A 55533-nucleotide genomic window follows, 5' to 3' on the forward strand; every position below is an offset into this window, starting at 1 on the left:
TGGCCGCGAACAGGCCCTCGCCCTCGTTCGCCGGGAACTGCTCCATGACGGCATCGCGCAGGGCCTCGACGGCGTCGGAGTCGTCCAGGCAGCTGTCGAAGAACCGGTAGAGCCGGAGGGCGTCCTCCGTGGCCGCCCACCCCCCGGCGCCGGCGGTCCGCCGGGTGAACAGGGACTCCCCCGCCAGCCCCCGCCACCACGCCAGCTCGGTCGTCACACCGGCGGGCGCCGACGGCGGGGGTGGCGGCGAGCTCCGGACGGCGGCGAGCAGCAGTTCCCGCACCTGCTCGTCGTCCACCGTGCCGACGACCCACACACCCGTGGCACTCACGGCCTGCCTCCCACTCTCACGATCCGACCGCAGATCATGCCCGACGCCTCCGACGGAGCACCGGCCGGGGCCGTGCCTCCTACCGCTCCGCGGCCCCCGCCCACCACGCCGGGGCACAGGCCACCGCCGCGTCGACCAGGTCCTGCTTGGAGACCGACGCGTCGGCGAGCCACGCCCGGATCGCCCCCGCGAAGCCATGCGCCAGGAACTGCGCCACCACCGGCCGGCTGACGTCCGGGGGAGCGCTGTCGCCCGCGCGCGCCAGGAACGCGAGGGCGTAGTCGGCGAAGTGCCGCACCAGCGCGTCTAGTTTACGAGGGGAGTCGCCATGTCGCCCCACGCCGCGGTCCCGCCCGGGGAGGCCGCCGACCGGCTCGCCATCCGCGAACTGGTCGACGCCTACGCGCGCTGCGCGGACCGCCGGGACGCGAAGGGCCAGCTGGCCCTGTTCACGGAGGACTGCCGCTTCCTGGTCTTCATGGACGCCACCGCGGCCGAGCCGACCCAGGAGCTGCACGGCCGGGAGTCCCTCGCCCCGGTCTTCGACAACCTCAACACCTACCGGGCGACCACCCACTTCAACGGCCAGAGCACCGTGTCCCTCGATGCCGACGGCCGACGCGGTTCCGGCGAGAGCTACTGCCTGGCCCACCACGTTTCGTTCGGGACGGACGCCGAACGCACGATCATGGTCGCGTCGATCCGCTACCTGGACGAGTTCGTCAAGCAGGACGGCACGTGGCTCTTCGCCGAGCGCCGCCTGATGGTGGACTGGACCGAGACCCGCCCCTCCACGCCATGAGCCGGACAACAGCCTGCGCGACGCCGACCCGGCCGCCGACCGTGAACCCGGCGCGGGGACGGGTGGCCAGTCCGGATGAGTCAGGGGCTCTCCGGACCGGCGCCGTCGACGAACGTGTAGAGCTCGACGATCACGCCGTCCTTGCAGTGGGCGATGTCCATCCCGGTCACGACGGGCGGCCGGCCGGCCGGACCGAAGCGGAACCCGAGGTGGCCGAGGTCGTCGTTCACGGAGACGGGACCGTCCGGTTCGAAGACCCAGTCCGGCGTCTCCTCCCGCAGCTCGGCCGCGCGCTGCGCGAGGGCCGCACGCCCGCGGACGACGCGGTCGGGCTCGTGCCAGACCACGTCCTCGGCGTAGGTCCCGGCGATGGCCGCGGCGCGGCGGACGGGGTCCGGCTCGTTGAAGACGGCGAGGAGGTTGCGCCACATGAGGTCGGCGACGGTGCGGGTCATGGTCCGTCCCTAAGAATGTGAGGCGGTCCGGGAGGACCGGGTGTGGCTGATGGTCGGTTGCCGTCCGTGGCTGCGAAGGAATGGCCGCGCGGTCCTTCGGGACGCTCCGACCACTGATTGAGAACTGCGGTCATCGCTGGTCAGGGACCTGTCGGCGGAGTGGTCCACGGACCACGAGGTGCTGGTCACGATGGATACGGAGCGACGGGCTTGAGTGCGTCTCACGATCGGATATGGGTCGGCATCGACGCCGGCAAGGGGCACCACTGGGCGGTGGCGGTCGACGCCGCCGGCAACCGCGGCCCGCAGCACGCGTACCGCCTCGTCGCGGTCGCGGAGCGGGCCGAAGACGTTGTCGCCGGCCAGCTGCATCGCGCCGTATCCGATGCGGTGCACCCGCCGGGGGCCGAGGGCGTACGAGCCGGCGGCCGCGACGGTCGAGGTGTGTTCGGGCATGACGTCTCCCCTGTCCGGACGTGCGGACTCGGCTGTCAGTTTCGGACGGTCCGCATGGCCGTCGCCCAGGACTCCAGCTCTTCGAACAGCTTGGTGGCCGCGGCGTCGTGGTGCGCGCCGGGCTTGAAGAGCGAGAGGTCCTCGAAGTCGGTGAACAGCGAGAAGGCCAGCTGCTGGTTCACATGGGCGAGTTGGACCGCGCTGGCGACGGTGCGCAGGTGCTCGGCGGCCCGGATGCCACCGACGGTGCCGTACGAGACGATGGCGGCCGCCTTGTTGTTCCATTCGGCGTAGGCGAAGTCGATGGCGTTCTTCAGCACGCCTGGGAGGGAGTGGTTGTACTCGGGGGTGACGAAGACGTAGCCGTCGAACTCCGCGACCTTGGCCGCCCACGCCTTGGTGTGCTCGCCCTGGTACCGGCCCATGGCCGGCGGCATCGGCTCGTCCATGAACGGCAGCGGCCAGTCGGCGAGGTCGACGAGCCCGTACTCGGCGCCGGTCCGGGCGCCGGCCCGGTCGACGACCCAGTCGGCGACGGCCTTCCCGTTGCGGCCGGGGCGGGTGCTGCCGAGGATCACGGCGATCTTGAGCGTGGTCATGACGTTCACTCCTTGCGTACGGCTCGGCCGGGCCAGGCCGGGCGAGGCGAGGCTAGGCGGGGCGGGGCGGGGCTAGGCGGGGCTTCCGTCGGTGTGGTTCGCGTCCGTCAGGCGGGCCCGGACGGTCGCGGTCAGCCGGAGGCGGCGCCCGGCCACGCCCTTGAGCCCGGTGACGCCGTGGGCATAGCGGTCGACGGTCGCGGTGGCCTCCACGGCGATCTCGTCGCCGTCGACGTCGGCGCTGGTCACGGTGAAGGTGACGGGCGCGCCGGTGCCGTGCGCGGTCAGCTCGCCCCGCAGGGCCCAGACACCGGTTTGGTCCAGTTCGGCCCCGGTGGCGGTGAAGCGGATGTCCGGGTAGGTGGCGGTGTCCAGCAGGGCCTTGGACAGGACCTGGCGGTCGCGGTTCTTGTTGCCGGTGTCGAAGCTGCCCGCGTCGGCGACGGCGTCCACCCGGCTCGCGGTGAGCGGCTCGGCCAGCGAGACGGTGCCGCCGCGGAGCCGGAAGCTGCCGCGGACCGTGCCCAGTCCGAACAGGTGCTTGGTGGTGAAGGTGATCTCGGAGCGGGGGACGTCGATGGCGTAGCGGCCCGGCGTCGGCGTGGCGGTGGTCATGATGAGCCCTCCTACTTCACTTGAGCCTTCAAGTCAAACCCTGAGCCTGTGAACTTGAAGGCTCAAGTGACAACAAGGACGAACCCGCCTATGTTCCCCCGAACGGGCTCAGCCGAGGCCGAGCTGGCGGGCGATGACGGAGCCCTCCGCGTAGCAGTCGAAGCGCTTGATCCTGCCGTCGACCAGCTCGAACACGTCGCAGCACGGCGCGTCCATCCGCTTGCCGGTGGGCGGAACCGTCCCGGCGGGCGTCTCCAGCGGCCCGAGGTGGGTGCCCTGCAGGCGCAGCTGCACGATCACGATGTCGCCGGTGACGTAGAACCGCTCCAGCTCGCGGTGCATGTCGGGGAAGGCCTTGGCGTACACCTCGACCGTCTTTCCGAGCTCCTCGGCACCGCGGTACGTGAACGGGATGGACATGTCGGTGAAGGTGCCGTCCTCCGTGAAGGCCGCGACCCAGCCGGCGACGTCCTGCTCCTCGGCGACCTGGTAGGCGGCGCGGATGATCTTCTCGTTGTCGTGGGACATCTCGACCCTTCCGATCCCTGCGGTGGCTTGCGGTACACATTCACTTTAACCTTCAAGTCATCGCCGAGCGCAAGAGGCTGGAAGGCGGGAATTTTCAGGACACTTGTTCGCTCTGCGCCCCACAGGCGACTTGAATCGTCAACGAGCAGGCGAGTCGATGCGCTGCAGGATGCGCTCGGCGTCCTGCCCGAGCCGGCGCAGGCGCTCGCCGGAGAGGTTGTCCACGACGAGGCGGCGGACGAAGGCCACGTGCGCGGGTGCGGCCGTTTCGAGCTTGGCCATGCCGGCGGGCAGCAGGATGGCGTTGGTGAAGCGCCCGTCCGCCGGATCCGCCTCCCGGCGGACGTAGCCGCGGCCCTCCAGTCGCTTGACCAGGTGTGAGAGCCGGGACAGCGACGTGCTGGTGTTCTCGGCGAGGACGCTCATGCGCAAGGTCCACTCGGGGGCCTCGGACAGCATCGCCAGCGTCATGTACTCGACCATGCTCAGATCGGCGTCGCGCTGCAGCTGGGCGTCGATGGCCCAGGGCAGCCGCGTCATCAGCCGCACCACCGACAGCCAGGAGTCCAGCTCGGCCGGACTGAGCCAGAGGCCGTCCTGCTCGCCCGCCCGCACTGCGGTCGCCTCGTCGTGGGTGGTCATTCTCGCAGCGTATCAGCCACACTCCGCGGATGACATGGCCTGCCACAGCCGGGCACGATGCGGCCATGTCACATGAACATTCAATGGAGCCCCCCGGCCGGGCCTCACCCGCTCGACGACGGGGCGTACTGCGCCAGCCCGTCGCCGAGCGACCAATCGATGGACGCGTTCTCGGCCAGGGTGACGAACACGTTCCGGGGCTCGGTGCCCGCGTACTGCTCCGCGAGTTCCGCGATCCGCCGGTACAGGGCGCGCTTCTGGTCGGGAGTCCGACCGGCGCGCAGGGTGATCGCGATGTAGACGATGCCCTCGTCACGCCGCACGCCGAGGTAATTCCCGTACCGCAGTGTGCTGTTGATGCCGTCGTGGCCGACCAGGACCTGGAACAGGTCGTCCGGCGGAATGCCGATCGTCTCCATCAGGGCCTCGTGCACCGCGCGGCCGAGCGCGTCCAGTCGGGCACCGTCGGCCCGAAGGGCGTCGATCCGAACGAACGGCATAGCGGGTTCCTCCCCATCGACCGACCGCGCACCATGGGGCCACGGCCGCGGGACCGATCCATCCGCCCACGATTGTACATACCAGTAGGTACAGGCACGTCTGCCAGGTGAGATACCGGTTCCCCGGCGGGCCTCACCGATCTACGCTCACTCACATGCCACAGTCCGTACGCCTCCACGTCCACATCACCACCCTCCCGGGCCGCGGCCAGGAGCAGCTCGACGCCTACGAACGCCTCGCGCCGCTCGTGCGGGCCGAAGAGGGGTGCCTGCAGTACGACCTGCACCGGGTCGTCGGCGATCCGGACCGGTTCGTCCTCACCGAACTCTGGGCATCGCGCGAGGCGTTGGCCGCGCACGACGCCACCCCGCACATGGTGGCCGCGGACGCCGCCGGCCCGGCGTTCCGGGCGGGTCCCGCGCAGGTGATCGAGATCGAGGCCGAGCCGGCGGCGTAGGCTCACCGGCCGGGGACGCCGGCCACCGGCGCCCCCGGCCGGTCAGCCCGGGATGAGGCCCTCGTCGCCGAGCATCTCGCGGACCTCCTCAAGGGAGGCGTCCGGGGGCGGCAGGATCAGCTCGGAGGGCTCCAGAGCGTCGTCGGGCAACGCGGTGCCGAGGCGGCGCACCGCATCCAGGAGCGCCCCCAGGGTCCGCCGGAAGCCCTCCTCGTCGCCGCTCTCCATCTCCGCGAGCAACTCGTCGTCGAGCGCGTTCAGCTCGGCGAAGTGGGAGTCGACCAGCCGCACTTGCCCCTCGCCCATGATGCGCACGATCACCGTGGTCTCCTGTCCCGAAAGCGCCGTCCGGCACCGCGCCGAATCCGCCCGCCAAGGACACCAGCCCGCGCGCGCTCACCGACCCGACATGCCGCCGCGTTCACGCTCAGCGGACGATCGACCACCCCATCGGCTCCGCTGGCCGCCGACGGCAGCACCCTGGCGGGCCCCGGCGTGCACGTCACGCCGGGGCCCGTGGCGACGGCTGGAGGATCCTGGAGGATCACCGCGTGACGCAAGGACGTCCAGGCTCGTCAGAGACCGCCTTCCTTTCCGACGGCGATGATCCGGCGCCCCACCTGGTTGGCGTGTTCACCCGCCGTGGCGGCTTCTTTCAGCGCCGACATCAACAGGTCGCCGTCGTTGTCACGAACGGCGCCGTCGACCCGTCGCTCGACTGGGCCGGGCTGGCCCTGCGCCAGGCGAAGGGCTTCCAGCGGGCCGTCGACGACTACGCCGACCGCTGCGCGGCGGTCGTCGGCCAGGCCTGCCCCGCCGGCACGCCCGACGGCATCCGTGCCCTGATCACCGACCTGTACGAGACGACCGCCCGCGGCTCCGGGCCGGCCACGGGCCCGGGGCGGCGCCTCGACCAGAACACCCTGCACACCGCCATCACCACGTCGATGTACTCGCCGGAGTCCCAGTGGCAGCCGCTGTCCGAGGCCCTCGGCGCCGCCCGGCGCGGCAACGCCGCGAAGCTGATCGCCCTCGCCGAGCCGGACCCCGGCCACCACGACGACGGCCCGGAGACCGGCGGCGAGCAGGCGCCCGACAACTCCGACGCCGCCCTCACCGCCGTCAACTGCCTCGACACCCCCTACCCCGCGGACCCGCAGGCGTACTGGGACCTGCTCGACCGCGCCCACCGGGAGGCGGGCGTGTTCGGCGCCGGCAGCGTCCTCTCCACCCTCACCTGCCACACCTGGCCCGCAGGCCCGCTCAAGCCCCACCGCGCCACCCCCGCCGGACTGCCGCCCGTCCTCGTGGTCGGCACCACCGGCGACCCGGCCACGACGTACGAGGAGGCCCAGGCCCTCGCCGCCCAGCTGCCCAGCTGCCCGGCGGCATGCTCCTGACCTACCGGGGCCCCGGGCACACCGCTTACGGCCGCGGCAACGCCTGCGTCACCGACGCGGTCGACGCCTACGTCGTCGGCCTGGTCCCGGTCCGAGCGGGCGGAAGCTGCTGACGGCCTGGAGCTTCGTCGTGCCCGCCCCCGTCAGCAGGTACGCATGCGGAGCCCCGGAAACCCGATGCGGTACCGCGTGTGCCCCGTCGTGCCCTCGATGACGACGTGCTCCGCCTCGCCTCCGATGCGGAGTCCGGAGGCGGACGCGACGCCGGCCGCACGGGCGGTACGCACGATCACGTCCGCCACGGCACCGTCGACCCCGCCCGGGCCGCCGGCGTCGATCAGCCACGGCGTGCACCCGAACTGCGGGCGCAGCGGGTGGTCGGACGGGAGCGTCTCCTCGATCGGGGTCCACCCGAGGGTGGCGGCCCGCTCCCCTCGGGCGGCCTCGGCGACACCGGCTTCGGTGTACCCGATGAGCAGGCGGCCGGCCCTGCAGTCGATGGCGAAGAGCAGGGGGCCGTCGCCGATCGAGCACCCGTACAGGGGCATGCTCTGCGCCAGGCCGGTGGCCCTGACCTCGGCGGGCAGCATCTGCAGGAATCCGCCGAGGGCCAGTTCGTCCCACTCGCCCGCGTACTCCCGGCGGGGGTGGTCCAGTTCGAGTCCGGCGCCCTGGAGGACCCCGACGTATCCGTCGCCGCCCTGCTGGTACCAGGACTCCCACACGGCGCTCGCCTGCAGGACGAGTTCGGGCCCGGCTTCGCCCGCGCGGAGTTCGAGGCTCGTCGCCCCCCTGCGCCACCGGAGGAACGGCCTGCCCCAGGAGGGGGCGAGCCGATGACCGGTCGGGCTGTTCCGGCCGTTGCCGCCGATGTAGGTCGCGTTCCCGAGCTCCCGGCGGAGTGCATCGGCGACCCGTCGGAACTCCTCGACCTGCGCGTGCACTTCAGCGGCCGGACGGCTGACCGGGACCACCAGCTCCAGGTACTCCTGGGACCGGGCCCACGGGCGCGCCCGCGCGTCGACCGGCACGAGCGCCGCGTCACCGCCCGGCAGCGCGGTCACGAGGCGGACCCGGCCGTCCGACCCGTCCGCCCACTCCCAGCCGAGCCGGCCGGCGAGTTCGCGCAGGCCCTCGCCGCTCCACCGCAGGTCGCTGCCCGCGTCCGCCAGGTTCCGGGCGACGGCCCCGACCTCCGCACTGCTGATCATTCCCCCTTCCTACCATCCCCTACTGACACACCTTCGGGACCGCCGTCAGCCCACCAACCGCCGGAACTCGGCGCGGTCCTCCGGCAGCCCGACCCTGCGGAGCCAGATGATCTTGTTGCCGATGGTGCCCCAGCAGCCGTCGTTGGCGGCGACGGCCCGCAGGAACGCACGCTGGGCGGCGGTCGGTTCGGCGTCGGCGGGGAATCCGTCCGGCAGGGCCTTCACGAGCAGCGGGCCCCAGTCCCGTTCCACCGTGAAGTCGTCGGCGAGCGGGACCAGCGCCAGCGCCGCCGGGAGCAGCTCGGCGAAATCGTCGACCCGGTCGATCGCCGCGGCCAGCAGCGTGAAGCGGAACCAGCCGTCGAACTGCGGCAGCGGCTCGGGGAACCAGCCGTCGGCGGCCTTCGGGTCCTCGAGTGCGGCCAGGAGCACCCGGGTGGCACGGGGGTCGGCGGCCGCCACGGGGGCGAGCGCAGCGCAGGCGCGGACGGCGGGATCGGCGTCGTCGAGCAGCTCGGCGGTGTCCTGGTGCCAGGCGCCGAGCGTCAGGACGGCGGCCGCGCGCTCGCGGCGGTCGGCGCTGTCCGCGAGGATCCGGCGGAGGTGCTGCGCTGCCTCCGGTACGCGGTCGGCGAGTTCGGGGGCGTTCAGGAGGTGCCCGGCGGCGCCGAGGGCGGCCTCACGAACGGCCGGGTCCGGGGCGGTGAGGTGGGGAACGACCGCCGCGTACAGCGTGGGCCGGATCGCACGACAGGCCGCAGTTGCTGCCCGGTCCTCCGCATCTTCTTCGTCTTCTTCGTCTGCTTCATCTGCTTCGTCTGCTTCGTCTGCTTCCGCGTCCGGTTCGTCGTCCTCCGCGAACTCCCCCCAGCCCGCCGACTCCGCGACCTGGCCCAGCCACTCGACGAGCGCGGCGCGCAGCGGGCGGCTGCGCTCGTCCCAGGAGAAGTGGCTCTCGTGCCGGGCCGTCGTGCGGGGATCCGCGAGGATCGCGGCGACGAACAGCGCGGCCGGTGCGGTCGAGCTGTAGAGGGACCCCTGGTGGAGCACCGACATGTCGAGCATCCCCAGGGCCTCGGCCTGGGTCTCGGGCTCCGGGTCGAGGAGCTGCAACAGGCGCGCGGGCGTGTCCCCCGCGGGCCCGTAGGCGTGCTGGAGGGCGGCCCAGTCGGTGTCCCGGATCACCGCGAGCGCATCGGACAGGTCGGGCCGGGCCGGGCGGCCGTGGCGCTGGGCGCCGTCGTTCAGGGTCGTCACGGTGAGAGCATGACGGACGGCACCGACACATCGCGCCTGGTCCACCATCATGTGGAACTCCTGCTCGGCGGACGGCCTGCGATAGGTTGCCCGCCATGACCGATCCTGCCCCCGTCGCCTGGCCGCCCGCCCCGATCAGGACCGAGCGCCTCGTGCTCCGCGCGTCCGAGGCCCGGGACCGCGCGGCGGTCATCGAACTCTTCGCCTCGCCGGAGGTGGGCACCTACGTCGGTGGTGCCCGGCCGCGTGACGAACTGGAGCGTGCGGTGCCCGAGGTGCCGGGGCGGCGCTTGGGCTTCTTCGTGGTCGAGCTCGACGGAGCGATGATCGGCATGATCACGCTCGATCCGCGCGACGCGGACCGCCCGGGCCACGTCCGCCCGGAAGGCGGCGAGGCCGAGCTCGGCTACATGTTCCTGCCGCGGGCGTGGGGACGTGGATACGCCGCCGAGGCGTGCGCGGCCGCACTCGACTGGTTCGCCGACGCGCTCCCCGGGGAGCCGGTGGTGCTCTGCACCCGGACCGCCCACGCCGCCTCGCTGCGCGTCGCCACGAAGCTGGGGTTCAGCGAGGCGGCCCGCTTCGAGGAGTACGGCGCCGAGCAGTGGTTCGGCCTGTGGTCCCCGGCACACCGTCCGGTTGAGCCCGCACTCGACAGCGCCGACGGCGTCGGGCCGTGGGACGTGGAGGAAGCCGGATGACCACATGGCGGCGGTTCGAGCGGCAAGAGGCGGGCGCGCTCGACTACTGGGAGATCCGCCGGGAGGGGATCCGCTGCTTCCTCAGGTGGGGATCCGACCGCACCCCGGGCAAGGCGAGCACGATGACGCTCGACGACGAGGAGCAGGCGCGGCGCCACGCCGCGCGCAAGGTCAACGACCGTCTCCGCAAGGGCTTCGCCGAGGTGGACCCGCCCCACGACCCGGCGGAGGCCGAGGCCGGGACACCGGTGCTGGACGTCCTCGCCAGGGCTGTCGGGCCGTACGCCCCGGAAGTCCGGTACGTACCGGTCGACGGCTTCGACGACGTCTACCGCTGCGAGCGCTCACCCGACCACCCCATGGGCTTCTACGAGTACTACGTCCTGCGCGACCAGGGACGCAGTGCGGTCCGCTTCGCGGTGCGCGCGGCCGGCCACCGGGACGAGACCGTCGCGGCGTTCCTGGAGTTCCTCTCCCCCCGGCGTGACCTCGCCTTCGACGGCCGGTCCCACCACAAGGTGCCGCTGCCGGGCCCGGTCGGGTCGTTCGACACCGCACTGTTCTGCTCGCCGGCACTGGGCCGGGCCTGTGCCGCCACCCCGGGGGCGGCCTCGCGAGTGGCGACCGCCGTCCCCGTCTTCGACTGCGAGATCGGGGACGACGACCCGGAGGTGCTGGTCGACGCCCGCATCCACGGTCACGCCTCACTGCCCTACGCCGACTGGGGACGGTCGCCGTACCCGGCCGTTGACCTGCGCTTCGACATCCATCCGTCGTACTACCGACCGGCGAAGAAGTTCATGGTCTACCGGCCGGCCGACGTGCGGAAGCTCATGGACGTCCTGCCGGGGGCATCGCCGCAGAGCTGGCTGGAGGTGCGCAATTTCCGCGGGGAGACCACGCGCCTCCAGCCCGACACGGCCGTGTCGTTCGCCGAGGTGTCGTCCTTCCTGGCCGGTTGAAGGAACCGAGAGACCTGAAGGACCAGAGAGACCCGAAGGACCCGTCAGCGAACGTGGATCGTCGTGGTCGCCCTCGCGGTGTCGGCGCCGTTGTCCCGGTCCGTGATGGTCACCGTCACGGTGAAGGTCCGGCGGCTGCGGTAGGTGTGGGTGCCGGTCACGGTGAAGGGGCCGCCGGTGCCGCCGGTGACGGTGCCGGTGCCGGTCGTCCCGTCACCCCAGTCGATGGTCGCCGTGTACTCGGCGGCCGTGGCGCCGGCGTCCGGATCGGTGAAGGTGGCGACGCCCGCGGTGAAGGACCTGTGGCGCCGCTCGTTCAGCGTGGTGCCGGTCGCGGTGATCCCCTGGTCGGCGGCCCAGACGACCTGGACGACATTGGAGTAGTCGGTGTGGTTCACCGGGTCCACCACCGCGGCCTGAACGGCGTCCGTGCCGGCCCCGGTCCCGGTGTAGGAGAACGGCGCGTTGCCCGAGGCGTCCGTCACGACCGACGCGGTGACGCCCGCGTTCGGCCCCGAGGTGACCAGGAACGTGACCGTCGTGTTCGGCACCGCCGCGCCGCTCACGGTGACGGTGGCGGTGAGGCCCGCCGACTGGCCCACCACGTGGGACTGGGAGGCCGGGACCAGCGCCACCACCGGCACCGCGGTCCAGCGCACGGTGACGCGGTTGGAGGTGACCAGGTTGTTCGAGGAGCCCGGGACGGTGGCGGTGACGGCGTCCGGGCCCACCGTGTTGCTGGTGTAGGTGAACGTGGCGTGGCCGTTCGCGTCCGTGGTCGTCGAGGGCCCGAAGGGCGAGCCGTTCACCAGGAAGGTGATCGAGCCGTTGGCGACCGGCGCTCCGTTCAGGGTGACGGTCGCGTCGACGGTCGCGGTGCCGCCCACCTCCACCGACTGGGTGATCGGTGCCAGGAACACCACCGGCTCCGGAGCCGGGGCGGTCCACTCGACGCCGACCGGGTTGGAGGTCTGGGTGCGGTTGGCCGGGTCCTGGACGGAGGCCTGGACCGAGTCGTGGCCGGCCGTCGTGCCGGTGTCGCTGTAGGCGAAGGTGGCGCCGCCGTTGATGTCGGTGACGCCCGAGCCGGTCACCGTGCCGCTGACCCCGGTGGCGGTGAACGAGACGGGGACGTTCGACTGGAAGTTCCCGTTGAGGGTGACGGTGGCCTTGACGCTCGCCGTGCCGCCGAGGGTCACGCTCTGGTCGCCCGGGGCGAGCGTGACCACCAGCGTGCTCCACTGCACCGTGGCCGGGTTCGAGGTCTGGGTGTGCCCCACCGGGTCGGTGATCGAGGCCTGCACGGTGTCGGTGCCGGCGACGGCGCCGGTGTAGGTGAACGTGGCCGAACCGGTGGCGTCGGTCGTCGCCTGCATCGAGGCCGGCCCGTTGGGCCCGGCGAGGGAGAAGGTCACGGTCACACCGGACACCGGGTTGCCCTGCAGGCCGACGGTCGCCTTCACCGTGGCCGTCGACCCCACCACCAGGGACTGAGTGCCCGGATTGAGGCCCACCTGCGTCGTGTCCCACTCGATCGAGGCCGGGTTCGAGGTGTCGGTGCCGACGGTGGCCTGCACCCTGTCGGTACCGGCCACGGTGCCGGAGTACATGAAGACGGCGTTGCCGTTGCCGTCGGTCGTCGCGGTACCGGTTCGTCCGCTGTTCGGGCCACCGGTCACCTGGAAGCTCACCGAAACCCCGGTCTGGGGGCTGCCGGCCGCGGTGACGACGGCCGTGACGGTGGCGGTCTGGCCGACCACCACCTGCTGGGCCGCCGGATTGAGCTGGATCGTGTCCGCCTGCCGGTGGACACCGGAGACGGCGGCGACGGGGGCGACGCCCGCGAGTTGCGGCTGGGCGCACAGCGTCAGGAGGCTCGTGAGCAGGGCCAGGAGGACGCCCCAGAGGCGTCTGGAGGGGCGGGTCATGGGGATACGGTCCATTCCGTGGAGGGCGGATCGTATCCGAATTGTCCGACGCCCCGTCAGGCCCCGCCCGTACGGAACACCGCGGGGTCACCCGGCCGGCGGTGCCGGCGGCGGTAGCAGGAGACGGTCACCGCGGCGAGCAGCGGGCCCCGGAGCACCGGTGGAGGCTCAGTACTCGCCCTTGATCACGAAGAAGGAGCCGCGGATCTCGCCGGCCAGCTTCGACTTCTGGCGCGCGAACTTGAACTTCGACGCGAGCTCCTCGGGGACGTCCATGCCCTCCGACAGCTTGAACCCCACCGCGCGCTTCCCGCCGTCCTCGATCCCGTACATCACGTTGATCGACAGGCCGGACTCGTAGAACACGTACATCATCCGGATACCGCTCACCTCGAAGGAGGTCACCTCCAGCGGCCGGGAGCCGATGACGATGTCGCGCTCCTCGGACAGGATGCGGTTCACCAGGCCGAGCACGTCCGGCGCCTCGTCGGCGGGCAGGACGGTGAACTCGTGGTCGTACTTGTTCTTGAAGTACCGCGCCTCGTTGGCCCGCAGCCCGGCGAGCGCCTCCGCCACCGGCGACGACTCCAGGCCGACGGTGGACACGTTCTTGAAGTCGACGGCGTACGACATGGGTCCTCCTGATGACGTTGCCCGGCTGTTGACCACCGGGTGCCGGATCTCCCGGCGACGTGTTCACGCTACGTCGCGGGCCTCCGCGCGGCTTCTCGATTCCAGATCGATCGGTTCCTGATCGACCGGGCCGAGGGCACCGTCGCCCGGCTCACCGGGCCGGGTCCGCTCCGTCCACGCGGCCACCGGCGGTCCCGCCGCGCCCACGGCCGCGAAGAACAGGCCGAGCAGCAGCCATCCCGGGTGTCCGAGCGCGAGGACGGCTCCGGTCAGGACCACGGGGGCGAGCGCCTGGCCCGCGTCGAAGCCGATGCCGAGGAGGCCCTGGTACTGGCCCTGGGCGTGGTCGGGCGCGAGGCCGAAACCGAGCGCGTAGCCGCCCGACGACTCCCACACCTCTCCGATGCTGTGGATGCACACGGCCAGCCCGGCGAGCGCCGGAGCCACCCAGGCGGGGACGTCGGCCGTCAGCGCCATCAGCGGACAGCTCACGAGGAACAGGAGCCCGGCGAGCCGGAAGGCGCGGCCGCCCTGCCGCGGGGTCTCCACCTTCGAGCCGAGCCGGCTCTGGAACAGCACGCAGACGCCGCTGTTGATCGCGTAGACCGCGGCCACCGTCCAGCGCGGTGCGTCGGTGTGGGCGCTGAGCCAGATCGGCAGGAGCAGGGAGACGGTCTGGTACTGCAGGCCCATGGCGCTGTAGATCGCCACGAAGGACACGTACGGGCGGTCGGTCAGGACGGACCACCGGCGGTGTTCCTCGGGCCGCGGCAGGGGCCGGTAGTTCGGGACGCCCAGGAACGCGATCAGTCCGGCGCAGGCGAAGCTGGCGGCGTTGGCGAGGATGAGGCCGGTGTAGGCGGAGCGCGTGTCGACCTGGATCGCGAAGGCCGCACCCAGGGTGCCGACGACGACACCGAGGTTGACGAAGGTCCGGAGTCTGGCCCGGAAGGCGGCCGGACGTTCACCGCCGACCCGCGCGATGAGCGCACCGCCCGCGGCGCCGCCCGCCGTGGCGGCCAGCCGGTCCAGCGTGGCGACGAGCGTGAACGCGAGCCAGCTGTCGATGAAGACGAACGCCGCCATCGTTGCGGCCTGCAGCGCGAGGCTCGTCAGCCAGATCGCGCGCGGCCCGTACCGGTCGGCGAGGTTCCCCGCCGGTATGCCGGCCGCCAGGCCGCAGAGGCCGGCGATCGTCAGGCCGGCCCCCACCTGTGCGGCGGGCAGGTGCACCACGAACGTGAAGTAGAGGACAGCAGCGGTGTTGAAGAGACCGTTGCCCACCCTGTTGACGAAACTCGCGGCGATCAGAGCCCGCTCCGGACCGGAGCCCAACCCGCCCTGCGCCCGCTGCCCGGCCCTCCTCATGATCATGCCGATCAGGCTAACAGGGGCTTCACCGGCCGAGGTGGGCCGCATCGGAGCGACAAGTGGCCCACTGCCGACGCTTCGTCAGCTTCCGCTGCCAGAAGCCCCTTCGGGAGCTGGTATGTTCCAGCCGTGACCCCCGACACCACTGCTCTCGTCTCCCGCCTCGGCCGCCCCCTCCGGCTGATCGTCACGGGGGGCGGGACCGGCGGGCACACCTACCCGGCCCTCACCGCCGTCCGCACCCTGCGTTCGCGGCTCGCCGCGGCCGGCGGCGCCCTGGACGTGCTGTGGATCGGCACCGCCGCCGGTCTCGAAGCCCGTGTCGCCGGGTCCGAGGGCATCCCGTTCAGGACGGTCGCCACCGGGAAGATCCGGCGCAGCTCCAACCCCCTCAAGCTGATCTCGCCGGCCAACGTCAAGGACATGGGCCGCGTCCCCCTCGGTGTCGCCCAGGCCCGCACCGCGGTCGCCGGGTTCGACCCGGACGTGGTGCTCGGCACCGGCGGCTACGTCGCGGTGCCGGTCGGGCTGGCCGCCCGGATGTGCCACCGGCCGCTGGTCGTCCACGAGCAGACCGTCCGGCTCGGCCTGGGCAACCGGGCGCTGGCCCGCATGGCCACCCGCGTCGCGGTCTCCTCCGGGTCCACGCTGCCGTTCCTCCCCGACGCCGCCCGGCCCAACGCCGTGGTCACCGGGAACCCCGTACGCCCCGAGGTGCTGACCGGCCAGGCCGGCAAGGCCGTGCAGGCCCTCGGTCTGTGGGGCTTCGACCGCGAGGCGCCCACCGTGTACGTCACCGGTGGTGCTCAGGGCTCGCAGCAGATCAACCAGTTGGTCAGCGACATCCTGCCGTGGCTGCTCGGCCACGCCAACGTCGTCCACCAGTGCGGGCCCGCCCACGAGGCCGGGCTGCGGGCGCGGGTCGCCGCACTGCCGGAGCACATCCGCGCCCGGTACCTGGTCACCGGCTTCGTCGGCCCGGAGCTCCCGGACGTCCTCGCGCTCGCCGATGTGGTGGTCTCCCGCAGCGGTGCCGGGACGCTCGCCGAGCTGACCGCGCTCGGCAAGGCCGCCGTCTTCATCCCGCTGGCCACCAGCGCCGGGAACGAGCAGGAGCACAACGCGCGGCACCTCGCCGACTCCGGGGCGGCCGTCGCGCTGATCGGCCCCGCCACCTCCGGCGCCCTCCAGGACATGATCGTCCCGCTGCTCACCGACCCGGCCCGCCGCGCCGAGATCGCGCGACGGGCCCGTGAGCACGGCCGCCCGGACGCGGCCGAGCGGCTGGTGGACGTGCTGCTGTCGGTCCTGGACCGTTAGCCGCGGCTCTCAGGTGACGTCGGTCAGCACTCCGATGAGCCCGTCCAGCAGCGACCGGTTGGTGGCCCGGGCCTGCGGGGTGTCGACGTGGATGGTGTTGACGAACAGGCCCTCGTCGGTGCGGTGCAGCCAGTGCAGGAGCCCGTTGCAGCCGGAGACCCACACGTGCATCCGGGCGCGCCGCGCGGTGTGCAGGTCGGCGCCGGGCAGCCGGCGGAAGTCGATGTAGGAGAAGAAGTTCACCGCGTGCGGCCAGTAGTGCAGTCGCGCGTACTCGGCCGGGGCGAGCAGCCGCCACGCCTTCACGAAGTGCACCCCGGCGTTCGCCTGCGCCTGCCCGTAGGCGTCCTGGGCGGCGGCCAGCACCTCGCCGAACTCCGCCCGCTCCCCGACCGGGAACGCGACCGGCAGGGTGTTGATGAACCACCCCATCGACTCCGCGTAGACGCCCCGACCGCGTTCGTTGACCGGCACCAGCCCGCGGTACTCCGCCGGCCCGCCCAGCCGGCGCAGGGCGACCGCGCCGGCCGCGAGCAGGCCCATGGACAGCCGTCCGCCACGGGCCCGGCAGGCGGCGCCGAACTCCTCGGTCTGGCGGGCGGTCAGCAGCCGTTCGGTGCTCGCCACCGGCGCGTACAGGTGGCCGGGCCGGACCCCGAGGTCGAGCGGGAAGCGCGGGAACAGGCCGCCGTTGCGGTCGCGGAACGCCCGCCAGTAGTCCAGCCGCGCGTCGTCGACGTTCATCGCCCGGTTGGCCCGGCGCTGGGTGCGGCTGAACTCCAGGTAGCTGCCGGGAGGTCGGACCGCGCCGGGCGCGGGTTCGACCGCGCCAAGGTCCCGGTAGGCCGTGATGAGGTCGTTGACCGCGATCGCGCTGGAGAGCCCGTCGGTGACGAGGTGGTCGCACGAGAACCAGACGGTGGTCGACTCCGGCCGGACGACCGCGCCCATCGTGATCAGCGGCCAGGCGAGCGTGTCCACCTCCTGGAACGCGCCCTGGAGGTGCCCGGTGACCTCCGCGGGAGTCTCCAACGGGCCTACGTAGACGTGCTTGAGGGCCACCTCGTCGGGCGTGAGGACCTCACAGCCCAGGTCCCCGCCCAGCGGCTGGTAGACCGCCCTGAGCACCTCGTGACGCCGCACCAGGTGGAGAAACGCTCCTTCCAGCGCGTCCGGGTCCACCCGGCCGGGGAGCTCGAAGCTGGCCGCGACGTAGGACCGGATCGGTTCGTCGATGCTCTGGGCGTGCTGCGCCACGGTGAAATGTTTCGCCTGGTTGTAACCGGTCATCCGGCGCGGGGCGGGCCCGCCGTCACCGGTCAGGGACACCAGGTGCCACCGATGGGCCTCACCCGGGTCGATCTCGGAGTCCTCGACTGAGATTTGGAGCATTCCGCCTTCTTCTGCAGCTGTCGTCGCCGGATGGTGTCCAAAGCAGTCGCGCACCGGCCTACCAATCGATGCCATACCAACAGGCCCGCCCGGTCATCGGATACGGCCACCGGCCGATCGAGTGACGGGCGCGGGGGGCTACGCTCTGACGGACCGTCGCCAGGGCGCGGCCGAGACCCTCCGGTCGGTCCCCTCCGTGCCGTGATCCGGGCCCGCCCGTCCGCTGAGCAGGTGAATTGCCCCCGATCACCCTCGCGCCGTCGGAGCAATCGATCAGACGATCGGATGAACTGCTCGGTATGCGTATTCCTTTCCGGACCGGGCGGATCGCCTCCGTCCTGGCCCTGGTGGCGGGCTCGCTGTTCAGCAGCAGCGTGCTGGCGCCACCGGCCCAGGCCGCGATCTCCTTCACCAAGAGCGTGGACAAGGCGACCGCCTCCCCCGGGGAGAACGTCACCTACACCCTGCGCTACACGTGTTCGATCACCGAGTGCACGGGCGGTCGGATCCTCGACACCCTGCCGTCGAACATGCAGTTCGTCGGCTGGACGCCCGACCCGTCCTCGGTGGACGAGGCCGCCTCCACCGTCCCCGCCCCGGGCGCGATGGGCGGCACGATGGACATCACGCTGAAGAACCTGAGTCCGGGCACGACCGCCACCATCACGGTGACGATGAAGTACCCCAACTTCACCACCCCGAACGGCGCCGCCTCCACCAACTCGGCCACCATGAGCGCCACCGGCGAGACCTCGCAGACCGCCACGGCCGACACCAAGGCCGCCGTGCAACCGCAGTACACGGTGACCAAGGGGATCCAGACCTCCAGCAGCGACGGACGCACCGTCACCTACCAGTTCAGCACCTGCGCCACCGACAACGTGCCCAACGTCGACCTGGACGCCGGCCGCCTGCTCGACAGCCTGCCGCCCGGCGCGGTGGTGGACACCGGCCGCTCGCCCGGCTGGTCCCCGGTGCCGCCGGGCCCGAACACGTGGGGCTACGACCTCGGGGCGTTCACCTCCGGCAACGGACGCGGCGGCTGCCGCGTGCCGGGCGTGCTGGTCGTCCACTACCCCGAGGCCGACTTCCCGAACGGGACCACCTCGAACAACACGGTGGACCTGCTCGGCGCCCCGCTGACGGAGAGCGAGCGGAAGCTGGACACCGCTTCCACCACGACGGGCCAGTTCAGGCCGCCGGCCACCGGCGTGGTGGTGACGGCGAGCAAGGTCTGGCGCGACACCACGACCAACGGCGACCTCAACTCCTTCGGCCTCTCGGCCACCAACACCTCGGGCCCGGCGACCAGCCTCACCATCACCGACCCCGGCGCCGGCACCACCGACGGCCTCTACAACTGGATCTTCCCGCAGTCCCTCCAGCTGGAGCCCTGGAACCCGAACAGCATCGAGCTGACCCTGCAGTACCGCCTCAACGGCGACCCCACGTGGCTCACCTTCTCGCCGTCCAGCCCGTTCGACGGCTCCACCAACCGACGGATCACCTTCGTCCGGGGCGCGGGCGACCCCTCCCGCGACGACCTGGGCATCCCGGCCGGACGGTGGCTGGACGGCCTCAGGTTCACCTGGAACGGCCCCATCCCCACCGGCTGGAGCCCCGGCAACTCGGTGCAGCTGGTCACCCAGGTCGCCACCCTCGGCCACGACGGGCGCCCCGCACCCGACCGGCTGACCAACTGCGTGGAAACCACCGCGACAGACGGCACCGACAACGCCTCCGCCAACGCCTGCGCCTCCACCGCCATCACCCAGGCCACCAACCTCGGCGCGGCCAAGACCACCGTCGCCGGTGAGCTCTCCGCCCCCGGCGGCAAGGCCACCTTCCAGGTCATCCCCTACAACCGCAGCGCCCGCGACCTCGGCCGCCCGCTCGTGCTCTACGACGTGCTGCCCGCCGGCGTCGTCTACCTCGACGGCTCGGCCCGCCCCGACCCGAACTACCCGGACGCCAGGGCCCCCGAGTCGATCACGGTGACCCCCGGCCCCGACGGCCGCCAGATCCTCAGGATGCAGTGGCCCGCCGGCGCGCCGGACATGACGTACCTCCACGACGCGCTGGCCTACCGGATGCTCTTCGACGTCCAGGTGGCCGGCAGCATCCGCGCCGGCGAGCTCACCAACGACGTCTACGTGACCGTCGACCGGCCCGACGCCCCCGTCTCGTGCATGTTCTCCGGCTCCGACAGCGGCAGCACCCCGGACCTCCTGGACCTCAACGGCAACGGCGACACCACCGAGCTCCTGTGCCACGCCTCCTCCCGGATCCGCGTGGACGCGCCCTCGGTGCTCCGCTCCTACAAGGAGGTCAAGGGCGACCTCGACGCCGACTACGTCAGCATCGGCACCGCCACCCCCGGCGGCCGGATCTCCTACCGCATGACCGTCCGCAACGACTCCCCCGACCCGGTCACCGACTTCATCGCCTACGACCGCCTCCCCACCCCCGGCGACAACTACGTCCTCACCCAGGGCGCCGCCCGCGGCAGCGCCTGGACCCCGTCCCTCAGCCAGCCGATCACCAGCAGCGACCCGACCGTGGTCATCGAGTACACCACCGACCCCAACCCCTGCATCGAGACCGCGCTCGTCACCCGGAACGGCTGCAACAGCGCGGCCGTGTGGAGCACCACCTTCCCCGCCCCCGGGACGGCCACGTGGTTCCGCGTCCACCGCGCCGGCACCCTCGCCTCCGGCGCGTCATTCGTGCTGACCTGGCCGATGGTCGCGTCCTACGACGCCCCCGCGGGCGACTACGCGTGGAACAGCTTCGCCTTCACCGCCACCGACGCGGCCGGCCGGCAGCTGCTGCCCGCCGAACCCGCCAAGGTCGGCGTCGCCGTCACGCGCGTGGCCCCCTCCGACAACGCGCTCGGCGACTTCGTCTGGCAGGACCTGGACGGCTCCGGCATCCAGAAGCCCGGTGAGCCCGGCATCCCCGGCGTCACGGTGCACCTGCTGGACGGCAACGGCCAGCCCGTGCGCGACAAGGACGGCAAGCCGGTCACCACGGTGACCGACGCCACCGGCCACTACCTGTTCGACAAGCTGCCCGACGGCAGCTACGCCGTCCGGTTCGACCTGACCACCCTGCCGAAGGGCGCGACCGTCACCAGGCGCGGCGCCGGGACGGACCCGGCCAAGGACTCGGACGCCGACCAGACCACCGGCCTCACCCAGACGGTCACCCTCCGGGGCGGCCAGCGCGACCTCGACCTCGACATGGGCGTGATCCTGCCCAACCCGTCTCCGTCGCCTTCGCCTTCACCATCTCCGTCCCCGTCGCCGTCGCCCTCCCCGTCACCATCTCCGTCCCCGTCGCCGTCGCCCTCCCCGTCGCCGTCGCCCTCCCCGTCACCATCTCCGTCCCCGTCGCCTTCCCCGTCGCCGTCGCCCTCCCCGTCGCCGTCGCCCTCCCCGTCGCCGTCGCCCTCCCCGTCACCATCTCCGTCCCCGTCGCCTTCCCCGTCGCCGTCGCCCTCCCCGTCACCCACCGTTTCGCCGAGCCCGACGCCGACGCCCTCGCCCTCTCCCACCACGTCCACGTCCGGCAGCCCGACACCGACGAAGAGCCCGACCCGCACCCCCACCTCGTCGTCGTCGAGCAGCGGCCCGCTTCCTCCCACCGGCGGCTCGTCGTCCAACGCGCTCATCGTGGGCCTCAGCGCCCTCTCCGTCCTCGCCGGCGGCGCCCTGTGCCTGATCGCCTACCGCCGACCGGGCAGGCACAGCTGATCCACCGGTGAACAACCGAACACCACACCAACGCCGGTGGCGCCGTCCCACACAGGACGGCGCCACCGGCGTTCCGCTGACCGCGGCTCACGCCCTTCAGGAGCGATGGGCGGTCTCAGTCGAGAAAGAGCTCCGCGAGTCTCGGGAGACGGCTCCGCGTCTCCTCGTCGTCGTCGAACTTCCATCGCTCGCCCGCCGGGTCCTCGGGGTGGGCCATGTCCTCAAGAGCTCGACCGATCCCCTCGTCGAGGGATTCGGTCTCGCCGGTGATCCTCTGGTAGGCGTCCGCGATCGGGTAGCTCAACGACTCGTAGCCGATCCAGCCCGCCTCGTCCCGGCTCATGCGGGTGATCACGGGAAGGTCGGCGAGCGTGTCGGGGTCCGCCAAGGCCCGGGTGAACGTGTCGCGCCCGAGGAGGACGAGCCCGTCGCGGAAGTCCATGAAGCCGTCGTCGCTGCACCCGCCCTCGATCAGGTCGGCGGCTCCCCACAGCTCCCACCGATAGGCGGATTGCCGTGCCTCGACGTGTCTTACGGCGAACTCGACGATCTCCTCCCGGCTCAGCCGGACGAGCACGTCCGTCAGCGCTTCGGGAAGCGGATCGTCCGGCGGGTCCCGGTCGTCCGCCCGGGAGCCCACCGCGGCGCGGGCCTCCTCGATCAAGGCCCACCAAGTGTCTTCGTCCATCGGCAGTCGGAGGCGCGGCGCCCGTTCGGGCCGCTCCCTCCCTCCCCCCTTTCCATTCGTGCGTGCGGTGATTCCGCACACGGCTTACGGGCGATCAGCTCGCCGGCTTCGTCGAGCTCCCCGACACGGACGGCAACGGTGACGGCGACGGCGAGGCGGGCTTCGGGGCGACCTGGAGGCCGGTGACGTGGCCGTCCGCGGTGAGGAAGTACTGGAGTCCGGCGTAGCCGGGCGTGACCAGGATCCCCTGGGTCATCTTGGGGAGTTGGCTGGAGCGGGCGAGTTCGGCCCCGTCCTGGGCCCTGCGCCACACCACCTGCTCGGTGTCGTACTTCTTGAGCCCCTGGAAGAACTTCACCGGGATGTCCGTCCCGATCAGGACGCGCTGGTCCTTGGGCCCGAGCAGGGTCGTGAAGCTGAGGGTCGTCTGGTCCTGTGTCCACGCGACCGACAGCGTGCCGTTCGAGAGGTCGATCCCGGCCAGCTTGCCCGCCCCCGCGTCCATGGCGTAGACGCGGTTGTTCTCGGGGTCGACCGAGACCATCGACGGGATGAAGCTGTTCTTGCTGCCGCTGTTCGCGAACGGCTGGACGTTCGCCACCTTGGTCGAGTCGCTCTGGGAGACGGCGACGACGCTCATCGGCGTCGGGGTCGGCTTCCCGCCGTTGGTCATCGCGACGACGTAGTCGTTGATGACGGCCATGGCGGACGCGGCGGTCTGCCCGTCCTTGAGGTAGCTCACCGGTCCCCACGTGGGGTCGGGGGTGAAGGCGTTGTTCCGGTACGCGTAGCGGTAGAGCTTGGTCGCGCCCGGCAGGTAGATCTCCTGCGTCCCGTTCAGCGTCGACGTGGTGATGCGCCCGCCCATCATCTCCGGCAGCGTGACCTGGGAGAGCACCTGGAGGCTCTTCGGGTCGATCGCCACCATGATCGAGGGCGGCACGGCCGTCGGGTCGGGGCAGTTGAGGAAGGCGCTGAAGCCCTGTTCGGTGCATCCGGGCTGCCGGTTGACGGTCTTCGCGACGATCGTCCCGTCGGGCAGCGCGTCGTAGCCGTTGTACGCGGTGTCGCGCGGGGCCGAGTCCCCGGTGGGGAGGGTCGTGCGGGCGAGGACCGCGCCGGTCGCCGGGTCGATCCGGGCGATGTGGTAGCCGTAGACGACCACCAGGCTGCCGTCCGACAGGACGTTCAGGACGCCCGGGTAGTCCCACTCGTCGGTGGCGTTGGTGTTGATGAGCACGCGCCGCCAGACCTCGTTGAAGGTGCCCGGCTCGACCCGCGAGACGAACGAGCCGGACGCGGCCGGGTTGTCGCCGTAGCCGCCGCCGTAGACGTAGAGCTCGTCGGGCCCGCGGTCCACGATGTTGTACGGCGTGGCGTAGACCTGCTGCGAACCGTGGGCGTAGACCTGGTTGTTCGACGGGGCGCCCGCGAAGTGCGCGCACGCGTACAGGTGTGTCCGGTTGGAGTCGTGGACCTCGAACGCGGCGATGGTCGGGTACCACGGGGCGTTGCCCTCCGCGGCCGCGCAGGACTGCTCGCCGGGGACGAGGGCGGGGTCGCCGACCAGCGGGCCGCCCGCGGCCACCACGTCGGCGGGCGGGGAGCTCGCGTGCGCATCGGCCTGGCGCGAGACCGGCCCGGAGCTGGAACAGGCGCAGAGCCCGAGGAGCAGGGCCACGACGAGGGCCGTCAGCCGGGGAACGGACAACCGGTGCGGCAAGACGGGGCTCCTCGGGCTCATCGGGTGGGATCGGCGAACCGGGTGGGATCGGCGAGCCGGCGTCCGGATCGTCCGACGCCAGGCCGCCGACCAGGCTCGCAGCGCGGCCACGGCCGCCACGGCCGCCACGCCGGGACGATCACCCGGCCGGGCCTGCCGAGGCCCGGCCCGGCGGGCGAGCAGTGCCGACGGACCCGGCAGCGCCGCGGCCTCTCGCCCTCAGCCGGCCGCTCCGGCCAGACGGCGCATGATGGTCATGAGCTCGTCGGGCGGGGAGATGCTCATCGTCCGGCTCTCGGGTTCGAAGGCGGTGATGCACGTCAGGGTGCCGGCCCGCCACCAGAACACCCGGGGCGAGAGGCGCCCGGGGCCGTCCTCGTAGGCGCCGAACGCGAACTGGGCCAGCGAGTTGACGGCCTCGCCCACGTGCTCGTCGGCGAGCGGGTAGAAGACGAGGTTGTGCCGGTTCGGGACGACGACCAGCACGCCCTCGGCCGGGATCGCCGGGCCGTCGGCGGCGCGTACCGTCTCCTCGAAGACGAGCAGCTTGCTGGCGGCGAACACCGACTCGGGGTGGCCGAGGATGTGGAGGACCGCACCGTCGGGCAGGTCGTACGTGTCGTAGTCGACAGGGGAGTTCAGCAGGTTGGTGCGCGCGGCGGCCTCAAGGACGTGCCGGTCGACGAGGGCCACGTCGCGGTCGTCGAGGACGCGGATGCTCTCCGGGGTGTCCAGGGCGATGCCCACCAGGAGGTCCGTGGCCAGCGGGCGCAGGTAGCCGAACTGCTCCCGTGCCTCGGCCGGGATCGACTCCTCGGCGACCAGCCGCAGGTACACGCTGCCCAGCGGGTTCTCGGACCCGCCGTCGGGCTCGCGCCGGGGCGCCGGCGGCGAAGCCGGCGGATCGGCCGACAGGTAGTCGGACCGCACCTCCAGCGCCCACCCGTGCACCTGGACCGCGAGGGCGGCCAGGGCCAGGGTGCCGAGCGGCAGCAGGGTCCGCGGGGCCGGATCGGCGTCCAGGCCTTCCCGGTACTCGACGAGCCGCGCCGCCAGGGCCTGCTCGAACGCGGGCCGGTCGTCGTCGAGGAGGACGCGCAGCAGGCGCTGGTCCGCCGTCAGGGAAGCGACGGCGTCCAGCCGGTCGGCCGCCGCGGCGAGCTCGTCCGGCTCCGGCTTGCGCAGGGTCACCGCGGGCCAGTCGGCGGGCAGGTGCCCGCTCGCCTCGGCCAGGTAGGGGCACAGCGCGTCCATCGCGGCGAGGTCCGCCGGGTCCGACACCGACGTCAGCCGCGAGTACGGCACGCCGTCCCGGATCGCCGGCGCGTAGTCGCACCGCAGCAGCAGTCCGATGACTCGCTCCCGCTCCCACAGCAGCCCGCTGACCAGGCATGTCTCGAACGCGTCGAGCCACGTCCGGGCCGTGGGGGCCCGCTCGGCAACGGCGCCGAAGGAGACGTCGTCGTTGGTGAACTTCTCGTCGATGAGCGGGAAGAGGATCTCCTGGTCGCCGTCCGGGAAGCAGCCGACGCTCAGCGCCCCCAGGGCCATCTCCGCCGCCGTCCGCAGGACCAGTCCGGAAGGGGCCTCCTCCTGGACCGGGTGCTCGACCGTACGGGCGGCGACGTGGTCGAGGAGCTCGTCGCGCAGCGCCAGCATCCGCTCCGGGGACGGGCCCTCGCGCCACATCTCGTACTGCCGGTGGTTGGTCCGCCTGACGATGCCGTCCAGCGCTTCGGCAACCCGCTGCCCGTCGACCGCGTGACGCGTGATCTCCCGCACCGCTGCCGCCCCTCCTGTTGATCTTCACTGCCGAACGGCACGCTACCAGCGGGGACTGACACCGCCCCCGGGCCGGAGTGCGGGGCCGGCTCGATCGCTCCGGCCCCGCGGACGCCGGTCACGCGCGTTCGTACGTGACCCAGACGGTGGGGTCGTCGCCCTTGCCCAGGACGGTGCTGGTGTAGCTGTCGAGGGAGGTGCCGGGCGGGGTGGTGCGGGTGTTCTGATCCTGGTCGTTCACGGTGACCTTGATGCCCTGACCGGTGCTGACCGCGTAGTTGTTCGCGCTGAACTCCGGGCTGCGGTAGGTGAATCCGCCCTGGCCGGCGCCCGGCAGCGTGTAGCCGGCGGTGCCGTCGATGCCCCCGCTGGTGGTCACCCGCAGCACGGCGGTCCGACCGTTGGGGATCCGCTCCGCCGGTGTCCGGGCCCAGGTGCCGTCGCGGAGGTCGAGCGACGACCGGTTCAGGGCCGTGCCGGTGCGGTTGGTGAAGCGGACGATCTCGGTGCGGGTGTCCTTCTTCCCCGTGAACGCGGCGACGGTGCTCGGGTCGGTGGCGGGCTTGGGGAGGCCGAGTGCGGCCAGGGCGGCCAGGGTCTCCCGGCTCAGCGGCAGGCCCCACCGGTCGGCGAAGTGGTCGCTCAGGTCTGCTCCGGCGATCCGGGAGGCGGTGACGGTGAACCAGCGCATCTGCCGGTCGGTGTCGGCCAGGTCCGGCCGCTCGGCCCGCATCCGCCGGTGCAGCGCCGGGTAGAAGTCCGGGCCGAACGCCTTGTCCAGCTGGGCGAACATGTCGAACTGCGCCTTGTTCGGGGCGGTGGCGAAGTCGCGGGCCGACTGGGCGAGGTAGTCCCGGCCCGGGGCCCAGGTGGTCTCGTCCGCCCATCCGTTGGTGGTGTGCCCGAACTGCCGGTCCGCGGCCATGGAGTAGAGGTTGACCGTGACCTCGCCCATGTTGTTGGTGTCCTGGCCGGCGCCCCAGGTCCACCGCTGCTGGTGCTGGTGCCCGAACTCGTGGAACAGGCCCCAGCTGTTCGCCGCCTCGGTCGCGGAGTAGAGGACGCCGTCGCGGTTGCCGGGCATCGCGATCCGGTAGTAGGTCGCGTTGGGGTTCGTGCCTGACGGGCTCTCGACCGCGAGGAAGCGCAGCGGCGAGCGCGTGTCGCGGGCGGTGGAGCCGTCCAGGCCCGCGAGGTCGTCCTCCGCGCGGAGGATCTGCTCGTAGGTGTCCAGGAGCTCGTCCTGGCTCTCGCCCGCGTAGCGCAGGGCGGACTCCTGCATCCCCGCGATGACGACGTGGTCGCCGACCAGTTCGACCGGACCGGTCGCCGTGGTGGCGCCCAGCATGCGCTGCCACTGGGTGTTGGTGGTGCCCTGCCGGTCGAAGTGCGGGATCGGCTGGACGGCCGTGCCGTCGTCGAGCGTCACCGTGACGGAGGGGGCGTTCGCGGGCGAGTCGGCCGTGTGGCGCACGTAGAGGATCCCGCCCGAGGGGTCGGTGATCCGGTTCTCGCCGGGCTGCAGCCGGTAGGAGCGCGGTGGGGACTGGCTCGCCGTGTAGGTGCCGTATCCGGTGCGGCTGTACGGGTCCACCAGGGCCCAGGTCCCGACCTGCAGCTCCACGGTCGCGTCCGGGGATCCGCCGGTGACCGTCACCTGGACCGGCCGGTTCGCGCGCAGGCAGAACCCGGTGGGCTGCACGTCCGCCAGCGCCTGACGGATCTGCAGCCGGTCCCGTTCGGCGGCGGAGGTCGGCAGGGCGGGGAAGGCCTGCGTACGCGGCTGCGGGAAGAGCCCGGCGTCCTGCACCATCGGGCACGTCAGACCACCCGGGACCGCCTCGGTGACCACGCTCGCCTCCCCGCCGTCGTAGCGCGTGCCGCCCAGGCGGTAGCTCGTGGTGAAGCGGGCGGTGATCCGGGTGCCGACCGCGACGGAGTCCTTGATCCGCACCGTGATGTCCGGCTGCCCGAACGTGCCGCCCTGCCGCACCCCGTAGGCGCACACCACGCCGCGCCGGTCGGCGGTGGCCGCGCACGACCGTCCGTCCACCGACACGAAGTCCACCTCGTCGGGCAGACGGAACGTCAGCGTGGTGTCCTCGGTGCGGACGCCGCTGCCCGTCACCTTGACGCCGTAGGTGATCGACTCCCCGACGGCGGCCTTGGCCGGCCCGCTCGCCGTGACGGTCACGTCGGTCCCCGTCTGCGCCCGCGCCGGGGCGAGCGGAGCCGCGCCGACCACCGCCAGCAGGGCGCCGAGCGCGGCACACGCGCCCCTCCCGCCCCAGCGTCCGACTCCTGCCAGCACGGCGTCCACCTCTCTGTCGTCCGGGTGCGCGATCGCGCGGTCCGGCTCCGCGCAGCACGGCCGGAACTCTCTGCGAGCAGAGAAGCATGATCGGTTACGGTCGGCGACCGATGGCCGGTCATTCGTAGGACGCAGGGGGCCGTACCGGTGATCGGGCGGGCGGTTCGGCGGCCGGCGACGGGCGAGGGTCTAGATCCGGACCTGCACCGGGACGGCGAACCAGAAGTGGACGGCGCCCCCGAGCCGACACCGGATCAGGCCGGGTGTGCCAATCCCCGGAGGAGCAGGTCGACCAGGCGGCGGGGGTCGTAGCGCGGGTCGCCGTCGTGGCCGATGCAGAGGTTCCCGACACCGCGCATCAGCTCGTAGGCCTCCGTGCCGGGCCGGATCTCCCCCGCGGCGGCCGCGGCGTCGAGCAGCTGCGTGCAGACGGGCAGCAGGCGGTCGAGGAAGTACTCGTGCAGCGCCGCGAAGCCGCCGCTGTCCGACTGCAACGCGCCCGCGAGCCCGTGCTTCGTGACCAGGAAGTCGACGAAGAGGTCGATCCACCGGCGCAGCGCCGCGAAGGGCGAGCCGGCCGAGGCCAGCAGGCTCGGGCCGGCCTCGGCGCAGGCCTCCACCTGGTGGCGGTAGACGGCGACGACGAGGTCCGCCCGGGTCGGGAAGTGGCGGTAGACCGTGCCCGTCCCGACGCCCGCCCTGGCCGCGATCTCGCGGATCGGCGCGTCGACGCCGGACGCGACGAACACCTCGGCGGCGGCGTCGAGCAGCGTCTGCCGGTTGCGCAGCGCGTCGGCGCGCCTGCCGCGGGCGGGCGGCTCCCCGGACGGGCTTGCGATGGGTTCCACGTCTTCCTCCCGACGGCCGTTGACAAAACGGAACCACGTTCCGCATCCTGAATCGGAACCGCGTTCCGGTTTCAGTCTAGTGCCAAGGCACCAGTCTGAGCCGAACGCTCCCGACCGCTTCCGCGCCGTCTCGCGCTGTCTCGTGCTGTCTCCTGCTGTCTCGACGGGACCGGCTGCGGGAGGCCATCGAAGGGACCTCATCATGAGTTCACCGTCCACCCCCGCTCTCTCGGCCGCTCCCGGCCTCTCGGCCAGCCCTGTTCTGTCGGTCAGCCCCGTCACGCTGCCGGTTCCCGGCCGCGCCGTCGACCTGGAGGTACGCGTCTCCGCGCCCACCACCGGCACCGACCTCCCGATCATCCTCGTCTCGCACGGCCACGGCCCCTCGAACCACCTCTCCTCCCTGCACGGCTACGCCCCGCTCGCCGACTACTGGGCGGCCCACGGCTTCGCCGTCATCCAGCCGACCCACCTCAGCTCCCGGACCCTCAGCGGCACCCTCGACCCCGACACCCCCGGGGCACCGCTCCACTGGCGATCCCGGGCCGAGGACATGTCGCGCATCCTCGACCGGCTCGACGCGATCGAGGCCGCCGTCCCGCAGCTCGCCGGGCGCCTGGACCACACCAAGATCGCCGTCGCCGGCCACTCCATGGGCGGGCACACCGCGAGTCTGCTGTTGGGCGCCCGGCTCACCGACCCGGACACCGGAGCGGAGGTGAACCTCGCCGACCCCCGGATCACGGCAGGCGTGCTGCTCGCCGCACCCGGCCGCGGCGGCGACGCGATCACCGAGTCCTTCGCCCGCACCGCCCCGTTCTTCCTGACCACCGACTTCTCCACGATGACGACACCCGCGCTCGTCGTCGCCGGCGACAAGGACGCCTCCACCCACCTGACCGTCCGCGGCCCCGAGTGGCACACCGACCCGTACACCCTCTCCCCCGGTCCCAAGTCGCTGCTTACCCTGTTCGACGCGGAACACGGCCTCGGCGGCATCTCGGGCTACGACGTCGCCGAGACCACCGACGAGAACCCCGAGCGGGTCGCCGCCGTCCGGCACCTCACGTGGGCCTACCTCCGCACCGCACTCGACCCCGGCGACACCGCCTGGCCAGACGCCCTCGACGCGCTGGGCGCCGACCCCGCCGCGCTCGGGAGCGTCGAGTCCAAGGAGGCCGTACCGTGCGGGTAGTGCGGATGATCTTCCGTTGAGTACTCTGAATCATCGGATCGTGGACGGCCGTTCGCGCGTGCGACGCGTGCGCGGTCCACGCCGCAGAGGACCTGAAAGTGAGTCACCAGCAGATGCAACCGACGTTCGTACTGGTTCACGGAGCCTTCTCGAACTCCTTCGCCTTCGCCCCGCTCCAGGCCGAACTCGGCCTCCTCGGACACCGTTCGGTCGCCGTCGACCTTCCGGGCCACGGGTTCGCCGCGACGTACCCGCGCGCCTACCAGGCACCGCAGGACCTCGCAGCGCTCGCCACCGAGCCCGGAGCCATCAAAGGCGTGACGCTCGCCGACAACGCCGCACACCTCATCGGGATACTGGAGCGGGCCAAGCGGAACGGGCCCGTCATCCTCGTCTCGCACAGCCGCGGAGGCATGACGGCCACCGTCGCGGCCAACCAGCGGCCCGACCTGATCGACCGCATCGTCTACGTCTCCTCGTGGGCCCCCGTCGACCTCACCGTCGGGGCCTACTACGCCGAGCCCGAGATGGCCACGGTCGACCTCGCGGCGATGGGCGCGGCGATGGTCGCGAACCCGGCCGAACTGGGCCTGCTGCGCTCCAACTTCCGCACCGCCGACCCGGGCGCCCTCGCGGGCTTCAAGGCGGCCTTCCTCGCCGACGGCACGGACGACGAGTTCATGGCCCTCCTCAACACCTTCCAGCCCGACGAGAACCTCGACGCCGGCACCGAGGACGACCGGGCCCGGCGCGACACGTGGGGCCGGATCCCGAGGACGTACGTCCGGCTGACCGAGGACACCAGCCTGCCGCTCGCCGTCCAGGACCGGATGATCCGCGAGGCCGACGCACTCACGCCGGACAACCCGTACGACGTCCGCACGCTCACCAGCAGCCACCTCAAGTGGCTGGTCGACCCGGCCCCGGCGGCCCGCGTCCTGGGCGAGCTCGTCGCACTCCTTCCCGCCGGTTCGTGACGGGGGCAGCGGGTCTCCGAACTCCCCGCTGACGAAACCCGGAGGCCGTCCACCGCGCGAACCCCCGCGCGGACGGGCGGCCTCCGGCGTCTATCGTCTCGTCCATGAGCCGCACCACTCCGCCGCGCCCGGTCGATGTCACAGTGCATTTCCCCGAGCTCACGCCGCTGGCCCGTACGACCGTACGGCTCCACCCCCGCGCGGGCCGGCCGACCGCCGCGGACAGTTCGATCGGCGGCCCGTTGCTGTGGCCCGCGCGAGAGCCGTGGCCGACCTGCCCGGAGCACACCGGCCCCTCGTACGTCGGCTCCTCGCCCGAGGACGTGCGGCTGCGGCGGCGCATCCTCGCCGAGGCGTGGCGCCGCCCCCGGGAGGACGGCGCCGACCTGCTCACCCCGGACGAGCGCGCGACGGTCGACCGCATCGGCGACCGGGAGCGGATTCCCCAGGACGGCCCGGTCCCGATGGTCCCGGTGGCCCAGCTCGACGCGGCGGACGTACCCGGCCTTCCGCGCCCGGAGGGCACCGACCTGCTGCAGGTGCTCTGGTGCCCGTTCGACCACGACGACTACCTGCCCCGCACCGAACTGCGCTGGCGGAGCGCCGCCGACGTGACCGACCCGCTCACCGCGGCCCCGCAGCCGTCCGTGATCGGCAACGACCACTACCTGCCCGAGGCGTGCGTCCTGCACCCCGAGACGGTCACCGAGTACCCGGCACCGCACGAGCTCCCGGACGAGCTGGCGGAGCGGCTCGTCGCCTGGGAGGACCGGCACGGCCTCGTCTACCAGTACGACCTCGGCGTCGCTCCGGGCTGCAAGGTCGGCGGCCACGCACCGTGGAGCTTCTCCGACCCGTTCCCCATGGCCTGCACCGAGTGCGGCTCGGACGTCCGGCCGCTGCTGACCATCGACGGGAGCGAGTGGGACGGCGGCAGCGGAAGCTGGCAGCCGCTGGAGGACGCGGGCTACACCGGCCTGCACTCCCTCGGCCCCGCCAACGCGACGCAGCTCGACATCGGCCGCAGCGGCGCCCTGCAGCTGTACGTGTGCACGGCCTCGTACGACCACCCGCACGTGCAGAACTGCCAGTGACCCGAGCGGCACGACTTCCCCTTCCGGATCTGCACGTCGGGGCACTATGCGAGGTCCCCCGGATCCGGGGGCTCGCCGCCGGCGATCAGCAGGCGGTAGCCGTAGTCGACGCTGTCGCGGGCGAGCAGGTGGCCGTAGCGGCGGGACCAGGCGCCGGAGGCGAGGTCGGCGCGCAGTCTGGCGATCGCCGGTTCGACGACGTCGGCGGGGAGTTGGGCGAAGGTGGAGCTGGCCCGCCGGACGACGGGGTCCAGGAAGCGTTCGGGGCGGCGCCAGTGGGCGATCTGGAAGCCGTCGGTGAAGTCGTGCGGGATCGGGAACGGGAGCACCGTGTGTGCGCCGAGCGTCTCGGCGACCGTCGACAGCGGTGTGAACCGGGCGTGCTCCAGCTCGCGGATCTGCGGCAGGTAGTCGCTGATCATCCACAGTTCCGGGCGGTGCTCCGGGTCCCAGGTGAAGACCACCTGGCGTCGGGACACGCGGCGCAGTTCCCGCAGCCCGCCTTCCAGGTCGGGCCAGTGGTGCACGGTCATGACCGCCATCGCCGCGTCGAACCGCCCGTCGGCGAACGGGAGGCGCTCGGCGGCGGCCCGCACCTTCGTCGCGCCGGGGTGCTGGTCGAGCATGACCCGGGACGGGTCGACCGCCGTGACGTCGGCGTCCGCCGGTTCGTAGGAGCCGGTTCCGGCGCCCACGTTGACCACGGTGCGGGCTCCGGCGAGGGCCCGGCCGATGAGTGCGGCCAGCCTCGGGTCGGGACGGCGGGTGTCGCGGTAGCCGGCCCCGATCGAGTCGTAGAGCGGCGGAGTGGTGCTGGAAGGGTTCTTCATCGGTCCCCCATCGGTGGATGCGTGGATGCTCAGCCGCCGTAGCGCCGCTGCCTGGCGGCGAAGCTGCGGACGGCGCGCAGGAAGTCGACCTCGCGGAAGGCGGGCCAGTAGGCCTCGCAGAAGTACAGCTCCGAGTAAGCGCTCTGCCAGAGCAGGAAGTTGGAGAGCCGCTGTTCGCCGCTGGTCCGGATGACGAGATCGGGGTCCGGCTGTCCGGCGGTGTACAGGTGCGGGGCGATGTCGTCGACCGTCAGCGCGTCGGCGACCTCGGTCAGCGAGGCGCCGCCTTCGGCCCGCGCGTACATGAGGTCGCGCACGGCGTCGACGACCTCCTGGCGGCCGCCGTAGCCGACGGCCAGGGTGACATGGGCGCCGGTGGTGCACGTGCTGGTGGCCTCGACGGCCCCCTTGAGGGCGTGGGCCGTGCTGTCGGGCAGCGCGTCGGTCAGGCCGGCGAGGTGCACCTGCCAGCGGGCGTCCGGTCGGGTGAGGCGGTCGGTGACCACCTGTTCGATCAGCCCCATCAGGTAGGCGACTTCGGCGTCGCCGCGGCGCTGGAGGTTCTCGGTCGAGCACACGAAGACCGTGACGTGGTCGATCCCCAGGGCCTCGCACCAGGCGAGCACCTCCTCGACGTGGTCGGCGCCGGCCTTGTGCCCGAGGCTCGGGTCGGCCATGCCCATCTGCCGGGCCCAGCGGCGGTTGCCGTCCATGATCAGCCCGACGTGCCGGGGCAGTGGGCCCGCCATGACCTCGCGGCGCAGCCGGCGGGTGTAGAGGGAGCGGAGCAGGTCGGGCATGGGCACCGTCCGAGTGGGTTGGAGTGGAGCGCGGTCGAGGCCGGACGCGGCACCGGATCACGACGCCGGTGGCAGGTCCCGCAGATCGCGCAGGGTGCCGGCGCACACCCCCGTCAGGAGCAGCAGGCCCGCGCCGATGCCGACGCCGAGCAGGTGGAGGCCGGTGAGCGAGACGCCGAGGATGGTGGCGCCACCGGTGGCGCTGGCGCCGGCGAGGGTCCACACGCCGGCCCGGAGGCGGCCGGTGCCGGGTGGCACGACGGCGTCCGCGCCGACACCCGTGAAGATCCGCGGGATCTGGACGGCGCCGAGGCCGAGGGCGATCCACCAGGCGGCGAGCACGGCGGTGCGCAGGGTGGGCGGCGAGGCGTCCGCGTCGACACCGCTGTGCACCAGGATGACGACGGCGGTGCCGAGCAGTGTCGGTGCGGCGAGGCGGCGGACCGCCCAGCCCAGCAGCGTGATCGCGGCGCCCGGCGTGGGCCGGGGGCGGGGTGCGACCAGGGCGATGCCGAGCAGCAGCAGCGTGGTGCAGCCCTGCATGACCGCCTCCCGGACGCCGACGGCGGGCAGCGAGTCGGCCTGTTCGGCGGCCAGGTGACCGAGGAACCAGGCGGCGAGGGCGACCGTGATGCCCATCGTGGCCACCCGCCGCTGGCGCTGCGCGGGTGAGTCGGCGGGCCAGACCGCCGGGTGCAGCCACATGTCGGCGATGCCCACGGCAAGGTTGGGCCAGGACTTCCAGCCCGCGCCGCGGGCCTCGTCCTCCACCATCGAACCCCAGCGTTCGCGGAACGCGTCCGGGTAGAGCCTGACCAGGCCTCGGGCGACGACGCTCACGCGGGGTTCACCCCCAGTCGCCGGAGTCCCGCGTCCGCGACCCGGGCCATGGCGCGCAGTTCGCGCTCCAGCACCTCGCGGCCGAGGGCCGTCAACTGCACCGGCCGCTGGCGCCCCTGCCCGTCGAGCGGCTCGACCAGCCGCTTCGACTCCAGCCTGGCCAGCGCCCCGTACAGGCTGCCGGGCCCCAGCCGCTCCCCCGTCAGCTCCTCGATCGCCGCGTTGACGGCGTACCCGTGCAGCGGCCCGTCGGCCAGCGCGCAGAGCACGAGCGTCTGGGCGTCGTTGGCTTGCATGTCGTCGCTCCTTTCGATCCGACGGAGGACCATACTACGCGCTGCGAACTACGCGCCACGTAGTAAGCGATGCGCATCATCGCGTCGCCCGCGGTGATTTGACGATCAGCCAGTGCGGACGACCGCGCCCGAGCGTCGAGGTTCCCGGGCCGCCCCACCCGCCCGTGGGACACGGCCGAGCGGGGGAAGCCCGGTCACACCGTTTCCCGCCGACGGCGCGTATGCGCACCCGCGGCCGGTCGACGGCCCTACCGTGCGGCCATGGCCCCAACGCTCACCGCCGCCGCCTGGCAGGGAGTCCTCGCACCCCTCGGCCACCGCGCCACGACGCCGGAGCGGCCGATGATCGCGCCCGTCCCGATCAGCCGGCCGCTCACGCGCTCCACCATGCCCCTGCCCCTCGCCCTCCCGGACGGCCGCGTGATCGGCACCGTCGAGGAACTGTGGCTCGCCAGCCGCGCCCTCATGGGGCGCGGCCTCGTCCTCGACTCCGGCTGCGCCCGGGGTCTGGCCGACGGCGGCCTGCCGGTCGACGTCGCCTTCGACCACTGCCGCGAGGTCCTGCGCTACGGCCGCCGCCCGTTCTGCTGGGCGCGGGAGTGGCTCGGCATGCGTCCCGCGGGGCGCGACATCGCGGACTGGTCCGTCCACTCCGTCACCGTCGTGGACCGTCCGCTGTTCACCACCGCCCGGATCTACCCCAAGCCGGTCGCCCGAGAGACGTGAGCACAAGGGCCGCGGGCCGATCGTCGGTCGATCGGCCCGCGGCCCCGTGGCCGGGCGGAGCGGCTCAGGCCTTCTTCACCACGCTGGACTTGAGCTGCATCGCGCCGAAGCCCTCGATGCGGCAGTCGATGTCGTGGCCGTCGACGCCGTCGACGAGGCGGATGTTGCGGACCTTGGTGCCCGCCTTGATGCCGGAGACGCTGCCCTTGACCTTGAGGGCCTTGACGACGGTCACGGTGTCGCCGTCGGCCAGCACGTTGCCGACGGCGTCCTTGATCACGCGCTCGCCGACCGCGGCCGCAGCGCCCTCGCCGGCGCCGGCGGGGACCCACTCGTGGCCGCACTCCGGGCAGACCATGAGGGCGTTCATCTCATAGGTGTACTCGCTGGAGCACTGCGGGCACGGGGGAAGGTTGTCGCTCATGTGATCAGGATATCCAGTCGTTCTCAGGGGTGTTTTCCGAGGTCAGCGGGTGTCTGACGGCGGTTCTTCGAGGCGCGGTTGCGGAGCGCCGCAGCGCCGGGCGTATGTGCAGGCGCCGGCCCGTGGTGGCGGCTTCGGCGAGGACGGTCCGGAGCGCCGGCAGGTCGACGGTCCGCGGGCCGGCGGGAGCGCCGTGGTCGTCGTATTCGGTGATGGTGAAGTGCAAGGGCGGCCTTACTGCGGGATCGCGGTCGACGGGCTGAGCGGCAGGCGGACGTAGACGGTCTTGCCACCGTCCGGCGCGGGCTGGATCTTCAGGCCGCCGCCGAGGTGACGGACGAGGCCGGCCACGTCCGCCAGGCCGCCCGTGTCACCCGCGCGCGGGATGTCGGGCAAGCCCGGGTGCCCGTCGCGCACACCGGCTTCGAGGTGGGTGTCGGTCATGGCCAGCAGCAGGTCGAAGAACGGCGAGCGCGAACCGGCGTGCCGGACCACGTTGGTGACCAACTCGGTGATGGCGAAGACGGCGGCGTCGTGCACGACCGTCTTCGGCGGCACGCCCCACCCCGTGAGCACGGTGACCGTGATCCGACGGCTCGTCCGGGCGGCCGACCAGGTGCCGGCCAGGCTCATCCGGTAGCTGCGGTGGTGGTCGGCGGGCTCTGCCGGCTCGGCGGAGCGGTGGTCGCGGTACCGCCGATCGCGCCAGCGGCGGATCACCGTACACCCTCGGCGAGTTCGGTCAACGGGACGCTCCGGAGGGGCGGCCGGACACGGCCCGGCTGAGCAGGTGGGTACGGGCGAAGGCGATGGCCTCCGGCGTGCTGCCGAATATGTGCCCGTCGACGCGGAGCCGGTCGAGCACCCCGAGCGCGTCGAGGGGCCGATGGTGCTCGTCGCGGATGCCGGAGACGAGGACGAGCGTGCCGCGCCCCCGGAGTCGGGCGACGGCGTCGCCGAGGACGGTGGCACCGCTCGCATCGATCGCACTGACCCGCGACATGCGGAGGATCACGACCTTCGCCTCGGCGCCCTCGGTCAGCTCCAGCAGGAAGCGGTGCGCGGCCGCGAACAGCAGCGGGCCGTCGATGCGGTAGGCGACGATGTGCTCGGCGAGCAGCGCCCGCTCCTCGTCGTGGTGGTCGGCCGGGGGAAGGCCCGCGTGCAGCGGGACCCGCTCGACCCGGGCCGCCTTCGCCACCGCGGCGAGCGCCAGGGCACCGGAGACCAGCAGGCCGATCGCGACGGCGGTGACCAGGTCGAAGGCGAGCGTGGCGGCGGCGGTGAGGACGAGGACGGCGGCCTCGCCGCGCCCCGAGCGGGCGAGCGCGCGCAGCGAGCCGACCTGGACCATCCGTACCGCGGTCGCGATCAGCACCCCGGCGAGCGCGGCCAGCGGGATCCCGGCGACGAGCGGTGCGGCGGCGAAGACGATCACCGCGAGGACGGCGGCGTGGACGAGGGCCGCGAGCCTGGAGACGGCGCCGGAGCGGACGTTCACGGCGGTGCGGGCGATCGCGCCGGTGGCGGCGACGCCGCCGAACAGCGGGGCCGCGAGGTTGGCCAGGCCCTGGCCGAACAGTTCGCGGTCGCCGTCGTGGCGCTCGGAGACGGTCATCGCGTCGGCGGCGGTGGCGGACATCAGGGATTCCAGCGCGGCCAGCGCGGCGACGGCCAGGGCGGAGGGCAGCAGGGCCGGGACGGCCGAGAGGTCGAGGAAGTCGAGCGAGGGCGCCGGGAGGCCGGCGGGCACGTGCCCGATGGTGGCGACGGGGAGGCCGGCGAGCCCGGCGGTCACGGTCGCGGTGACGACGGCGATCAGCGAGAACGGCAGCGCGGGCCGCAACCGTCCGCCGACGAGCATCACGGCCGAGACCGCGAGGGTCACGCCGATCGCGGCCCAGTGCGGCGCGGCGGCGAAGTCGCGGGCCGCCTGCGCGGCGACGACGGCCGGGTTGTCACCCCCGGGCTTCCTCACGCCGAGCGCGCCGGGCACCTGCTGGAGGGCGATGACGCCGGCGATGCCGAGGGTGAAGCCCTCGACGACGGGCACGGGGACGTAGGCCATCCAGCGACCGGCGCGCAGCAGGGCGAGCGCGATGAGGACCGCCCCGGCGAGCAGCCCGACGGTGAGCACGCCGCCGGTGCCGTAGCGCGCGACGATCGGGACCAGGACGACGGTCATGGCGCCCGTCGGGCCGGAGACCTGGACGTCGGAACCACCGAAGACGGCGGCGAGTGCGCCCGCGACGACGGCGGTGGCCAGTCCGGCCTCGGCGCCGGCGCCGGAGGAGATGCCGAAGCCGAGCGCGAGCGGCAGCGCGACCACGGCCACCGTGAGCCCGGCGACCAGGTCCTTGCGGGGCGAGCGGCCCATGGTCGCGAGGAGCCGCCGGGTGGGCAGCACGGATCCGGCCCGGTCACGGACGGCGTCGAGGACCGCGCGGACGGCCATCGTTCAGCCCTCTCCTTGCTCTTCTTCGGCGGTGTGCGGCAGGTCGATCCCATGGGCGGACGCGATCCACAGCAGGGTGGCGACGCGCCCGGCGTAGGCCTGGGCTCCTTCGTCGTCCCGGTCGGCGCGGGCCTGCCGCAGCGCCTCGCGCGCCCGGGCCAGTTGTTCGCGCAGTTCCTCGTCGAACGCTGCGGTCACAGCCGTCCGCTCCTCTCCCCCGCCGTTTCCGGTCCAACGTCACGACAGCATGTATGGATATGAAGAATTTTTCAAGTCGCTGCTTTCGCATGTGATGGATTCCGACAGTAGCGATCTGTTGTGATCAGTAACGGTCAAAACGACGACCACGAAGCGCCCGGTGCCTACGCTCGGTGCACGGTCGGCAGACGGCCGGCCACGACGCGAGACGGTCGGGAGGACTTGTTCGGATGGCAGGCATCGAGGGCGCACTCAAGGACGCGATGGCGATCGACGGGGCGGTGGGCGTGGCCCTGGTCGACGCCACCAGCGGGATGGCGCTCGGCACGCTGGGCGAGGCCTCCGGCCTGGACCTCCAGGTCGCCGCGGCCGGCGCCACCGACGTCGTACGGGCGCAGCAGCGGGCGGCGGACGCGCTCGGGCTGCTCGGGGAGAAGCTGGAGGACAGCCTGACGACGCTCACCCGCCAGTACCACCTCGTGCGCCCGCTGACGTCGCCGGGAGGGAAGGGGCTGTTCCTGTACCTGGTGCTGGAGCGGACCCGGGCGAACCTGGCGATGGCGCGGCATCAGGTGCGGCGCATCGACGAGGAGCTGGTGGTCTGAGCCGGAGGGCGGGCCTTACGGCCGGGCGGGTCCCTCGGGCTGGGCGAGCAGGCCGTTGAGGAGCTCGGCCTGCTCGCTGATGACGCCGCCCAGGATGGCGCGGGCGACCCGCAGGAGCTCGGCGACCTGGGGGTTGGTGAGGCGGTAGTAGACGGTCGAGCCCTCGCGACGGGCGATCACCAGGTTGGAGCGGCGCAGCACGGCGAGCTGCTGGGACAGGTGGGAGGCTTCGACCCCGACCTCGGGCAGCATCTCGGCGACGGCGTGCTCGCGCTCGCTCAGCAGCTCCAGGACGCGGATGCGCACGGGGTGGCCGAGGGTTTTGAAGAACTCCGCCTTCAGCTGGTACAGCGGGGTGCCGACCACGGGAGGCGGGGTGGGCGTTTCGGCGTTCACGTCGTCACCGTCTCCGTCCGGGCCGATCGTCGTCGATCTCGATCGATCTTCGTCAAGGACTTGACCTTAGCAACCGACGGGACGGACGCGCAGGTCAGCCCCGTACCGGGCGGACGGCCCGGCCGCGCACCCGCCGCCGCCCCCAGGCACAACTCCAGGAGCGGCGGCGAGCCTGCATGCGCCCCCGCGACCATCGGGACGGATCGGACGTCGGAAGCGCCCGCGGCACCACACCGGCCACGCCCGCCCGGCGCGGGCCGAGAGACACCAACCACTGCCCGCGCCGGACACGGAGCGGACGGCACGGCCGTGCGGCACCACGGTGAGATACGCGTTTCCGCACCCGACCCCGCATGCAGTTGACGATATTAGCAACTGCTAAGGTCGTCATGCGCCAGCCCTCCGGAAGCGGGCCGGCGCCGCCAGGCCGCCCCGGAACCGACGCCGGGGCGGCCTCTCGCGTGCGCACCTCGGGGCCGGTGGTCAAGTCCGCGTGTCCGATGGTCATTTGAGCGGCTTTCCGCACTATCGAGTCGGCGGTGGTCCACCGCTGCTGCTCCGGTGGCGGATCTGGCATGATCGCCCCGTTGATTCGCATCGGCACCATGTGCCCGGATTTGGGACGGGCCAAGGGAGCGACCGGACCGGTCCGGCTCCTTGGCCGACCTCCCGGGCGGAAGGCGAGGAAGCCCGTGACACCGGCCGGCACCCGTTCGAGCGAAGTCGGGGCTCCCGCCTACCCGATGGCGCGGGAATGTCCGTTCCGCATGCCCGACGGCTACGACCGGTTGCGGGCGGAGGGGCCCTTGTCGCGGGTGACCCTCTACGACGGCCGGGAGGTCTGGCTGGCCTCCGGAAGTGCCGAGGGGCGGGCCCTGCTCCTCGATGCCCGGCTGTCCGTCAGCGTCCTGCACCCGGCTTTCCCCGCTCTGGCCCCGCAGTTCGCCGAGCAGTCGGCGGGCGGGTTCACGCCGCCGTTGAGCGGTGTGGACGATCCCGAGCACGCGCGCCAGCGGCGGCTCGTCATCCCCGCCTTCGGCGTCCGGCGGATCGCCGCGCTGCTCCCGGGGATCGAGCGGACCGCGGAGGCGCTCGTCGACGCGATGCTCGCCGGCGGGGACCGGGCCGACCTCGTCCCCGCCTTCTCCCTGCCGCTCGCGTGCGCGGCCAACCTCGCGCTGCTGGGCGTGTCCGAGGAGGACGGGCACGACATCGGGACGCGCAGCCGGCGCCTGCTCTCCCCCGCCGTCGGGGACGAGGCGGGGGCGGCGCAGCGGATCCTCGGCGAGATCCTCGACCGCCTGCGGGCCGTGGTCGCCCGCAAGGAGCAGCGGCCCGGCACCGGGCTGATCGACGAGCTGATCGCGGGACCGGTGGCGGAGGGCGGCATGGATCGGGATCAGCTCGTCGCGCTCTGCATGGTGCTCATGGCCAGCGGGGACGACAGCACGTCCAGCACCGTCGCCGCCTCGGTGTTCGCGCTGCTGGCGCACCCGGAGCAACTCGAACGGCTGCGCGGTGAACCGGGGTCGATCCCCGGCGCGGTCGACGAGCTCACCCGCCTCACGTCGGTGATCGACGTCCTGCCCCGCGTGGCCACGGCGGACATCGAAATCGCCGGGCACACGATCGAGGCGGGCGAGGGCGTCCTGGTCTCGCTCATGCTGATGAACCGCGACCCCGGCGCCTGGGAGGACCCCGATGCCCTGGACGTCGGCCGCCGGGCCGGGCGGCACGTCGCCTTCGGGTTCGGGGTCCACCAGTGCGTGGGCCAGAACCTGGCGAGGGCGGTGACCGGGACGGCGCTGAGCGTCCTGCTCCGCCGGGTTCCGACGCTCCGGCTGGCGGTGCCGGTCGAGCAGGTGAAGGCCGATCCCCCGTACGTGCTCCAGGGCGGCGTGTCCGAGCTGCCCGTCGCCTGGTAGGAGGCCCCATGGACGTCAACGGCAGCATCGAGATCGATGCCGGCCGCTGCATCGGCGCGGCGACGTGCACGCGGCTCGCGCCCGACGTGTTCACCCAGGACGACGACGGTGTCGCCGAGTTGCTCCCCGGCGGCGCGACGCGGGCTGACGACGCGCTGCTGCGGGAGGCGGTGCTCGGGTGCCCCGTCCAGGCGATCACCGTCCGCGCGAGCTGAACCGGCCCGACGCGAAGGGGTGAGCGGCCCCGCCGTGCAGCGCCGCGGCGGGGCCGCTCCGGCAGCCGGTCAGGCCGCCGCGCGGGCGGCCTTGGTGCGGGCGGCGTCGAAGACGGCGGCCGGGTTCCCGTAGTAGATCCACGGGCCCGCGATCTCCCGGCCCATCCCGCGGAACAGCTCCAGGGCCTGCGCCGGGCGGCCGTTCTCGATCAGGCCGTGGGCGATCCAGCCGCGGGACGGGACGGTGCCGGGGTGGGCCGGGTCGGCGGCCGCGAGGTCGGCCAGGGCCGCGTCCAGGGCGGCCGTGAACTCGGCGGACCGGTAGAGCGTGGCCGCGGACTTGTCGCGCAGCACCTGCTCCCAGTACGCCCGCAGCTTCAGCACCGTCAGCAGACTGCCGGCCGGCGCGCCGGCGATCGCCTCGTCGGCGAACCCGTGCATCAACTCGTCGCTGCCGCGCCACTTCGCGCACCAGTACTGCAGCGCGGCGGTGTGCGCGCCGAAGTGGTGGGGCTCGCGGGCCACGATCTCCGCCCACAGCTCGCGGTAGCGCTCGCGCGACCAGCCCTGGCCCATCGCGATCGCCTGCTGCGCCGCCCACGGGTTCGGGTCGTCGGCCGGGGCCAGCCGGATCGCCTCGTGCGACGCCTCCGCAGCCTCCTGCAGCACCTGGTGGAAGCCCGTGGCCTGTTCCCGGGTCACCTCGGAGGCGTACTGCCCGGTGCGGATCTCCCACGCCCGCTTGACCAGGGCATCGGTGTGCACCAGGGCGGCCTCGGGGCTGTCGGGCTGCTCCTTGCGCCACTGCCAGAGCCACAGGTCGTCGGTGGCCGCGAGCTCGCCGAACGGGTTCATCCGGGCGTAGCGGGCACTCCAGTCACCTTCATCGCCCGAGAGGTACGCGGCGGCGGGACGCCAGTCGCCCGCACGGGCCGCGTCCAGCGCGGCACGCGCCGCCGGGTCGGCGGGCTCGCTGCCCACCTCGACCAGCTCGGAGCGCGGCACCAGACCCGCCGCGGGCGCTTCTCGGCCCGCGTCGGCCTTGCGCTGCTTGTTCAGCCAGAGGCCCAGCCGGATGACGAGGACGAGGAGGGTGACGATGACGAACGGGTGGGGCATGAACCTGCTTCTCTACGAACTCCGTCGCACAGGTGTGCGTTCGGTGAAGATCGTAGCGTTCGGTCACCGGGCCCGGGTACGGGTTTTCCAGGCCGGCCGGCGCTCCCGGCACCCTGCTCACGGGCGCCTCATGGACGACTCCTAGGATCGGTCCGGATTCTTCGGCGGACGCCGTGCCTGACCGGCCGCGCCCGTCGTCCAAGGCCATGCACAACACGGCAGCACGGCTCCGCCGACGGCGATGGGGCCGCGCATCGAGGAGGAACGTCCATGCACGCCCGGAAGATCGGCGCGGCCGCCGCGACAGCGGTGGCGCTCCTGGCCGCCCGCGACCTCATGCAGAAGAAGCACGCGCTGCTCCGGAACTTCCCGGTGCTCGGCCACGCGCGGTACCTGCTGGAGACGATCGGGCCCGAGCTGCGGCAGTACATCGTGACCTCCAACGAGGAGGAGCGTCCCTTCAGCCGTGACCAGCGCACCTGGATCTACGCGTCGGCGAAGGAGGAGAACAACTACTTCGGGTTCGGCACCGAGGTCGACGTCGCGCACGTGCAGGGCCACGCCTACCTGAAGCAGCGCACGTTCGCCGGCGCCCTGCCCGACGCCCACGACCCGCAGGCCCCGCTGCCCTCGGCCAAGGTGCTGGGCGGGCCGCGCGGACGGGCGAAGGCCTTCCGGCCGGCGAGCGTCGTGAACATATCCGCGATGAGCTTCGGGTCGCTCTCCGGCGCGGCCATCACCGCGCTCAACAAGGGCGCGGCACTCGCGGGCACGATGCACAACACGGGCGAGGGCGGCCTGTCGCCGTACCACCGCAACGGCGGCGACCTCATGCTCCAGATCGGCACGTCGTACTTCGGCTGCCGCAACGAGGACGGCACCTTCAACCTCGACAAGCTCAAGGAGGTCGTCGCGAGCGCCCCGGTCAAGGCGATCGAGATCAAGCTCTCGCAGGGCGCCAAGCCGGGCCTGGGCGGCATGCTGCCGGGCTCGAAGGTGACCGAGGAGATCGCCGCGATCCGCGGCATCCCGGCCGGCCGGGACTGCGCCTCCCCGTCGCGGCACACCGCGTTCGGCGACGTCGACTCGATGCTCGACTTCGTCGAGCTGCTGGCCGCCGAGACCGGCCTGCCGGTCGGGATCAAGAGCGCCGTCGGCGAGCTGGAGTTCTGGCAGGAGCTGGCCACGCTGATGGCCCGCGGAGACCGCGGCGTCGACTTCGTCACCGTCGACGGCGGCGAGGGCGGCACCGGCGCGGCGCCGCGGATCTTCGCCGACTCGGTGGCGCTCCCGTTCCGGATGGGCTTCTCCCGCGTGTACGGGACCTTCGCCGAACTCGGGCTGACCGACGAGCTCACGTTCATCGGCTCCGGCAAGCTCGGCCTGCCCGAGAACGCCGCGGTCGCGTTCGCCCTGGGCGCCGACATGATCAACGTGGCCCGCGAGGCCATGCTGTCGATCGGCTGCATCCAGGCGCAGAAGTGCCACACCGACAAGTGCCCCACCGGCATCGCCACCCAGAACCAGTGGCTGGCCCGCGGCCTGGACCCGGCCTCGAAGTCCACCCGCGCCGCCGTCTACCTGCGCACGCTGCGCCGGGAGCTGCTCAAGGTCTCGGGCGCCCTCGGCGTCGCGCACCCGGGCCTCATCACGGCCAACGACATCGAGATCATGAACGGCGACTACGAGGCCCGCTCGCTGGCCGGCGTCTACGGCTACAAGGAGGGCTGGGGCGAGCTCGGCCCGCACCTCGCCAAGGAGATCACCGAGCTGCTCACCGCCAAGCCCGCCGTCTGACGCTCCGGCGCCGGCACCTACCGAGCCCTGCCACCGGGTCGACCCGGTGGCAGGGCTCGTGGCGTTCTCCGGGCGGAAGTTCCGTTGCCGGCCTGCGGGTTCGCGGGTTCTTCCGGTCGTCCTTCCGGTGAACCGTCCGGTGCTTCTTCCTGGTCCACCCGGCCGCCGCGATGTTCTGCTGAACGCGGTCAAGTGACCATCCCCCTCACCGAGGACAGGAAGGTGCCGCGTATGAACGACCCCAGTGCCCGAACCCCCCAGGAGATCTTCCGCAGCCACGGCAAGGCGCTCCTCGCCCAGGACCTCGACGGGATCGCCGCCAACTACGCCCCCGACGCGGCCTTCATCACCCCCGCCGGCGTCCGGCACGGCCGCGACGGCGTGCGCGAGGGCTTCGCCCGGCTGTTCGCCGACCTCCCGAAGGCCGAGTGGGACCTGGTGACCCAGACCTTCGAGGGCGACGTCCTCTTCCTGGACTGGTACGCCGACTCCGACACCAACCGGGCGCACGGCGTGGACACGTTCGTCTTCCGCGACGGGCTCATCCAGACCCAGACCGTCCACTACGCGCTGACCCCGAAGAGCTGAGGAGACCGACCATGAGTGGATTCCTGCGCACCCCCGGCTCCGTCGCGCGGCGCCTGCGGACCGCCGCCGTCGCCGCCGGCCTGGCCGCGGTCGGCGTGGCCGGCCTGCCCGCGACGCCGGCCTCGGCGGCCACCTGGACGCAGTCGGTGACCGGGCCGATGTACCTCACCAGCGGTGCCTGGCCCGATCACGACCTGTGCGCCAGTGCCACGGACGACAGCGTCCAGCTCCGGCAGTTCGACGCCTCCGACCCGTACTGCCAGTGGATCCGGATCGGGGACCGCGGCCACTTCGTGCTCTTCAACCCGAAGAAGCAGAAGGTCGCGAGCTATGTGGGCGGCAACGAGGGCGCGATCACGATGCAGACCCTCAACTACCCGACGCCTTACCTCCAGTTGTTCGCCTGGGGCGGCGCCGAGGACTGGGGCGCCTACGCCCTGCAGTCCTTCGAGGACAACGGACAGAACGTCGACGCCAAGGACCCGAACAGCGACACCCCGCGCACCGACGGGGTGCACACCCGGGGCTGGCGGCACGGCTACCAGCGCGAGTTGACCTGGAACGAACTTCCGGTCGCCGCGCCCGGTATCGACCGGTCCGTCGCGGCGCTCCAGGCGTACCAGACCTACCTGAACGGCACACTGGGGAACGGCGCACCGGACGAGACCGCCTGCGTGACGGAGGGCGCCCCCGTGCGGTCGGCCGCCAACAACCTGTTCGTGTCGGCCGAACTCGCCCGCGGCGGCGACGCCTACGCCGGGCTGCGCGCCCGCGCCGGCGGTGTCGGCCCGTGGGAGCAGTACAACCTGTGCCGCAACAACCGCAACGGCCTGTACGCGATCCGGTCGGCCGCCAACGGGAAGTTCGTCTCGACCGAGCTCGCCTACGGCGGCACCGACTACGCCGAACTGCGCGCCCGCGCCGACGTCCTCGGCCCGTGGGAGCAGTACACCGTCGAGGCCGTGGGCGGCGGCACCTACGCCGTCAAGTCGGCGGCCAACGGGAAGTACGTGTCCGCCGAGCTCGCCTACGGCGGGGACAGCTACGGCGAGCTGCGCGCCCGGGCCGACGGCATCGGGCCGTGGGAGCAGTTCCGGTAAGGAGACCCGCTGAACGGGCTCGGACCTCCCCGGAGCGGGAGGTCCGAGCCCGCACGTCGCCTACCGCGCGTACGCTCCCAGGGCCGCCCGGTCGGTCACGCCCAGCGTGCGGCCGATGCGTTCCAGCATGCCGCTCACGTCCTGCGGGGTCAGCAGCAGCGCCTGGGCGGCCTGGCGGTCGCTGTGACCGGCGCCGACCAGCTCCAGCAGCCGGTGCTCGGTCAACGACAGGGCCGGGGCCGGGGCCCGTTCGGCCGCCGGCCGCACCCCCACGGCGGCCAGCGCCCGGCGGACCCGGCCGGCCAGCAGGACGCTGCCGCAGGTGTCGGCGAGGTCCAGCGCCTCGGTGAGGACGTGGCGGGCCTCGCCGGTCTCACCGGCACGGGCCAGGACGACGCCCAACTCGTGCCGAGCCCGGGCAAGTTCGAGCCGGGCCGGGGAGCGCTCCAGCACGGTGACCGCCTCGCGCAGCAGGGCCTCCCCCTCGGGGCCGCCCACGACGACACCCAGGCAGCGCGACGCCACGCCGATCACCCGATCCGTTCCCCACCGGTGAGCCAACTCCAGCTCTTCGGTCGCGAGTTGGAACGCCTCTTCCCGCTGCCCGAGCGCCAGGTGCAGCAGCGCGGCACGCGAACGCCAGGGCGTCATGGCCAGGTTGGACACCCGCGCCCGCTTCTCCTGCGCGCCGTACTCCAGCAGGAGGGCCAGCGCGGCCGCCGGATTGCGCCGCGCCGCGTGCAGGCGGCTGCGGGCGAGGACCATCGGGCCCTGCCACGTCCAGCCCACCCGCTCGGTGTCGGCGTCCGGCACCAGGACGCCCGCCGCCGCGGCGAGCTCGCCGCGCTCGATCAGCGCCTCCCCCGTCTGGGCCATCAGCGCCAGCCGCACCCGGGGCTCCAGGCCCTCCCCCGCCGTCGTGGCGGGATGACCGAAGTCCGGCGTGAGGGCGGGAACGTGCCCCCGGCGAAGCCGGACCGTCAGCTGCCACACCATCGCCGCCGACACCATCAGGAACGAGCCCCAGCGCCCGCCCACCTCGGCGATGTGGTCGAAGCGGGCCGCCGCGTCGTCGAGCCGGTCGGTGGTGACGAAGGACAGGCCGACCAGGCTCACGAGCATCTGCGCCTGGTCGACGCCCGCCAGGCCGCCGCGAAGGGCCCGGTCGAGGAGGTCGTCGGTGACCGCCGCGCTGGCGTCGCCGGTGACGCCCGAGGCGGACAGCGCGGCCAGGACCGCGCACTCACCCGGCGTGTCACCGGCCAGCTTCTCCTCCCACAGCCGGGCCGCCTGCTCACGGGCCGCCGGGAGGGTGGCGAGCTGCTCGTAGCCGATCACCAGCATCTGGGCCTGGAGGTACCGGGACACCTCGCGGGCGAGCCCGGTGCCGTCCTCGGCCTGCCGCAGGTCCTCCACCGCGCGGGTGACGACCTCGACCGCCTCCGCGTGCCGGTGGTCGAGGAACAGGGCGTTGGCGAGCAGGTAGGCCGCCTCCGTCCGGGCGTACGGGTCCGTCAACGCGGCTGATGCCTGGGCCAGTTGGTGCCTGGCCGCGGTGACGTCGACCTGGAGCTCGGCCGCACCCAGCTCCAGGAGCAGCGGGCCGCGCCGGTCGGCGGGCATCGGCTCCCGCAGGGCGCGGCGCAGGTAGGTCGCGGTGACCTCGGGCGCGCCTCGGCCGCGCGTGACCCGTGCCGCCTCGCGCAGCGCATCCACGCGCCAGGCCTCGCCGCTCGGTTCGGCCAGCAGCAGGTGGGTGGCCACCGCGTCCTCGCCCGCGCCCTCGCGCCGTAACAGGTCGGCCGCCTGCGCGTGTGCGGCGGCCGATTCCACCGGGGTCATGACGGCCTCGGCGATCGCGGCCCGGACCAGGGGGTGGTCGAAACGTGCCGCCTCGCCGGTCGCCAGCACGCCGATCCGCCGCAGTCGGCGGCCGTGTTCCCGGGCCTGCGCCTCGCCCAGGCCGGCCAGTTCGGCCGCGAGGTGCCAGGCGGCCCCGTCCCCCAGGACGACCAGGGAGCGGGCCAGACGACGGGTCGGCTCCGGCTGGTCCGCCAGCCGCTTGACGACGGTGGCCGCCAGGATCCGGCCCCGGAACTCCTCGACGAGTGGCGCCCGGCCGTCCCCGGGCTCGACCCCGTTGTCGGCCAGGGTGCGCAGCAACTCCCGCAGGAGCAGCGGGTTTCCCTGGCACGCCTCGGCGCAGGCGGCGACGAACCGTGACCCGGCGCGGCGTCCCAGGCTCGCCTCCACCAGCTCGGCGATGCCGTCGGCGTCCAGCGCGGGCAGGTCGACGGGCCGGCAGTCCGGCTGTCCGGCGATCCGCTCCAGGAACGGCTCGGCCTCGGTCCCGCTGTGCGGCCGGGCTGCGAGGACCAGCAGCAGCGGCAGGCCGCTCAGGCGCCGTGCCAGGTAGTCCAGCCAGCGGACGGACGGGCCGTCCGCCCAGTGGGCGTCGTCGACCACGAGGGCGACCGGCCCGTCGTCCGTGACGTGCACCATCAGCCAGTACAGGCTGTGCAGGACGCCCAGGGACGCCTCGGGCGACAGGCCTCCGCCCTCGCCGTCCACGCGCAGCGCGTGTGCGGCCGGCGCCGCGGGGCCCGAGAGCAGCCGCTCCCGCCCGTCCGCTCCGGCTCGGGCCAGCAGCGGCTCGGCCAGCTGCCGCAGCACCGCGAAGGCGAAGTCCCGCTCCAGCTCTCCCCCGGCGGCCCGGACCACCCGGAATCCGCGCGCCTGCTCGGTGGCGGCCCACGCGTTCAGCAGCGTGGTCTTCCCCATGCCCGCGCTCGCGAGGACCAGCACGGCTCCGCCCCGGCCGGCCCGGGCATCGTCGGCCGCGCGTTCCAGGGCCGCCAACTGGGCTTGTCGGCTGAGCAGTTCGGGTACCGTCGCGCACTGGTCAACGGGTGGACCGGCCTGCCCGCCGGAGCGGCCGGCGGCGAACAGCGCGGCGGCCTCCGCCTCCGCCAGGCCCAGCGCCGACACCAGCACCTCCAGGGTGCGGCGCTGCGGCCGCTCCCGGCGGCCCCGCTCCAGATCCCTGATCGATCTGGCCGCCAACCCCGCGGCCTCGGCAAGTTCCTCCTGAGTCAGTCCCGCAGCACGCCGCAGCTCCCGCAGCAGCCGGCCCAACGTCGTCACCCACACACCCCCACACCCGGGTCACCCCAGTGGCTACTCCCCGGTAACAAGTCGGGACCCTACCGGGCGAGGTGATCTTCCGGGGCGGCTTGACGAGAACTTGCCAGAAGAGACCGCGTGGCTACCCGCGAGCGATGCGGGCGAGGAGCGGAGCGGCGCCGTCCTCCGCGGCGATCCCACGGGCGAGCTCGGCCGCACCGCGGCCGTGGGACGGGTCGGCGGGCAGGCCAAAGAGGGCGCGTAGCCGGGTCGCTGCACCTGCGAAGGCACGTTCGGCGCGCTGCAGCACGTCCCGGCCCGCGGCGAGGTTACCTGCGCCGGTGTCCCGAGCGTTGGGCAGCGGGAATTCGGCGGTGGCGATCGCCGGCACGAGATAGGTACCGATGACGGGGACGCCGAGCGCCTCGCCCGCCGTCCGGCCGAGCGGTGCCGGGCCGAAGGCGGTGAGCAGCAGGTCGGTCCCGTCGGCCACCGCGTCCGCGACCCCGTCGGCGAGTCCGTCCGCGTACGCCCTCGTCAGCACCCGGACCTCCTCGCGCGACGCGGCCCGGGCGCGGTCCCGGATCAGCCCGTGCGGGTCACCCGGCACGGGCCGGAAGCCGAGGCCGCACCCGCCGACGAGCGCGGCGAAGGACGGGTGGGCGGCCACGGCCACCTGGTGGCCCGCTTCCAGCAGGCGGCGCCCCAGGCCCGTGTACGGCGCGACGTCTCCCCGGGAACCGGCGGTGATGATCAGAATGCGCATGCGGCGATTCCGGCAGGCTCAGAACGCGTCGTCGGGCATCTCGACCGTGGTGCGGTCCAGGCTTTCCAGGAGCTTGAACTGCGCCTCGGTCTTGGGCAGTTCGTAGCGGAAGAAGAACCGGCAGGCGTGGCGCTTCCCCTCGTAGAACGGCCCGCTGCCGGCGTCGGCGGCGAGGAGCTGCTCCAGCCACAGCCACGCGACGACGGTGTGGCCCACCGCTTCGAGGTAGATGCTCGCGTTGGCCAGGGCCGTCTCCGGGTCACCGGTCGACCACAGCCGCCGGGTGACCGAGACGACGCGCTGGGCGGCCTCGTCGAGCCGCGCCGCGTACTCGGCCGCGTCGCCGCCGACGCCCTTGGCGCGGGCGATCGTCGCATGCACCGTCTCCACGAGCAGGCGCAACCCGGCGCCGCCGTCCATGACGACCTTGCGGCCGAGCAGGTCCAGGCCGTGGATGCCGTGGGTGCCCTCGTGGATGGGGTTGAGCCGGTTGTCGCGGTAGAACTGCTCGACGTCGTACTCGCGGGTGTAGCCGTAGCCGCCGTGCACCTGGATGGCGAGGCTGTTGGCCTCCAGGCACCACTGGGAGGGCCAGCTCTTGGCGACGGGCGTGAGGACGTCCAGCAGGAGCTTGGCGCGGGCCCGGTCCTCGGGGGACGCGCCGGTGCGCTCCTCGTCGAGGAGGCGGCCGCAGTACAGGACGAGCGCCAACGCGCCCTCCGCGTAGGACTTCTGGGCGAGCAGCATGCGGCGCACGTCGGCGTGGGCGATGATCGGCACCTGGGGCGCGTCCGGGTCCCTGCCGGTGAGCGGACGGCCCTGGGGGCGGGTGCGGGCGTAGTCCAGGGCGTGCAGGTAGCCGGTGTAGCCGAGCGCGGTGGCACCGAGTCCGACGCCGATCCGGGCCTCGTTCATCATGTGGAACATGTAGGCCAGTCCGCGGTGCGGCTCGCCGACGAGGTGCCCCACGGCGCCGGGCCCGCCGCCCGGCCGGTGGACGCCCTCGCCGAAGTTGAGCAGGGTGTTGGTGGTCCCCCGGAAGCCCATCTTGTGGTTGAGCCCGGCGAGCACGACGTCGTTGCGCTCGCCGGCCGAGCCGTCGGCGGCGACCAGCACCTTGGGCACGATGAACAGCGACAGGCCCTTCACGCCGGGCGGCCCGCCGGGGATCCTGGCCAGCACCAGGTGGACGATGTTCTCGCCGAGCTCGTGGTCACCGCCCGAGATCCACATCTTGTTCCCGAACAGCCGGTACGTGCCGTCGCCCTGCGGCTCGGCCCGGGTGCGGATGTCGGCGAGCGAGGAGCCGGCCTGCGGCTCCGACAGGCACATGGTGCCGAAGAACCGTCCCTCCAGCATGGGCCGGACGTAGGTGTCGACCTGCTCCCGGCTGCCGTGCGCCAGCAGCAGGTTGGCGTTGCCCGCCGTGAGGAACGGGTAGCCGGACGTCCCCGGATTCGCGGCCTGGAACCACGCGAAGCAGGCGCTGGCCACGACGGAGGGCAGCTGCGCGCCGCCGACCTCGTAGTCCATCGCGCTGCCGAGCAGGCCCGTGCCGGCGAAGACGGCCAGCGCCTCCTTGACCTCCGGGATCAGGTGGACCCGCTCGCCGTCGAAGCGCGGCTCCTCGGCGTCGTTCCGCTTGTTGTGCGGCGCGAAGTGCCGGGTGGCGACCTGCTCGCTGAGGTCCAGGGCCGCGTCGAAGGTCTCGCGCGAGTGGTCGGCGTAGCGCGGCCGCCCGGTGAGCGACGGGACGTCCAGCCATTCGTACAGCAGGAAGTCGAGGTCGCGGCGGGAGAGGAGCAGAGAGGTCATGGCATCGTGCCTTTCAACTCGACGAGCTCCGCCCGAGGCTACCCGAGCCCGAATCCGGTGTCGGGGCCCGCGTCCGGGACTGAAGGGGGCAGGCTGGGGGAAGGGCTCGGTCACACCCGGCACCCATCAGAGTCAGGAGTTCGGCATGAGTGAACCGCTCGACTTCAACGCGAGGACCATCGCGGAGTTCCGAGCGAACGGCGGCTTGGTCGGCGGGCCCTTCGAGGGGGCTCCGCTCGTCCTGGTGCACCACCGCGGACGCACGAGCGGCAAGGAGTACGTCGCCCCGATGATGTGCCTGCCGCACGACGACGACCCGGACGTCGTCTACGTCTTCGCCAGCAAGGGCGGAGCACCCACCGATCCGGACTGGTACCGCAACCTCACCGCCGCCGGCGAGGGCACCGTCGAACGCGGGACGGAGACGTACCGGGTGTCCGTGCGCGAGCTGACCGGCGACGAACGCGACCGCGTGTACGCCGAGCAGGCCCGGCGCTACCCGGGCTTCGCCGAGTACGCCCGCCAGACCGCCGGCATCCGCGTCATCCCGGTGCTCGAACTGACCCGCGCCTGATCCGGGGCCCCGGACCTCCGCCGGGGCCGCGCGGTCGTACCGGGGCGCACGCCCGACTCCCCACCGGATCGGCTCCGGCGTTCCGGTGGGGCGTCGCGTGCCGGGCCGGCCCGTCAGGCGGTGGGCTCCTCGGCCGGCGGGGTGCCGCGCAGGCACAGGTTGCGGTTGTTGTACTCGCTGCGTCCGGTGACGTCGGTGCCGAACCAGTCCGGGGGCTCGAATGCCGTCGCCTCGGCGGTGCTGTCGAATTCGACCTCGACGGTGAGCAGGCCCGCAAGGGCGCCCTCGTAGGTGTCGAGTTGGGCGGTGCGGCCGTCCTCCAGCGGGACCTCGGTGCGGACCTTGGTCAGCCGGGCGCCCTCGGTGGCGGGCCACAGGGCCGCGACCTGCTCCTCGTCCAGGGCGGTCTCGTACTCGGCGCGCTCCAGGCCGCCGCCGTGCTTGACCGTCAGCATGGAGCCCTCCGGCGTCCGGCGGATCCGCACCTCGGAGTCGCCGCCGCGGGTGAGGTAGCCCTGGCTGATGGCCGTCGAGGCGGCACCGGCCGTCCCGGGGACGCGGTCGACCAGGAACTTGCGCTCGATCTCGCTCGGCATCCGGTTTCCTTTCCTCGTGCTCAAGACCGGTCGTCAGGCGGCCGACGTCGTATGCCGAGCTTGTGGGGCGCCGGTCGGTCTCCGGGCCCGGCTCATCCCGGGAGCGAGGACGCCCCGCCGATCGCGGCGAGCAGTTGGAACGGCAGCTCCCGGTCCCCCTGGCCGATGGCCAGGGCGAGCCACCGGTCGGAGGAGGGTGGCTGCCACAGCTGCATGCTGCCGGCGAGGTTGCACAGGAAACCGAGCGGCTCCGGGGCCACGAACTCGGGGTCCGGATGGTCGAACCCGAGATACGGCCACAGGTCGACCGTCGCGGGGCTGCCCCAACGGGCGGTCAGAGCGGCGGCAAGCGCGTCGAGATCGGCTTCCAGCTCCTTCTCGGCCGCCTCGACGACCTCCTCGCTGCGGTCGTCCCAGAAGTCCCGGCTCTCCCGGAGCACGGCCACGTGGAATCCGGGCCCACTCCACCCGTCACCTTTCTCCGGCTTGCCCTCCTGCTCGGGGAACGGCAGGGCACTCAGTTCATCGATGATCGACAGCTGGGCTTCGGTGAAGCCCGTCGACCGGTGCTGGCTCGCCATGGACGAAGCCTAACGTGCACCCGGCCCCGGCGGCCCGTCCATCTCGGAACAACAGTGGCCTCACCATGACCAACTGAGACAGATTCATCAACGGTCCCCTTATATGGACATAAGAGACACTCAATGAACAAACTTTGCCGATTCGATATGCAATTTGGTCATCCAGCCCGAACACTTCTGCGATCTTGGAAAGGCAAAACCCTTTACCATTGCTATTCACGGAGTAAACTCTCTTGCCATCGAGGAAGCAGGCCTCGTCCCGGTTCGGGGGCGGGGCCTTCACCACGCGCGGGCTGCGGCGGACAGCCGTCGTAGCCGCGCTCGCGATGCTGGTCGAGACGGGGGTCGCGCTCGACGCGATCACCGCCGAGGCCCAAGCCGCGCCCGCGAACGCCAAGGCGCCGGCCACCGCGCCGGTCAACGAGGCACCGGACGCCGCGTCCGCGCTGCTGGCCGCGCGGCTCAACGGACGCCGGATCGAGGTCACCGGCGCCAGGACCGCCACCACCACCCTCTGGGCCGACCCCGAGGGCACGCTGACCCAGGACACCGCGACCGGACCGGTCAGGGTGAAGGTCGGCGACGCCTGGGTCCCCGTCGACACGACGCTCGTGGAGACGGCGGACGGCAAGGTCGCGCCGAAGGTCCACCCGGAGGGCCTCGTGTTCGCCGGCGGCGACGCCACGGTGAAGACCGGAGACCCGGTCGCCCCCACGACCCCCGCCTCCACGGCCCCGGCCGCCGCCGACACCACCCGGGCCAGCCGCAGCGAAGCCCGCGCGCAGGACGGTCCGTTCACCACACCCGCAAAGCCCGCCGACGCCGCAAAGCCCGCCGAGCGCGAGCTGGTGACGATCGGCACCGGGGAGCAGCAGGTGCAGTTCGGCTGGCTCGGCCGGCTGCCCAAGCCCAGGCTGGAGGGCAGCAAGGCGACCTACGCCGACGCCCGCCCGGGTGTGGACCTCGTCCTGGAGGCCACCCGGACCGGCTTCGAGCAGTTCCTGATCGTCAAGGACCGCTCGGCCGTCTCGCAGGCCGGCACGATCACGCTCCCGGTCGACACCAGCGGTCTGGACGTGATCCGCAAGGACGACGGCTCGATCGAGCTGACGGAGCGTCCCTCCGGCAAGGTCCAGGCGAGGATCCCCGCCCCGGTGATGTGGGACGCGACGGTCGACCCGAACTCGCAGGAGCACACCCGGCGCGCGCCGGTGGCGATGGAACTGCGCGGCTCCGGTGCCGACGCCGAGCTGGTGTTCACCCCGGAGGCGGGCTTCCTCGCCGACCCGGCGACCAGCTTCCCGGTGACGATCGACCCCGCGCTCACCGTCGGGCCGTCCTTCGACACCTTCGTCCAGCAGGGCTACGCGACCGACCAGTCGTCGGCCGTCGAGCTGAAGCTGGGCAACAACGGCAGCGGCCAGGTCGCCCGTTCGTTCCTGCACTTCCCCGAGGGGCCGTACCACGGCAAGCACATCCTCTCGGCGAAGCTGAACCTCTACAACTGGCACTCGTGGTCGTGCGAGCCCTGGTCCTGGGAGGTCTGGGACACCGGCCTCGCGTCCACCGCCACCCGGTGGACCAACCAGCCGGGCTGGAACAAGATGTGGGCGGTCAGCAACAAGACGGCCGGCAACGAGACGGCCGGCTGCGGCAACGCCTGGGTCAGCCAGGACGTGACGAGCCTGGTCGCCGCGTGGTCCGACAACGGCTACACCAACAACGCGCTCGGCCTGCGCGCCTCCACCGAGACGAGCCCGTACTCGTGGAAGCGCTTCGACTCCGCCGAGGGCTCCAACCCGCCGTACCTGTCGGTCACGTACAACACGG

The 55533-nt window shown here is 72.7% G+C and carries 54 protein-coding genes and 2 pseudogenes (2 of these 56 only partly in view); 20 read left to right on the top strand and 36 right to left on the bottom strand.

The features are described from left to right. Together ACFVSN_RS00540 and ACFVSN_RS00545 are read right to left on the bottom strand one after the other, a co-directional pair. Positions 1–331, bottom strand: the 5' portion of a protein-coding gene (locus ACFVSN_RS00540; RefSeq protein WP_387593885.1) for a hypothetical protein. 317 nt of this gene lie to the left of the window's left edge; only the first 331 of its 648 coding nucleotides appear in the window; it begins with the start codon at positions 329–331; its stop codon lies off the left edge, out of view. 79 nt (positions 332–410) lie between these two features. Beyond that, positions 411–629 carry a hypothetical protein gene (locus ACFVSN_RS00545; RefSeq protein WP_387593887.1) on the bottom strand — a complete coding sequence of 73 codons (219 nt, stop codon included), beginning with the start codon at positions 627–629 and terminating at the stop codon, positions 411–413. Between the two features lie 30 nt (positions 630–659). Between ACFVSN_RS00545 and ACFVSN_RS00550 the strand changes: the two genes are divergently transcribed. Further along, on the top strand, positions 660–1133 hold the full coding sequence (locus ACFVSN_RS00550) for a nuclear transport factor 2 family protein (RefSeq protein WP_387593889.1): 474 nt from the start codon (positions 660–662) through the stop codon (positions 1131–1133). Positions 1134–1213: 80 nt separating this feature from the next. Here the strand turns inward: ACFVSN_RS00550 and ACFVSN_RS00555 are convergent, their stop codons facing one another. The 6 genes from ACFVSN_RS00555 to ACFVSN_RS00580 form a co-directional block, all read right to left on the bottom strand. After that, on the bottom strand, positions 1214–1588 hold the full coding sequence (locus tag ACFVSN_RS00555) for a nuclear transport factor 2 family protein (RefSeq protein ID WP_387593891.1): 375 nt from the start codon (positions 1586–1588) through the stop codon (positions 1214–1216). 491 nt (positions 1589–2079) lie between these two features. Beyond that, positions 2080–2643, bottom strand: a complete 564-nt coding sequence (locus ACFVSN_RS00560; RefSeq protein ID WP_387593893.1) for an NADPH-dependent FMN reductase — start codon at positions 2641–2643, stop codon at positions 2080–2082. Positions 2644–2715: 72 nt separating this feature from the next. Beyond that, positions 2716–3258, bottom strand: coding sequence for a YceI family protein (locus tag ACFVSN_RS00565; RefSeq protein ID WP_387593895.1), 543 nt, complete (start codon positions 3256–3258; stop codon positions 2716–2718). Positions 3259–3366: 108 nt separating this feature from the next. Then, positions 3367–3786, bottom strand: coding sequence for a nuclear transport factor 2 family protein (locus ACFVSN_RS00570; RefSeq protein ID WP_380493336.1), 420 nt, complete (start codon positions 3784–3786; stop codon positions 3367–3369). Between the two features lie 138 nt (positions 3787–3924). Continuing rightward, a complete protein-coding gene (locus tag ACFVSN_RS00575) occupies positions 3925–4428 on the bottom strand; it encodes a MarR family winged helix-turn-helix transcriptional regulator (protein WP_380493338.1) in 504 nt (167 codons plus the stop codon). Positions 4429–4532: 104 nt separating this feature from the next. After that, positions 4533–4928 carry a tautomerase family protein gene (locus ACFVSN_RS00580; RefSeq protein WP_380493340.1) on the bottom strand — a complete coding sequence of 132 codons (396 nt, stop codon included), beginning with the start codon at positions 4926–4928 and terminating at the stop codon, positions 4533–4535. Positions 4929–5083: 155 nt separating this feature from the next. On the opposite strand from ACFVSN_RS00580, the gene ACFVSN_RS00585 reads away from it, so the two are divergent. After that, on the top strand, positions 5084–5386 hold the full coding sequence (locus ACFVSN_RS00585; protein WP_380438609.1) for a putative quinol monooxygenase: 303 nt from the start codon (positions 5084–5086) through the stop codon (positions 5384–5386). Between the two features lie 42 nt (positions 5387–5428). Here the strand turns inward: ACFVSN_RS00585 and ACFVSN_RS00590 are convergent, their stop codons facing one another. Beyond that, positions 5429–5707 (bottom strand): hypothetical protein, encoded by a 279-nt coding sequence (locus tag ACFVSN_RS00590; protein ID WP_387593898.1) that lies wholly within the window; start codon positions 5705–5707, stop codon positions 5429–5431. 308 nt (positions 5708–6015) lie between these two features. Between ACFVSN_RS00590 and ACFVSN_RS00595 the strand changes: the two genes are divergently transcribed. Further along, positions 6016–6786: an alpha/beta hydrolase gene (locus ACFVSN_RS00595; RefSeq protein ID WP_387593900.1), complete on the top strand. Its 771-nt coding sequence runs from the start codon at positions 6016–6018 to the stop codon at positions 6784–6786. Then, entirely contained in the window at positions 6777–6899 is a 123-nt protein-coding gene (locus ACFVSN_RS00600) for an alpha/beta hydrolase (protein WP_387593902.1), read from the top strand. Before ACFVSN_RS00595 ends, ACFVSN_RS00600 begins: the two co-directional genes overlap by 10 nt. Positions 6900–6929: 30 nt before the next feature. On the opposite strand, the gene ACFVSN_RS00605 is transcribed toward ACFVSN_RS00600, so the two are convergent. After that, complete coding sequence (locus ACFVSN_RS00605; RefSeq protein WP_387593904.1) at positions 6930–7997, bottom strand: hypothetical protein; 1068 nt, start codon at positions 7995–7997, stop codon at positions 6930–6932. A 45-nt stretch (positions 7998–8042) separates the two neighbouring features. Beyond that, positions 8043–9254, bottom strand: coding sequence for a HEAT repeat domain-containing protein (locus ACFVSN_RS00610; RefSeq protein WP_387593905.1), 1212 nt, complete (start codon positions 9252–9254; stop codon positions 8043–8045). A gap of 95 nt (positions 9255–9349) precedes the next feature. On the opposite strand from ACFVSN_RS00610, the gene ACFVSN_RS00615 reads away from it, so the two are divergent. Together ACFVSN_RS00615 and ACFVSN_RS00620 are read left to right on the top strand one after the other, a co-directional pair. Beyond that, complete coding sequence (locus tag ACFVSN_RS00615) at positions 9350–9955, top strand: GNAT family N-acetyltransferase (RefSeq protein WP_387593907.1); 606 nt, start codon at positions 9350–9352, stop codon at positions 9953–9955. Next, positions 9952–10917 (top strand): WGR domain-containing protein, encoded by a 966-nt coding sequence (locus tag ACFVSN_RS00620; protein ID WP_387593909.1) that lies wholly within the window; start codon positions 9952–9954, stop codon positions 10915–10917. The genes ACFVSN_RS00615 and ACFVSN_RS00620 overlap by 4 nt, the downstream gene beginning before the upstream one ends. 44 nt (positions 10918–10961) lie before the next feature. Here ACFVSN_RS00620 and ACFVSN_RS00625 read toward each other — a convergent pair whose 3' ends face one another. The 3 genes from ACFVSN_RS00625 to ACFVSN_RS00635 all read right to left on the bottom strand — a co-directional run bounded on the left by ACFVSN_RS00625 (position 10962) and on the right by ACFVSN_RS00635 (position 14852). Beyond that, positions 10962–12845, bottom strand: a complete 1884-nt coding sequence (locus ACFVSN_RS00625) for an Ig-like domain-containing protein (protein WP_387593911.1) — start codon at positions 12843–12845, stop codon at positions 10962–10964. Positions 12846–13013: 168 nt separating this feature from the next. Then, positions 13014–13478, bottom strand: a complete 465-nt coding sequence (locus tag ACFVSN_RS00630; RefSeq protein WP_380493364.1) for a phage tail protein — start codon at positions 13476–13478, stop codon at positions 13014–13016. Positions 13479–13541: 63 nt separating this feature from the next. Beyond that, the gene (locus ACFVSN_RS00635) at positions 13542–14852 is read right to left on the bottom strand and encodes an MFS transporter (RefSeq protein ID WP_387593913.1); all 1311 of its coding nucleotides are present in this window, start codon (positions 14850–14852) and stop codon (positions 13542–13544) included. Between the two features lie 126 nt (positions 14853–14978). On the opposite strand from ACFVSN_RS00635, the gene ACFVSN_RS00640 reads away from it, so the two are divergent. After that, positions 14979–16169 (top strand): glycosyltransferase, encoded by a 1191-nt coding sequence (locus ACFVSN_RS00640; RefSeq protein ID WP_387593915.1) that lies wholly within the window; start codon positions 14979–14981, stop codon positions 16167–16169. A 9-nt stretch (positions 16170–16178) separates the two neighbouring features. On the opposite strand, the gene ACFVSN_RS00645 is transcribed toward ACFVSN_RS00640, so the two are convergent. Beyond that, positions 16179–17561 (bottom strand): condensation domain-containing protein, encoded by a 1383-nt coding sequence (locus ACFVSN_RS00645; RefSeq protein WP_387593917.1) that lies wholly within the window; start codon positions 17559–17561, stop codon positions 16179–16181. A gap of 299 nt (positions 17562–17860) precedes the next feature. On the opposite strand from ACFVSN_RS00645, the pseudogene ACFVSN_RS00650 reads away from it, so the two are divergent. Further along, positions 17861–20800 (top strand): annotated as a pseudogene (locus ACFVSN_RS00650) (SdrD B-like domain-containing protein); the annotation flags it as partial. Between the two features lie 38 nt (positions 20801–20838). Here the strand turns inward: ACFVSN_RS00650 and ACFVSN_RS00655 are convergent. The 6 genes and pseudogenes from ACFVSN_RS00655 to ACFVSN_RS00680 all read right to left on the bottom strand — a co-directional run. Next, positions 20839–21234 (bottom strand): annotated as a pseudogene (locus ACFVSN_RS00655) (hypothetical protein); the annotation flags it as partial. A 197-nt stretch (positions 21235–21431) separates the two neighbouring features. Then, on the bottom strand, positions 21432–22004 hold the full coding sequence (locus ACFVSN_RS00660; RefSeq protein WP_387593919.1) for a DUF4240 domain-containing protein: 573 nt from the start codon (positions 22002–22004) through the stop codon (positions 21432–21434). Positions 22005–22098: 94 nt separating this feature from the next. Beyond that, positions 22099–23727, bottom strand: a complete 1629-nt coding sequence (locus ACFVSN_RS00665) for a hypothetical protein (RefSeq protein WP_387593921.1) — start codon at positions 23725–23727, stop codon at positions 22099–22101. A gap of 219 nt (positions 23728–23946) precedes the next feature. Continuing rightward, on the bottom strand, positions 23947–25509 hold the full coding sequence (locus tag ACFVSN_RS00670) for an immunity 49 family protein (RefSeq protein WP_387593923.1): 1563 nt from the start codon (positions 25507–25509) through the stop codon (positions 23947–23949). A 118-nt stretch (positions 25510–25627) separates the two neighbouring features. Next, a complete protein-coding gene (locus ACFVSN_RS00675) occupies positions 25628–27820 on the bottom strand; it encodes a M60 family metallopeptidase (protein ID WP_387593925.1) in 2193 nt (730 codons plus the stop codon). 254 nt (positions 27821–28074) lie between these two features. Then, positions 28075–28668 carry a TetR/AcrR family transcriptional regulator gene (locus ACFVSN_RS00680; RefSeq protein WP_387593927.1) on the bottom strand — a complete coding sequence of 198 codons (594 nt, stop codon included), beginning with the start codon at positions 28666–28668 and terminating at the stop codon, positions 28075–28077. Between the two features lie 202 nt (positions 28669–28870). On the opposite strand from ACFVSN_RS00680, the gene ACFVSN_RS00685 reads away from it, so the two are divergent. The 3 genes from ACFVSN_RS00685 (at position 28871) to ACFVSN_RS00695 (ending at position 31934) form a co-directional block, all read left to right on the top strand. Beyond that, positions 28871–29863 carry an alpha/beta hydrolase family protein gene (locus ACFVSN_RS00685; RefSeq protein ID WP_387593929.1) on the top strand — a complete coding sequence of 331 codons (993 nt, stop codon included), beginning with the start codon at positions 28871–28873 and terminating at the stop codon, positions 29861–29863. 113 nt (positions 29864–29976) lie between these two features. Beyond that, entirely contained in the window at positions 29977–30840 is an 864-nt protein-coding gene (locus ACFVSN_RS00690; protein WP_380499514.1) for an alpha/beta fold hydrolase, read from the top strand. Positions 30841–30944: 104 nt separating this feature from the next. Beyond that, entirely contained in the window at positions 30945–31934 is a 990-nt protein-coding gene (locus ACFVSN_RS00695) for a hypothetical protein (RefSeq protein ID WP_387593931.1), read from the top strand. 44 nt (positions 31935–31978) lie between these two features. Here ACFVSN_RS00695 and ACFVSN_RS00700 read toward each other — a convergent pair whose 3' ends face one another. From ACFVSN_RS00700 to ACFVSN_RS00715, 4 genes are read right to left on the bottom strand one after another with little or no spacing between them, the layout of a single operon-like run. Beyond that, positions 31979–32764, bottom strand: a complete 786-nt coding sequence (locus ACFVSN_RS00700) for a class I SAM-dependent methyltransferase (RefSeq protein ID WP_387593933.1) — start codon at positions 32762–32764, stop codon at positions 31979–31981. 29 nt (positions 32765–32793) lie between these two features. Next, positions 32794–33570, bottom strand: a complete 777-nt coding sequence (gene uppS / locus ACFVSN_RS00705; RefSeq protein WP_387593935.1) for a polyprenyl diphosphate synthase — start codon at positions 33568–33570, stop codon at positions 32794–32796. Between the two features lie 51 nt (positions 33571–33621). Next, complete coding sequence (locus ACFVSN_RS00710; protein ID WP_387593937.1) at positions 33622–34404, bottom strand: hypothetical protein; 783 nt, start codon at positions 34402–34404, stop codon at positions 33622–33624. Then, positions 34401–34700 (bottom strand): PadR family transcriptional regulator, encoded by a 300-nt coding sequence (locus ACFVSN_RS00715; protein ID WP_380445247.1) that lies wholly within the window; start codon positions 34698–34700, stop codon positions 34401–34403. The genes ACFVSN_RS00710 and ACFVSN_RS00715 overlap by 4 nt, the downstream gene beginning before the upstream one ends. 261 nt (positions 34701–34961) lie before the next feature. On the opposite strand from ACFVSN_RS00715, the gene ACFVSN_RS00720 reads away from it, so the two are divergent. Further along, positions 34962–35426 (top strand): hypothetical protein, encoded by a 465-nt coding sequence (locus tag ACFVSN_RS00720; protein ID WP_387593939.1) that lies wholly within the window; start codon positions 34962–34964, stop codon positions 35424–35426. 64 nt (positions 35427–35490) lie between these two features. Here ACFVSN_RS00720 and ACFVSN_RS00725 read toward each other — a convergent pair whose 3' ends face one another. The 4 genes from ACFVSN_RS00725 to ACFVSN_RS00740 all read right to left on the bottom strand — a co-directional run bounded on the left by ACFVSN_RS00725 (position 35491) and on the right by ACFVSN_RS00740 (position 38503). Then, complete coding sequence (locus ACFVSN_RS00725) at positions 35491–35850, bottom strand: zinc ribbon domain-containing protein YjdM (RefSeq protein WP_387597748.1); 360 nt, start codon at positions 35848–35850, stop codon at positions 35491–35493. Between the two features lie 234 nt (positions 35851–36084). Continuing rightward, entirely contained in the window at positions 36085–36570 is a 486-nt protein-coding gene (locus tag ACFVSN_RS00730; RefSeq protein WP_387597745.1) for an ATP-binding protein, read from the bottom strand. Positions 36571–36592: 22 nt separating this feature from the next. Next, positions 36593–38305 (bottom strand): SulP family inorganic anion transporter, encoded by a 1713-nt coding sequence (locus ACFVSN_RS00735; protein WP_387597742.1) that lies wholly within the window; start codon positions 38303–38305, stop codon positions 36593–36595. Between the two features lie 3 nt (positions 38306–38308). After that, positions 38309–38503: a hypothetical protein gene (locus ACFVSN_RS00740; RefSeq protein WP_380499082.1), complete on the bottom strand. Its 195-nt coding sequence runs from the start codon at positions 38501–38503 to the stop codon at positions 38309–38311. Positions 38504–38733: 230 nt separating this feature from the next. Here ACFVSN_RS00740 and ACFVSN_RS00745 point away from each other — a divergent pair, with 230 nt between their 5' ends. Next, entirely contained in the window at positions 38734–39108 is a 375-nt protein-coding gene (locus tag ACFVSN_RS00745; RefSeq protein ID WP_359970277.1) for a hypothetical protein, read from the top strand. 15 nt (positions 39109–39123) lie between these two features. Here the strand turns inward: ACFVSN_RS00745 and ACFVSN_RS00750 are convergent, their stop codons facing one another. Then, on the bottom strand, positions 39124–39504 hold the full coding sequence (locus ACFVSN_RS00750) for an ArsR/SmtB family transcription factor (RefSeq protein WP_387597739.1): 381 nt from the start codon (positions 39502–39504) through the stop codon (positions 39124–39126). A gap of 815 nt (positions 39505–40319) precedes the next feature. Here ACFVSN_RS00750 and ACFVSN_RS00755 point away from each other — a divergent pair. Together ACFVSN_RS00755 and ACFVSN_RS00760 are read left to right on the top strand one after the other, a co-directional pair. After that, on the top strand, positions 40320–41429 hold the full coding sequence (locus ACFVSN_RS00755; RefSeq protein ID WP_387597760.1) for a cytochrome P450: 1110 nt from the start codon (positions 40320–40322) through the stop codon (positions 41427–41429). Positions 41430–41437: 8 nt separating this feature from the next. Then, positions 41438–41644, top strand: a complete 207-nt coding sequence (locus ACFVSN_RS00760) for a ferredoxin (RefSeq protein ID WP_380445901.1) — start codon at positions 41438–41440, stop codon at positions 41642–41644. A 69-nt stretch (positions 41645–41713) separates the two neighbouring features. Here the strand turns inward: ACFVSN_RS00760 and ACFVSN_RS00765 are convergent, their stop codons facing one another. Continuing rightward, entirely contained in the window at positions 41714–42763 is a 1050-nt protein-coding gene (locus tag ACFVSN_RS00765) for a hypothetical protein (protein WP_387597736.1), read from the bottom strand. A gap of 270 nt (positions 42764–43033) precedes the next feature. Between ACFVSN_RS00765 and ACFVSN_RS00770 the strand changes: the two genes are divergently transcribed. The 3 genes from ACFVSN_RS00770 (at position 43034) to ACFVSN_RS00780 (ending at position 46248) form a co-directional block, all read left to right on the top strand. Continuing rightward, the gene (locus tag ACFVSN_RS00770; protein ID WP_380445903.1) at positions 43034–44560 is read left to right on the top strand and encodes an FMN-binding glutamate synthase family protein; all 1527 of its coding nucleotides are present in this window, start codon (positions 43034–43036) and stop codon (positions 44558–44560) included. A 231-nt stretch (positions 44561–44791) separates the two neighbouring features. After that, the gene (locus tag ACFVSN_RS00775) at positions 44792–45148 is read left to right on the top strand and encodes a nuclear transport factor 2 family protein (RefSeq protein WP_380445904.1); all 357 of its coding nucleotides are present in this window, start codon (positions 44792–44794) and stop codon (positions 45146–45148) included. A gap of 11 nt (positions 45149–45159) precedes the next feature. Beyond that, entirely contained in the window at positions 45160–46248 is a 1089-nt protein-coding gene (locus ACFVSN_RS00780) for an RICIN domain-containing protein (RefSeq protein ID WP_387597731.1), read from the top strand. Between the two features lie 60 nt (positions 46249–46308). On the opposite strand, the gene ACFVSN_RS00785 is transcribed toward ACFVSN_RS00780, so the two are convergent. The 3 genes from ACFVSN_RS00785 to ACFVSN_RS00795 all read right to left on the bottom strand — a co-directional run bounded on the left by ACFVSN_RS00785 (position 46309) and on the right by ACFVSN_RS00795 (position 51952). Then, entirely contained in the window at positions 46309–49392 is a 3084-nt protein-coding gene (locus ACFVSN_RS00785) for an ATP-binding protein (protein WP_387597729.1), read from the bottom strand. Between the two features lie 121 nt (positions 49393–49513). Further along, positions 49514–50137 carry a glycosyltransferase gene (locus ACFVSN_RS00790; RefSeq protein WP_387597726.1) on the bottom strand — a complete coding sequence of 208 codons (624 nt, stop codon included), beginning with the start codon at positions 50135–50137 and terminating at the stop codon, positions 49514–49516. 18 nt (positions 50138–50155) lie between these two features. Next, positions 50156–51952, bottom strand: a complete 1797-nt coding sequence (locus ACFVSN_RS00795) for an acyl-CoA dehydrogenase (RefSeq protein WP_387597723.1) — start codon at positions 51950–51952, stop codon at positions 50156–50158. 145 nt (positions 51953–52097) lie between these two features. Here ACFVSN_RS00795 and ACFVSN_RS00800 point away from each other — a divergent pair, with 145 nt between their 5' ends. Further along, complete coding sequence (locus ACFVSN_RS00800; RefSeq protein WP_380445910.1) at positions 52098–52526, top strand: nitroreductase family deazaflavin-dependent oxidoreductase; 429 nt, start codon at positions 52098–52100, stop codon at positions 52524–52526. A gap of 113 nt (positions 52527–52639) precedes the next feature. On the opposite strand, the gene ACFVSN_RS00805 is transcribed toward ACFVSN_RS00800, so the two are convergent. After that, positions 52640–53122 carry a CYTH domain-containing protein gene (locus tag ACFVSN_RS00805; RefSeq protein WP_387597720.1) on the bottom strand — a complete coding sequence of 161 codons (483 nt, stop codon included), beginning with the start codon at positions 53120–53122 and terminating at the stop codon, positions 52640–52642. Positions 53123–53214: 92 nt separating this feature from the next. Then, positions 53215–53703, bottom strand: coding sequence for a hypothetical protein (locus ACFVSN_RS00810; RefSeq protein WP_387597718.1), 489 nt, complete (start codon positions 53701–53703; stop codon positions 53215–53217). A gap of 233 nt (positions 53704–53936) precedes the next feature. On the opposite strand from ACFVSN_RS00810, the gene ACFVSN_RS00815 reads away from it, so the two are divergent. After that, positions 53937–55533 carry the start of a DNRLRE domain-containing protein gene (locus tag ACFVSN_RS00815; protein WP_387597715.1) on the top strand. Its footprint extends 6380 nt past the window's final position, so the window shows 1597 of its 7977 coding nt (coding positions 1–1597); the start codon lies at positions 53937–53939; the stop codon falls past the right edge of the window.

Origin of the sequence: Kitasatospora sp. NPDC057904 (genome assembly GCF_042887925.1) — a bacterium.
In the GTDB taxonomy this organism is placed as follows: Bacteria; Actinomycetota; Actinomycetes; order Streptomycetales; family Streptomycetaceae; genus Kitasatospora.

Excerpts from the sequence above, each read along its gene's own strand:
- ACFVSN_RS00735 (WP_387597742.1), bottom strand. The coding sequence starts at position 38,305 with ATGGCCGTCCGCGCGGTCCTCGACGCCGTCCGTGACCGGGCCGGATCC.
- ACFVSN_RS00790 (WP_387597726.1), bottom strand. The coding sequence starts at position 50,137 with ATGCGCATTCTGATCATCACCGCCGGTTCCCGGGGAGACGTCGCGCCG.
- ACFVSN_RS00625 (WP_387593911.1), bottom strand. The coding sequence starts at position 12,845 with ATGACCCGCCCCTCCAGACGCCTCTGGGGCGTCCTCCTGGCCCTGCTC.
- ACFVSN_RS00795 (WP_387597723.1), bottom strand. The coding sequence starts at position 51,952 with ATGACCTCTCTGCTCCTCTCCCGCCGCGACCTCGACTTCCTGCTGTAC.
- ACFVSN_RS00745 (WP_359970277.1), top strand. The coding sequence starts at position 38,734 with ATGGCAGGCATCGAGGGCGCACTCAAGGACGCGATGGCGATCGACGGG.
- ACFVSN_RS00560 (WP_387593893.1), bottom strand. The coding sequence starts at position 2,643 with ATGACCACGCTCAAGATCGCCGTGATCCTCGGCAGCACCCGCCCCGGC.
- ACFVSN_RS00770 (WP_380445903.1), top strand. The coding sequence starts at position 43,034 with ATGCACGCCCGGAAGATCGGCGCGGCCGCCGCGACAGCGGTGGCGCTC.
- ACFVSN_RS00600 (WP_387593902.1), top strand. The coding sequence starts at position 6,777 with ATGCTCCTGACCTACCGGGGCCCCGGGCACACCGCTTACGGCCGCGGC.
- ACFVSN_RS00660 (WP_387593919.1), bottom strand. The coding sequence starts at position 22,004 with ATGGACGAAGACACTTGGTGGGCCTTGATCGAGGAGGCCCGCGCCGCG.
- ACFVSN_RS00635 (WP_387593913.1), bottom strand. The coding sequence starts at position 14,852 with ATGATCATGAGGAGGGCCGGGCAGCGGGCGCAGGGCGGGTTGGGCTCC.
- ACFVSN_RS00685 (WP_387593929.1), top strand. The coding sequence starts at position 28,871 with ATGAGTTCACCGTCCACCCCCGCTCTCTCGGCCGCTCCCGGCCTCTCG.
- ACFVSN_RS00780 (WP_387597731.1), top strand. The coding sequence starts at position 45,160 with ATGAGTGGATTCCTGCGCACCCCCGGCTCCGTCGCGCGGCGCCTGCGG.
- ACFVSN_RS00715 (WP_380445247.1), bottom strand. The coding sequence starts at position 34,700 with ATGCAAGCCAACGACGCCCAGACGCTCGTGCTCTGCGCGCTGGCCGAC.
- ACFVSN_RS00550 (WP_387593889.1), top strand. The coding sequence starts at position 660 with ATGTCGCCCCACGCCGCGGTCCCGCCCGGGGAGGCCGCCGACCGGCTC.
- ACFVSN_RS00810 (WP_387597718.1), bottom strand. The coding sequence starts at position 53,703 with ATGGCGAGCCAGCACCGGTCGACGGGCTTCACCGAAGCCCAGCTGTCG.
- ACFVSN_RS00615 (WP_387593907.1), top strand. The coding sequence starts at position 9,350 with ATGACCGATCCTGCCCCCGTCGCCTGGCCGCCCGCCCCGATCAGGACC.
- ACFVSN_RS00760 (WP_380445901.1), top strand. The coding sequence starts at position 41,438 with ATGGACGTCAACGGCAGCATCGAGATCGATGCCGGCCGCTGCATCGGC.
- ACFVSN_RS00700 (WP_387593933.1), bottom strand. The coding sequence starts at position 32,764 with ATGAAGAACCCTTCCAGCACCACTCCGCCGCTCTACGACTCGATCGGG.
- ACFVSN_RS00575 (WP_380493338.1), bottom strand. The coding sequence starts at position 4,428 with ATGACCACCCACGACGAGGCGACCGCAGTGCGGGCGGGCGAGCAGGAC.
- ACFVSN_RS00800 (WP_380445910.1), top strand. The coding sequence starts at position 52,098 with ATGAGTGAACCGCTCGACTTCAACGCGAGGACCATCGCGGAGTTCCGA.
- ACFVSN_RS00725 (WP_387597748.1), bottom strand. The coding sequence starts at position 35,850 with ATGAGCGACAACCTTCCCCCGTGCCCGCAGTGCTCCAGCGAGTACACC.
- ACFVSN_RS00805 (WP_387597720.1), bottom strand. The coding sequence starts at position 53,122 with ATGCCGAGCGAGATCGAGCGCAAGTTCCTGGTCGACCGCGTCCCCGGG.
- ACFVSN_RS00585 (WP_380438609.1), top strand. The coding sequence starts at position 5,084 with ATGCCACAGTCCGTACGCCTCCACGTCCACATCACCACCCTCCCGGGC.
- ACFVSN_RS00630 (WP_380493364.1), bottom strand. The coding sequence starts at position 13,478 with ATGTCGTACGCCGTCGACTTCAAGAACGTGTCCACCGTCGGCCTGGAG.
- ACFVSN_RS00565 (WP_387593895.1), bottom strand. The coding sequence starts at position 3,258 with ATGACCACCGCCACGCCGACGCCGGGCCGCTACGCCATCGACGTCCCC.
- ACFVSN_RS00645 (WP_387593917.1), bottom strand. The coding sequence starts at position 17,561 with ATGCTCCAAATCTCAGTCGAGGACTCCGAGATCGACCCGGGTGAGGCC.
- ACFVSN_RS00775 (WP_380445904.1), top strand. The coding sequence starts at position 44,792 with ATGAACGACCCCAGTGCCCGAACCCCCCAGGAGATCTTCCGCAGCCAC.
- ACFVSN_RS00620 (WP_387593909.1), top strand. The coding sequence starts at position 9,952 with ATGACCACATGGCGGCGGTTCGAGCGGCAAGAGGCGGGCGCGCTCGAC.
- ACFVSN_RS00580 (WP_380493340.1), bottom strand. The coding sequence starts at position 4,928 with ATGCCGTTCGTTCGGATCGACGCCCTTCGGGCCGACGGTGCCCGACTG.
- ACFVSN_RS00695 (WP_387593931.1), top strand. The coding sequence starts at position 30,945 with ATGAGCCGCACCACTCCGCCGCGCCCGGTCGATGTCACAGTGCATTTC.
- ACFVSN_RS00555 (WP_387593891.1), bottom strand. The coding sequence starts at position 1,588 with ATGACCCGCACCGTCGCCGACCTCATGTGGCGCAACCTCCTCGCCGTC.
- ACFVSN_RS00720 (WP_387593939.1), top strand. The coding sequence starts at position 34,962 with ATGGCCCCAACGCTCACCGCCGCCGCCTGGCAGGGAGTCCTCGCACCC.
- ACFVSN_RS00570 (WP_380493336.1), bottom strand. The coding sequence starts at position 3,786 with ATGTCCCACGACAACGAGAAGATCATCCGCGCCGCCTACCAGGTCGCC.
- ACFVSN_RS00690 (WP_380499514.1), top strand. The coding sequence starts at position 29,977 with ATGCAACCGACGTTCGTACTGGTTCACGGAGCCTTCTCGAACTCCTTC.
- ACFVSN_RS00765 (WP_387597736.1), bottom strand. The coding sequence starts at position 42,763 with ATGCCCCACCCGTTCGTCATCGTCACCCTCCTCGTCCTCGTCATCCGG.
- ACFVSN_RS00605 (WP_387593904.1), bottom strand. The coding sequence starts at position 7,997 with ATGATCAGCAGTGCGGAGGTCGGGGCCGTCGCCCGGAACCTGGCGGAC.